This window comes from Idiomarina baltica OS145, assembly GCF_000152885.1.
GTDB classification, from domain to species: Bacteria; Pseudomonadota; Gammaproteobacteria; order Enterobacterales; family Alteromonadaceae; genus Idiomarina; species Idiomarina baltica.
The window spans coordinates 108761-165919 of record NZ_CH672406.1; the positions used below are offsets into that span (position 1 = coordinate 108761).

The 57159-nt window shown below is 45.7% G+C and carries 64 protein-coding genes and 1 pseudogene; 37 read left to right on the forward strand and 28 right to left on the reverse strand.

What is annotated here, in order from left to right; translation table 11 throughout:
- Positions 1–972 (forward strand): serine hydrolase domain-containing protein (locus OS145_RS08030; protein ID WP_242603662.1); only part of this gene is annotated, 972 nt, incomplete at its 5' end.
- On the opposite strand, the gene OS145_RS08035 is transcribed toward OS145_RS08030, so the two are convergent.
- Entirely contained in the window at positions 969–1478 is a 510-nt protein-coding gene (locus OS145_RS08035) for an energy transducer TonB (RefSeq protein ID WP_006955858.1), read from the reverse strand. The genes OS145_RS08030 and OS145_RS08035 overlap by 4 nt on opposite strands.
- A gap of 181 nt (positions 1479–1659) precedes the next feature.
- Between OS145_RS08035 and OS145_RS08040 the strand changes: the two genes are divergently transcribed.
- Entirely contained in the window at positions 1660–2532 is an 873-nt protein-coding gene (locus OS145_RS08040; protein WP_006955859.1) for an MBL fold metallo-hydrolase, read from the forward strand.
- A gap of 29 nt (positions 2533–2561) precedes the next feature.
- Here OS145_RS08040 and OS145_RS08045 read toward each other — a convergent pair whose 3' ends face one another.
- Positions 2562–3188: a thiol:disulfide interchange protein DsbA/DsbL gene (locus OS145_RS08045; protein WP_006955860.1), complete on the reverse strand. Its 627-nt coding sequence runs from the start codon at positions 3186–3188 to the stop codon at positions 2562–2564.
- Between the two features lie 133 nt (positions 3189–3321).
- Here OS145_RS08045 and OS145_RS08050 point away from each other — a divergent pair, with 133 nt between their 5' ends.
- Genes OS145_RS08050 through arsB form a run of 3 tightly spaced genes read left to right on the forward strand, consistent with a single transcriptional unit; the run spans position 3322 to position 5172 of the window.
- Complete coding sequence (locus tag OS145_RS08050; RefSeq protein ID WP_006955861.1) at positions 3322–3654, forward strand: metalloregulator ArsR/SmtB family transcription factor; 333 nt, start codon at positions 3322–3324, stop codon at positions 3652–3654.
- 15 nt (positions 3655–3669) lie between these two features.
- The gene (locus tag OS145_RS08055; protein WP_006955862.1) at positions 3670–4137 is read left to right on the forward strand and encodes an arsenate reductase ArsC; all 468 of its coding nucleotides are present in this window, start codon (positions 3670–3672) and stop codon (positions 4135–4137) included.
- Between the two features lie 15 nt (positions 4138–4152).
- Positions 4153–5172 (forward strand): ACR3 family arsenite efflux transporter, encoded by a 1020-nt coding sequence (gene arsB, locus OS145_RS08060; protein ID WP_006955863.1) that lies wholly within the window; start codon positions 4153–4155, stop codon positions 5170–5172.
- On the opposite strand, the gene OS145_RS08065 is transcribed toward arsB, so the two are convergent.
- Positions 5169–7304: a TonB-dependent receptor, heme/hemoglobin family gene (locus tag OS145_RS08065; RefSeq protein WP_006955864.1), complete on the reverse strand. Its 2136-nt coding sequence runs from the start codon at positions 7302–7304 to the stop codon at positions 5169–5171. The two genes, arsB and OS145_RS08065, sit on opposite strands and share 4 nt — an antisense overlap.
- 138 nt (positions 7305–7442) lie before the next feature.
- Between OS145_RS08065 and OS145_RS08070 the strand changes: the two genes are divergently transcribed.
- The 6 genes from OS145_RS08070 to OS145_RS08095 all read left to right on the forward strand — a co-directional run bounded on the left by OS145_RS08070 (position 7443) and on the right by OS145_RS08095 (position 13215).
- Positions 7443–8285 (forward strand): heme/hemin ABC transporter substrate-binding protein, encoded by an 843-nt coding sequence (locus OS145_RS08070; protein WP_006955865.1) that lies wholly within the window; start codon positions 7443–7445, stop codon positions 8283–8285.
- The gene (locus OS145_RS08075; RefSeq protein ID WP_040488003.1) at positions 8275–9297 is read left to right on the forward strand and encodes a FecCD family ABC transporter permease; all 1023 of its coding nucleotides are present in this window, start codon (positions 8275–8277) and stop codon (positions 9295–9297) included. The genes OS145_RS08070 and OS145_RS08075 overlap by 11 nt, the downstream gene beginning before the upstream one ends.
- Positions 9284–10063 carry a heme ABC transporter ATP-binding protein gene (locus OS145_RS08080; protein WP_006955867.1) on the forward strand — a complete coding sequence of 260 codons (780 nt, stop codon included), beginning with the start codon at positions 9284–9286 and terminating at the stop codon, positions 10061–10063. Before OS145_RS08075 ends, OS145_RS08080 begins: the two co-directional genes overlap by 14 nt.
- 23 nt (positions 10064–10086) lie before the next feature.
- Positions 10087–10830, forward strand: coding sequence for a HugZ family pyridoxamine 5'-phosphate oxidase (locus OS145_RS08085; protein WP_006955868.1), 744 nt, complete (start codon positions 10087–10089; stop codon positions 10828–10830).
- A 119-nt stretch (positions 10831–10949) separates the two neighbouring features.
- Positions 10950–11387: a hypothetical protein gene (locus OS145_RS08090; RefSeq protein WP_006955869.1), complete on the forward strand. Its 438-nt coding sequence runs from the start codon at positions 10950–10952 to the stop codon at positions 11385–11387.
- 133 nt (positions 11388–11520) lie between these two features.
- The gene (locus tag OS145_RS08095) at positions 11521–13215 is read left to right on the forward strand and encodes an alkaline phosphatase D family protein (RefSeq protein WP_006955870.1); all 1695 of its coding nucleotides are present in this window, start codon (positions 11521–11523) and stop codon (positions 13213–13215) included.
- Between the two features lie 65 nt (positions 13216–13280).
- Here the strand turns inward: OS145_RS08095 and OS145_RS08100 are convergent, their stop codons facing one another.
- Both OS145_RS08100 and OS145_RS08105 read right to left on the reverse strand, forming a co-directional pair.
- The gene (locus tag OS145_RS08100; RefSeq protein WP_006955871.1) at positions 13281–15632 is read right to left on the reverse strand and encodes a TonB-dependent receptor; all 2352 of its coding nucleotides are present in this window, start codon (positions 15630–15632) and stop codon (positions 13281–13283) included.
- Positions 15633–15837: 205 nt separating this feature from the next.
- On the reverse strand, positions 15838–16107 hold the full coding sequence (locus tag OS145_RS08105; RefSeq protein WP_006955872.1) for a YrhK family protein: 270 nt from the start codon (positions 16105–16107) through the stop codon (positions 15838–15840).
- Between the two features lie 288 nt (positions 16108–16395).
- On the opposite strand from OS145_RS08105, the gene OS145_RS08110 reads away from it, so the two are divergent.
- Positions 16396–16845 carry a GNAT family N-acetyltransferase gene (locus OS145_RS08110; protein ID WP_006955873.1) on the forward strand — a complete coding sequence of 150 codons (450 nt, stop codon included), beginning with the start codon at positions 16396–16398 and terminating at the stop codon, positions 16843–16845.
- 231 nt (positions 16846–17076) lie between these two features.
- Here the strand turns inward: OS145_RS08110 and OS145_RS08115 are convergent, their stop codons facing one another.
- The 4 genes from OS145_RS08115 to OS145_RS08130 form a co-directional block, all read right to left on the reverse strand.
- Positions 17077–18327, reverse strand: coding sequence for a hypothetical protein (locus tag OS145_RS08115; protein ID WP_006955874.1), 1251 nt, complete (start codon positions 18325–18327; stop codon positions 17077–17079).
- Between the two features lie 296 nt (positions 18328–18623).
- On the reverse strand, positions 18624–19793 hold the full coding sequence (locus OS145_RS08120; protein ID WP_040487958.1) for a sensor histidine kinase: 1170 nt from the start codon (positions 19791–19793) through the stop codon (positions 18624–18626).
- 1 nt (position 19794) lies between these two features.
- Entirely contained in the window at positions 19795–20481 is a 687-nt protein-coding gene (locus tag OS145_RS08125; protein ID WP_006955876.1) for a response regulator transcription factor, read from the reverse strand.
- A 27-nt stretch (positions 20482–20508) separates the two neighbouring features.
- Positions 20509–21264, reverse strand: coding sequence for an alpha/beta fold hydrolase (locus tag OS145_RS08130; protein ID WP_006955877.1), 756 nt, complete (start codon positions 21262–21264; stop codon positions 20509–20511).
- 550 nt (positions 21265–21814) lie between these two features.
- Here OS145_RS08130 and OS145_RS08140 point away from each other — a divergent pair.
- Positions 21815–22890 (forward strand): IS3-like element ISIba1 family transposase gene (locus OS145_RS08140; RefSeq protein WP_242603663.1). Its coding sequence is split into 2 segments (ribosomal slippage): positions 21815–22064 and positions 22064–22890, totalling 1077 coding nucleotides; the frame shifts between segments, so codons are not numbered across the junction.
- A 27-nt stretch (positions 22891–22917) separates the two neighbouring features.
- Here OS145_RS08140 and OS145_RS08145 read toward each other — a convergent pair.
- The 9 genes from OS145_RS08145 to OS145_RS08185 all read right to left on the reverse strand — a co-directional run bounded on the left by OS145_RS08145 (position 22918) and on the right by OS145_RS08185 (position 29910).
- Positions 22918–23613 (reverse strand): hypothetical protein, encoded by a 696-nt coding sequence (locus OS145_RS08145; protein ID WP_006955879.1) that lies wholly within the window; start codon positions 23611–23613, stop codon positions 22918–22920.
- Between the two features lie 67 nt (positions 23614–23680).
- On the reverse strand, positions 23681–24436 hold the full coding sequence (locus OS145_RS08150; protein WP_006955880.1) for a hypothetical protein: 756 nt from the start codon (positions 24434–24436) through the stop codon (positions 23681–23683).
- A 133-nt stretch (positions 24437–24569) separates the two neighbouring features.
- Entirely contained in the window at positions 24570–25292 is a 723-nt protein-coding gene (locus OS145_RS08155) for a Fic family protein (RefSeq protein ID WP_006955881.1), read from the reverse strand.
- A gap of 74 nt (positions 25293–25366) precedes the next feature.
- Positions 25367–26839: a DUF5677 domain-containing protein gene (locus OS145_RS08160; protein ID WP_006955882.1), complete on the reverse strand. Its 1473-nt coding sequence runs from the start codon at positions 26837–26839 to the stop codon at positions 25367–25369.
- 387 nt (positions 26840–27226) lie between these two features.
- Entirely contained in the window at positions 27227–27724 is a 498-nt protein-coding gene (locus tag OS145_RS08165) for a hypothetical protein (RefSeq protein ID WP_006955883.1), read from the reverse strand.
- The gene (locus OS145_RS08170) at positions 27717–28091 is read right to left on the reverse strand and encodes a BRCT domain-containing protein (RefSeq protein ID WP_006955884.1); all 375 of its coding nucleotides are present in this window, start codon (positions 28089–28091) and stop codon (positions 27717–27719) included. Before OS145_RS08170 ends, OS145_RS08165 begins: the two co-directional genes overlap by 8 nt.
- A gap of 181 nt (positions 28092–28272) precedes the next feature.
- The gene (locus OS145_RS08175) at positions 28273–28587 is read right to left on the reverse strand and encodes a hypothetical protein (RefSeq protein ID WP_006955885.1); all 315 of its coding nucleotides are present in this window, start codon (positions 28585–28587) and stop codon (positions 28273–28275) included.
- Between the two features lie 23 nt (positions 28588–28610).
- Positions 28611–29243, reverse strand: a complete 633-nt coding sequence (locus OS145_RS08180) for a cytochrome c oxidase assembly factor Coa1 family protein (RefSeq protein ID WP_006955886.1) — start codon at positions 29241–29243, stop codon at positions 28611–28613.
- A 10-nt stretch (positions 29244–29253) separates the two neighbouring features.
- Complete coding sequence (locus OS145_RS08185) at positions 29254–29910, reverse strand: Bax inhibitor-1 family protein (protein ID WP_006955887.1); 657 nt, start codon at positions 29908–29910, stop codon at positions 29254–29256.
- Positions 29911–30073: 163 nt separating this feature from the next.
- On the opposite strand from OS145_RS08185, the gene OS145_RS08190 reads away from it, so the two are divergent.
- Complete coding sequence (locus OS145_RS08190; protein ID WP_006955888.1) at positions 30074–30478, forward strand: DUF805 domain-containing protein; 405 nt, start codon at positions 30074–30076, stop codon at positions 30476–30478.
- Positions 30479–30506: 28 nt separating this feature from the next.
- Here OS145_RS08190 and OS145_RS08195 read toward each other — a convergent pair whose 3' ends face one another.
- Together OS145_RS08195 and OS145_RS08200 are read right to left on the reverse strand one after the other, a co-directional pair.
- The gene (locus OS145_RS08195) at positions 30507–32201 is read right to left on the reverse strand and encodes a class I SAM-dependent methyltransferase (protein ID WP_006955889.1); all 1695 of its coding nucleotides are present in this window, start codon (positions 32199–32201) and stop codon (positions 30507–30509) included.
- A gap of 58 nt (positions 32202–32259) precedes the next feature.
- Complete coding sequence (locus tag OS145_RS08200) at positions 32260–33024, reverse strand: hypothetical protein (RefSeq protein ID WP_006955890.1); 765 nt, start codon at positions 33022–33024, stop codon at positions 32260–32262.
- A gap of 95 nt (positions 33025–33119) precedes the next feature.
- Between OS145_RS08200 and OS145_RS08205 the strand changes: the two genes are divergently transcribed.
- The 4 genes from OS145_RS08205 to OS145_RS08215 all read left to right on the forward strand — a co-directional run bounded on the left by OS145_RS08205 (position 33120) and on the right by OS145_RS08215 (position 35123).
- On the forward strand, positions 33120–34034 hold the full coding sequence (locus OS145_RS08205; protein ID WP_242603664.1) for a pirin family protein: 915 nt from the start codon (positions 33120–33122) through the stop codon (positions 34032–34034).
- Positions 34035–34088: 54 nt separating this feature from the next.
- Positions 34089–34292 (forward strand): hypothetical protein, encoded by a 204-nt coding sequence (locus OS145_RS13430; RefSeq protein WP_006955894.1) that lies wholly within the window; start codon positions 34089–34091, stop codon positions 34290–34292.
- A gap of 13 nt (positions 34293–34305) precedes the next feature.
- Positions 34306–34380 carry a hypothetical protein gene (locus OS145_RS13740; protein ID WP_423202008.1) on the forward strand — a complete coding sequence of 25 codons (75 nt, stop codon included), beginning with the start codon at positions 34306–34308 and terminating at the stop codon, positions 34378–34380.
- Positions 34381–34448: 68 nt separating this feature from the next.
- Positions 34449–35123 carry an FAD-binding oxidoreductase gene (locus OS145_RS08215; RefSeq protein WP_006955896.1) on the forward strand — a complete coding sequence of 225 codons (675 nt, stop codon included), beginning with the start codon at positions 34449–34451 and terminating at the stop codon, positions 35121–35123.
- 135 nt (positions 35124–35258) lie between these two features.
- Here the strand turns inward: OS145_RS08215 and OS145_RS08220 are convergent, their stop codons facing one another.
- The 3 genes from OS145_RS08220 to OS145_RS08230 all read right to left on the reverse strand — a co-directional run bounded on the left by OS145_RS08220 (position 35259) and on the right by OS145_RS08230 (position 36898).
- Entirely contained in the window at positions 35259–35846 is a 588-nt protein-coding gene (locus OS145_RS08220; protein WP_006955898.1) for a hypothetical protein, read from the reverse strand.
- A 152-nt stretch (positions 35847–35998) separates the two neighbouring features.
- Entirely contained in the window at positions 35999–36508 is a 510-nt protein-coding gene (locus OS145_RS08225) for an outer membrane beta-barrel protein (RefSeq protein WP_006955900.1), read from the reverse strand.
- Between the two features lie 171 nt (positions 36509–36679).
- Positions 36680–36898: a TIGR02450 family Trp-rich protein gene (locus tag OS145_RS08230; RefSeq protein ID WP_006955902.1), complete on the reverse strand. Its 219-nt coding sequence runs from the start codon at positions 36896–36898 to the stop codon at positions 36680–36682.
- A 220-nt stretch (positions 36899–37118) separates the two neighbouring features.
- Between OS145_RS08230 and OS145_RS08235 the strand changes: the two genes are divergently transcribed.
- Both OS145_RS08235 and OS145_RS08240 read left to right on the forward strand, forming a co-directional pair.
- Positions 37119–37721, forward strand: coding sequence for an outer membrane beta-barrel protein (locus OS145_RS08235; protein ID WP_006955903.1), 603 nt, complete (start codon positions 37119–37121; stop codon positions 37719–37721).
- Positions 37722–37802: 81 nt separating this feature from the next.
- Complete coding sequence (locus OS145_RS08240; protein WP_006955905.1) at positions 37803–38789, forward strand: hypothetical protein; 987 nt, start codon at positions 37803–37805, stop codon at positions 38787–38789.
- A gap of 262 nt (positions 38790–39051) precedes the next feature.
- Here OS145_RS08240 and OS145_RS08245 read toward each other — a convergent pair whose 3' ends face one another.
- Positions 39052–40317, reverse strand: a complete 1266-nt coding sequence (locus OS145_RS08245; RefSeq protein WP_006955907.1) for a hypothetical protein — start codon at positions 40315–40317, stop codon at positions 39052–39054.
- Between the two features lie 409 nt (positions 40318–40726).
- On the opposite strand from OS145_RS08245, the gene OS145_RS13030 reads away from it, so the two are divergent.
- Positions 40727–41410, forward strand: coding sequence for a YagK/YfjJ domain-containing protein (locus tag OS145_RS13030; protein WP_006955908.1), 684 nt, complete (start codon positions 40727–40729; stop codon positions 41408–41410).
- Positions 41411–41473: 63 nt separating this feature from the next.
- Here the strand turns inward: OS145_RS13030 and radC are convergent, their stop codons facing one another.
- Positions 41474–41947 carry a RadC family protein gene (radC, locus tag OS145_RS08255; RefSeq protein WP_006955909.1) on the reverse strand — a complete coding sequence of 158 codons (474 nt, stop codon included), beginning with the start codon at positions 41945–41947 and terminating at the stop codon, positions 41474–41476.
- Positions 41948–42080: 133 nt separating this feature from the next.
- Between radC and OS145_RS08260 the strand changes: the two genes are divergently transcribed.
- The 4 genes from OS145_RS08260 (at position 42081) to OS145_RS08275 (ending at position 44261) form a co-directional block, all read left to right on the forward strand.
- On the forward strand, positions 42081–42287 hold the full coding sequence (locus tag OS145_RS08260; RefSeq protein WP_006955910.1) for a helix-turn-helix transcriptional regulator: 207 nt from the start codon (positions 42081–42083) through the stop codon (positions 42285–42287).
- Between the two features lie 33 nt (positions 42288–42320).
- On the forward strand, positions 42321–42893 hold the full coding sequence (locus tag OS145_RS08265; RefSeq protein ID WP_006955911.1) for a hypothetical protein: 573 nt from the start codon (positions 42321–42323) through the stop codon (positions 42891–42893).
- Between the two features lie 111 nt (positions 42894–43004).
- Complete coding sequence (locus OS145_RS08270; RefSeq protein WP_006955912.1) at positions 43005–43562, forward strand: hypothetical protein; 558 nt, start codon at positions 43005–43007, stop codon at positions 43560–43562.
- Between the two features lie 69 nt (positions 43563–43631).
- Entirely contained in the window at positions 43632–44261 is a 630-nt protein-coding gene (locus OS145_RS08275; protein ID WP_006955913.1) for a hypothetical protein, read from the forward strand.
- Here OS145_RS08275 and OS145_RS08280 read toward each other — a convergent pair.
- Positions 44246–44443: a helix-turn-helix transcriptional regulator gene (locus OS145_RS08280; RefSeq protein ID WP_242603665.1), complete on the reverse strand. Its 198-nt coding sequence runs from the start codon at positions 44441–44443 to the stop codon at positions 44246–44248. The two genes, OS145_RS08275 and OS145_RS08280, sit on opposite strands and share 16 nt — an antisense overlap.
- 36 nt (positions 44444–44479) lie before the next feature.
- Positions 44480–45382, reverse strand: coding sequence for a LysR family transcriptional regulator (locus OS145_RS08285; RefSeq protein ID WP_006955915.1), 903 nt, complete (start codon positions 45380–45382; stop codon positions 44480–44482).
- 159 nt (positions 45383–45541) lie between these two features.
- Here OS145_RS08285 and OS145_RS08290 point away from each other — a divergent pair, with 159 nt between their 5' ends.
- The 12 genes and pseudogenes from OS145_RS08290 to OS145_RS13655 all read left to right on the forward strand — a co-directional run bounded on the left by OS145_RS08290 (position 45542) and on the right by OS145_RS13655 (position 56372).
- Positions 45542–46300, forward strand: coding sequence for an SDR family oxidoreductase (locus OS145_RS08290; protein WP_006955916.1), 759 nt, complete (start codon positions 45542–45544; stop codon positions 46298–46300).
- A 74-nt stretch (positions 46301–46374) separates the two neighbouring features.
- A complete protein-coding gene (locus OS145_RS08295; protein ID WP_006955917.1) occupies positions 46375–47382 on the forward strand; it encodes a zinc-dependent alcohol dehydrogenase family protein in 1008 nt (335 codons plus the stop codon).
- Between the two features lie 22 nt (positions 47383–47404).
- Entirely contained in the window at positions 47405–48412 is a 1008-nt protein-coding gene (locus OS145_RS08300; RefSeq protein ID WP_006955918.1) for a zinc-dependent alcohol dehydrogenase family protein, read from the forward strand.
- Positions 48413–48600: 188 nt separating this feature from the next.
- Positions 48601–49277 (forward strand): annotated as a pseudogene (locus OS145_RS13575) (IS3 family transposase); the annotation flags it as partial.
- A complete protein-coding gene (locus OS145_RS08310; protein ID WP_006955921.1) occupies positions 49274–50095 on the forward strand; it encodes a KAP family P-loop NTPase fold protein in 822 nt (273 codons plus the stop codon). The pseudogene OS145_RS13575 and the gene OS145_RS08310, both read left to right, overlap by 4 nt.
- 183 nt (positions 50096–50278) lie before the next feature.
- On the forward strand, positions 50279–51262 hold the full coding sequence (locus OS145_RS13580) for a type I restriction endonuclease (protein ID WP_006955922.1): 984 nt from the start codon (positions 50279–50281) through the stop codon (positions 51260–51262).
- Positions 51219–53561, forward strand: a complete 2343-nt coding sequence (locus OS145_RS08315) for a type I restriction endonuclease subunit R (RefSeq protein ID WP_006955923.1) — start codon at positions 51219–51221, stop codon at positions 53559–53561. Before OS145_RS13580 ends, OS145_RS08315 begins: the two co-directional genes overlap by 44 nt.
- A 3-nt stretch (positions 53562–53564) precedes the next feature.
- Positions 53565–54347 carry a M48 family metallopeptidase gene (locus OS145_RS08320; RefSeq protein WP_006955924.1) on the forward strand — a complete coding sequence of 261 codons (783 nt, stop codon included), beginning with the start codon at positions 53565–53567 and terminating at the stop codon, positions 54345–54347.
- 57 nt (positions 54348–54404) lie between these two features.
- Positions 54405–55205 (forward strand): hypothetical protein, encoded by an 801-nt coding sequence (locus tag OS145_RS08325; RefSeq protein ID WP_006955925.1) that lies wholly within the window; start codon positions 54405–54407, stop codon positions 55203–55205.
- Between the two features lie 51 nt (positions 55206–55256).
- A complete protein-coding gene (locus tag OS145_RS08330; protein WP_006955926.1) occupies positions 55257–55793 on the forward strand; it encodes an SIR2 family NAD-dependent protein deacylase in 537 nt (178 codons plus the stop codon).
- Between the two features lie 11 nt (positions 55794–55804).
- Positions 55805–56272: a hypothetical protein gene (locus OS145_RS08335; RefSeq protein WP_006955927.1), complete on the forward strand. Its 468-nt coding sequence runs from the start codon at positions 55805–55807 to the stop codon at positions 56270–56272.
- Positions 56250–56372, forward strand: a complete 123-nt coding sequence (locus OS145_RS13655; protein ID WP_278043237.1) for a hypothetical protein — start codon at positions 56250–56252, stop codon at positions 56370–56372. The genes OS145_RS08335 and OS145_RS13655 overlap by 23 nt, the downstream gene beginning before the upstream one ends.
- Before the next feature lie 79 nt (positions 56373–56451).
- Here OS145_RS13655 and OS145_RS08340 read toward each other — a convergent pair whose 3' ends face one another.
- Positions 56452–57012 (reverse strand): tyrosine-type recombinase/integrase, encoded by a 561-nt coding sequence (locus tag OS145_RS08340; RefSeq protein WP_006955929.1) that lies wholly within the window; start codon positions 57010–57012, stop codon positions 56452–56454.
- Between the last annotated feature and the right edge of the window lie 147 nt (positions 57013–57159).

The window sequence follows — 57159 nt, forward strand, 5'->3', positions numbered from 1 at the left end:
CTGTTTTTCGTACCTTGGCCACTTGTTAGCACTTGGCTTGCGCCACTCCCCAACACTATTCAGCAACAAATAGATGAAGCGACGCAAGACCATTTTGACGGAATGATTGTTTACGTTCAGCAAGGACAACAACCGGCAACGATATTCACCGCGGGGTGGCACGATAGAGCCAAGCAGTTGCCTGCTGAACCTAATGCGTTATTTAAGATCGCGAGTATCAGTAAGCTTTATGTAGCGCTAGCAACAACAAAGCTCATCAACGACGGTCAGCTATCCCTAAATGACTCGCTTAGCCAGCTGTTACCTAAAGTCAGTCAACACCTTCCAAACGCTAATGAAATTACGTTGCGAATGCTTTTACAACATCGGAGTGGACTTCCTAACTTCACAGATACGCCCAACTACTGGTCAAATCCACCCGCAACAGCGTCGGAAAAACTCGCACTTATTATGGATGAGCCCGCTGATTTTGCACCCGATTCCGATTATGCATATTGCAATACAAACTATTTACTACTTACCCAAATTATTAACCATACTGTGGGTTATTCGTATCAACAGTACATTACCGATCGCATTTTACAACCATTAGCACTTCAGAATACTTACTTCTCGCTCGACGCAATTAATATCAAGGATCTCATGGGTGGTTACTACGTCGGTGTACAACCTAATATAAAAGAAAATGACTATGGTTCGATGATTGCCAGTATTACCGATGTTGGGCGATTCATTCGAGCACTTAACGACGGCTCTGCATTTGCACCCGGCGAACAAGCGATTTATTCATCGGTTTACAAGTTCGAACACGGAGGCTTGATACCCGGCTATCAGAGCTTAGCCGAGTATCACCCAGACATCGATACGGTCGTTGTTCAGTTCGTAAACACAACCGATTTTGACGGATACGAATGGAACCTCTCGGAAATATACATAAACCGTATTGTGGATATCCTTAAAAAGAAGCCTTAACTGGCTTCTTTTTGTTTCGCAAACTTATCAATCGTATTGGCATCGACGTCACAAGCGGCTTTAAATTCTTCCGAACCTTCATTTTTACCCACCTTAAATACCGAAAAAATTCGGGTCGTAACAGGGGTACGTTCGACATTTTGTTCAGTCGGTTTAAAGCGAAGGTAATCTAAGCTCACGATAAGTGCTTTGGCAGCCGTTTCGTTCGGGTATGCATATTCAACTTTATGGCTTGCGACGCGTCCCTCGCTATTTATTGTATAGATAATTGAGGCACATCCATTTTGGTTGTTGCGTGCAAGTGAGCGTGAGTATTGATCAGACAACTTTAGTGTTTTTTCTTGCTCCTCAACGACCCAATAGTCGGTATAAGCCTGACCATCTTTTTCTTTGGTTAAGTCCAAAGCATATTCAGGCTCTTCAGGTAAGTCCCGCCCCATACTTTCACATCCAATTAGCCCGAGTAAACAAATTGCTCCCGAGAGCCCAAATGCCAACTTTTTCATTTTTATATCCTCGTAAATTGACCAGATTAGCTATTTTTATCATAAATCATATCAGACTGTTACTAAAAATTAACATAAAATGTCTGCTGGCTTTTCACAGATTGAAACCTAAACTACGATATGGTTATATACTTATTATTAGTGAGTATATTTAAGCAATTTTTTATTAAGAGGTAACATCATGTCAGCGCTCAAGCCCGTTGTGACTCACTTTTTTGATGAGCCGACAAATACCTATAGTTATGTGGTAAAAGATCCCAATTCATCGCACTGTGCAATAGTCGATTCGGTGCTGGATTTTGATTATGCCGCAGGTCGTACAAGCACCGAGTCTGCTGAACGTATCTTAAAGTTCATCAAGGATAATCACCTCACCGTTGATTGGATATTAGAAACCCATGTCCACGCTGATCACTTATCTGCCGCGCCCTTTTTAAAAGAGCATACTGGCGCCCAACTGGGCATTGGCGAGCATATTAAAACCGTACAGGAGACCTTCGGAAAAGCATTTAATGAGGGCACTGAGTTTCAGCGCGATGGCAGCCAATTTGATCACCTGTTTGCCGATGGCGACACGTTCAGCATAGGCGAGCTACAAGCACAGGTATTACACACACCAGGTCACACACCGGCTTGTTTAACCTACGTAATTGGTGATGCAGCGTTTGTCGGTGACACGCTATTTATGCCCGACTATGGTACAGCGCGGTGTGACTTCCCAGGAGGTGACGCCCGCACCTTGTATCGCTCGATTCAAAAGGTCTTTGCACTTCCCGACCAAACACGGCTATTTATGTGTCACGATTATAAAGCGCCCGATCGCGATGAGTACGCATTTGAAACAACGGTTGCGGAAGAAAAACAAAACAACGTACATGTAGGCGGCGGCACAACCGAGGACGAGTTTGTAAAAATGCGCACCGAACGCGACGCGACACTCAATATGCCGCGTTTAATTTTGCCATCAGTGCAAATCAACATGCGCGCCGGCCACCTCCCACAACCAGAAAACAACGGCCAACGCTATCTCAAACTCCCCCTCAACCTGTTTTAGTAGGTCGCGCCTTTGGCGCGACGCTTGATTTATTCCTTCTCTAATAAATAACCTGCCAAGTTTATCAAGCTTGCAGTGAGGTCATCACTATCACGTAAGCTGGTCGGATTAATTCGGTACTTTCCATTCACGACAAAAGTCGGTGTTGCTCTCACGCCCAGCTTATCTATCAGACGTTGCCACTGATTAAACCGCGCTGTTACAGCGAAGCTCGCGATACCCTTATCAAAAGTCTGACCGTCGATACCGTTTACAATAAATACGTTACGAATATCCTCTGGCTCTCGTAATAAGTGACCCTTTTTAAAATTGTAATCGAACATCACACGATTTATTTTCTCTGCAATATCCATTTTTTGCGCAAGAATATACGCGCGAGTAATTGTACTCCCCGCCTCGGGACTCGGTGCAACTGATGCGACATGGACCTTGCTAAACTGATCGGCAAAAGCTGTTTTCATGGCGTCTGCAATGGGTTCGTAGCGATAACAGTACGAGCAGTACAACGAATAGAATTCGACTAGACCATCGTCATTTGCCTGGTCGACACCGTCAATAACATCGTAATGAACACCTTCTTTAAACGTTTGACTCGCGGCTGGAGCGCACAAAAACACCATAATCGACACCAGGGTCGCTTGAATAAAATATCTCATTAATCACCTTAGATTGTTATTTTTATTTACATTAATTGTTGTCATACCCTCTGTCCACCGCAATCCTAAATCATTTGACATGTGTTTTTTCATATATATGATTTACCATATATATGAAATAGGAACGGACACGATGACCCCATTACAGCTTTTTAAATGTCTAGCGGATGATACCCGTTTAAAGTCCGTGCTGATTGTAAGCACGCTTGAGGAAGCTTGCGTCTGCGATCTTATGGACGCGCTGGAGCTTGACCAGCCGAAGGTCTCGCGCCACCTCGCTGAACTGCGTAAGTGCAATATCGTGCTGGGTGAACGCCGTGGTAAGTGGGTGTATTACCAACTGCACCCTCACCTACCCACGTGGGCAAAAGACATCATTACGCAGGCTGCACGCAATAATTTAGACTACTTTTCCGCGGCCCTCGAAAAGCTTAAACAGGCGAAAGCCCGAGGCGCTAGCTGCTAACTAAAAAGGTTTCTTGTGAAAATACTCTACATCTGTACCCATAATCGCTGTCGTAGCATTTTATCAGAAGCGATCACCAACCACTTTGCCAGCGATCATATTCAGGCAAAAAGCGCTGGGAGCCAACCTGCAGGCGAGGTACACCCTCTCTCACTGCGTTATTTGAACGAAGCCGGTATATCGACCGAAGGGCTGCAAAGCCAGTCTTGGGATGACTTCGAATACTTCAAACCCGACGTCGTCATTACCGTCTGTGACTCGGCGGCAGGCGAGGCTTGCCCGGTTTGGTTCGGACAATCAATTAAAATGCATTGGGGACTTGCCGACCCTTCAAAGCTTGAAGGCACCGAAGAAGAGATTGCCGCCGCTTTCCGCGAGTGTATCAAAGAAATCAAACACCGCGTCAGTCATTTGCAAGGGATAGCTGAACAAGCTTTATCTCAAAGCCAGTTAAAACATGCTTTAAGTGAGTTGATTAATTAAAAAATAGGAATATTCATGGGTTTATTTGAACGTTATTTGTCTGTTTGGGTGGCACTTGCCATCATCGCAGGTATCGCCCTGGGTATTGCAGTCCCAGGGGTTTTTACCGTTGTATCAGAGCTTGAGTATGCCCACGTTAACTTAGTTATCGCAGTGCTCATCTGGCTCATGATTTACCCGATCATGGTACAGGTCGACTTCTCATCCATTAAAGATGTCGGTAAAAAACCAAAAGGCTTGGTATTAACCTTGGTCATCAACTGGCTGATCAAGCCGTTTACCATGGCACTACTGGGGTGGCTGTTCTTTAAAGGGTTGTTTGCCGACTGGGTCGACCCGCAAACCGCATCCGAGTATATCGCCGGTATGATCCTACTGGGTGTTGCACCCTGTACCGCGATGGTGTTCATTTGGAGTCAACTGACAAAGGGTGACGCGAACTACACCTTAGTGCAGGTTTCTATTAACGACGTCATCATGATATTTGCATTCGCACCTATCGCCGGCTTACTTTTGGGCGTAACGGATATCACAGTGCCGTGGGATACCTTGTTGCTGAGCGTTGTACTGTATGTGTTGATACCACTCATTGTTGGCGCATTAACACGCCAGAAGCTGGATAAAGCCAACGACCACACACGCCTGAACAACTTTCTCGCGACTATGAAGCCGTGGTCGATCGTGGGTCTGCTCGCGACGGTTGTCCTACTGTTTGGTTTTCAATCCGAAACCATTATCGAAAAACCGCAGGCGATTGTACTCATAGCGATTCCGCTACTGATTCAAACCTACGGTATTTTCGCAGTGGCGTATTTCTTAGCGAAGAAAATGAAGTTGCCGCATAACGTGGCTGCGCCCGCCTGCATGATAGGCACTTCAAACTTTTTCGAACTCGCAGTGGCGGTTGCCATCTCATTGTTCGGCCTGCACTCAGGTGCGGCACTCGCTACCGTTGTGGGCGTATTAGTCGAAGTACCTGTCATGCTCTCATTGGTGTGGTTTGCTAACCGCACGCGGCATTGGTTTAACGACTAAAAACGATACGATGCCTGTATCGCAAATGACCGACCGGGCTGGCTGTACTGCTCGGTCGGCGCATCTGCTGACAGTCCTGCGACACGTTGGTAAGGCACATAATACTTATCGGTTACATTGAGTGCCGCCAAGTTCACCTGCCAATCGCCCAAGCGCACACCCGCCAAAACATCCACAGTGGTATAGCCTGCCGTTTCGATATAAGGTCCCGACTCGGCCGACGCACTCGGTACATCATCCATGGCAGCAACCGCATTAACAATACCTCGGATATGCCAGTTATCAGCAAAGTAACCGAGCGAAAAATTCCCCGAAAGCGGCGATAATGAGGTCAACGCCTCGCCCGTCGCATCGTTCTCACCCGTTACGTAGGCAGCGGATGTATCGACACGCATGAAGTCAGTGAGCCAATGCGTCACACTCGCTTCAGCTCCCTTGATTGTCACTTCATCTTGATTCACATACTGATATTCAACCCGATCAACGCCTGGAATATAAGTGGGGCTCGTGCCTACAACCGCAGTCTCGATAAAATCATCAAAGCGACTGTAAAACGCGGCTAGGTTCCATCGCGTGGTGTCATTACTGAACTTTAATCCCGCTTCTACGGCGCGACTGCTTTCTGGCTGTAAGTCGGGGTTAGGCAAGATGGCATAAAACGGCTCAATGCCATGGCTCTGATAGGCTTGGTCATGCGGGGGGATCTTAAAGCCCTCGGCGTATTGCAGATAGCCGCGTATGCCCGACTCAAAGGTATACACACCCGCTACCTTAGGTGAAAATGCCGTCTCGTTGATATCTGCAAGCTCAGACATATCGTACAGCGTGTTCTCATTTGGACTCATCTCATAGTGGTCAACTCGCGCACCAACAATCAGTTTAAAAGCGGTCTCTTTAAACGTGATGTTATCCTGCAAAAACACACCTGTTAGCCATGTTTCGGCGCCGGGGAAGGCTTTCTGCGGCTCATTATCTTGCATTACTGTGCCATCGCTCGCGATACGTGTCTTGAATCGCGGTCGCTCGGTGTCGTAGTAATCAGCATCAAAGCCATACACGAGATCATGACGTGTTGAGGCGGCATCAAGTTGCTTTTGTGCTTGCCAACGCGCACCCATGATCCGTTGTTCAAAACCATAGTCATTGTAATCGGTATACGCGCCCGCTTGGCTTGCTCCCGCGCTGACCTGGTCGCTGCCTTGCTCATAATCCGTCAAATACAACTGCCAATGCTGCGAGTCGGCGAATGCGTTGGGCTGATTACGCTGATAGCCCACCGAAAGCGCCGTTTGACGATTGTCGTCGTCGGTTTGATTAGTTTCCGCAATAAACTGTTGAGTGTTTTGCTGAAAGTGGTCCAACGTAAACTTCAGTTCATCATCACCGATATCAAGTGCCCATTTAGCTAACACACTCTGGCTGTCGTAATCATAACCGGGCAAAGATTCCTCATAGTTCTGTGTCTCCTGACCTTGTCGCGCGGACACCTGAATCATCGCACTCGAGCCATCAAACTGCCGCGCTCCACTAAAGCCGAGCTTTGTCTCATCAGTGAGACCATCAAAGCCAAAACTCAAGCGCGCTGCTTTGTCATTGCCGTTTAACACATCACTCGGATCGGGCGTTGATATTACAATCACGCCACCTAAGCCATCCGAACCGTAAAGTGGTGATGCGGCCGCTTTCGCTACTTCAATTTGCTGTACCTGGGCCACATCTAAGTAACCGCGCCCCACCAAATAACCGCCTCCACCTGCGTAGGCATCGTTAAGTCGACGACCGTCTTTAATGTACTCCACCCGATTACCACCGATTCCTCGAATCGATAAGGTTTGTGCCTGCCCTTGGGTTCCCGTCGACTGAATACTCGGGTCATAGCGGAAAACATCCGCGAGACCATTACTCACTTGCATATCAATATCGTCTGCCGAAATAACGCTTACTGCGCCCGCGACATCCTCGAGCTTCTCCTCAGTACGCGAACCTGTGACCACTAAAATCTCATCAACGCTCTGGTCGGCTGCAGGTAAATTCACCTCTGCGGCATACACACCGCTGGTCATAGTTGTCGCGATGGCAGCGGCCAATAGCGAAGGTTTAAAAGCATCGGTTTTCTTAATCCAAACGTTCACAAGCTTCTCCAATTTCTTTGAATGACAAAACAGGCATCGTGAAAACGCAATAGATCTAAACGAAAACTATTTGCATTTGCAACTAAAACTTACTATTTTATTTTACGCAATCGCAAATCAGAACGATAAGAGGCTCCTATGACGCGGCTTTACAGAATATTGAAACACTCGTTGCTTATATTGGCAGCAGCCCTGCCCTTGCTCACTCACGCGCAAAACTCACCTCAAGGAGGAATAATTACCGCAGGTGGCACGTTAACCGACATCGTATTTGCCGTCGGGGGTGGCGACAAAGTGATTGGTGTGGATACTTCAAGCACCTCGCCCAGTGCTGTGCATAAGCTCCCTAAAGTTGGTTATTACCGCAACCTGTCCGCAGAGGGCGTGCTTAGCTTTAATCCGAAGCAAGTATGGGTACTCGAAGGCGCTGGCAGTGAACGCGCATTAGCACAAATCGAAACGGCCGGTGTACCTGTTACAGAATTCGATAAGCCCACAACGCTATCTGAACTGTATGCTCTGATTGAACAAGTCGCCGACCAACTTGGTACACCGGATCGCGCTGAGCCCGTAATTAACAGCATTAAAGACAAGTTTCATCCCGTTTCGCGTGCGCAACCACTCAGTGGCCTTTTTGTCTTGCAAGTATCCGAACGCGGTGTTGTCGCGGCGGGTCACGACAGCGTCCCCGATTTACTATTCAGCCAGTCGGACATTACCAATGTGGTAGACCACAAAGGCTTCAAAACCGTGTCGCGCGAGCATTTATTGGTAAACCAGCCTGACTTTATCGTCGCGCCCTCGCACGTGGTCGATGCCGCTGGGGGACGCGAGCAATTCTGCCAAAACGCAACCTTACAGTTATTAAACGCGGGGCAATCCTGCCAGCTATTGGTGATGGACTCGTTACTCGCACTGGGAATGACCACCCGCATTGCCGAAGCACATGAGGCGCTTTTAGCGTATGTTAATGACCTTTGAGCGACGCCGCTGGCTAATTGCCGGCACCCTCGGGATCCTGGCAAGTAGCTGGCTGCTGTTATCGAGCGGCCCGGTGCTGAGTGATTGGCGGCTACCGCTGATGTGGTTGCCCGGCTTCGGCACGCCCATGAGTGAACTCGAACAAACTGTCGTCACACAATTGCGTTTACCGCGTTTGGTTTTGGGGCTCTTGGTGGGCGCGGTATTGGCGCAAAGCGGCACAGCCATGCAAACCTTGTGTCGCAATCCACTGGCTGATCCGGGCCTCATCGGTATCTCTGGCGGCGCCGCAGTATTTGCCCTCGCAGTGATCGCATTGGGTGAACAAATCGGTTTACAAGGCAGTGTTTGGGTCTCTTTGGCCGCCTTTCTGGGCGCCCTAGTCACCACCTTTGTTGTCTATCGCTTAGCTGGCGGTAAAACAGGCGTCGACGTCGCCACGTTGTTACTTGCCGGTGTGGCAATTAACGCGCTAGCCGGCTCATTACTCGGCTTACTGAGTTATTACGCCGATGACGATGCACTGCGACTAATGAGTTTTTGGCAAATGGGTTCACTCGCGGGTGCCAGTTGGCAGCAGTTACCCTTAGGCGTGGTGCTCATGGGTGTCAGCTCAATCGCACTATTTATGTTGCGCAAGCCGATTAACACGCTACTACTGGGTGAACGCCAAGCACGTTACTTAGGAGTAAACACCGTGTCACTTAAGCGGCAATTGATTATTTGGGTGGCATTAGGTGTGGGCGGCGCAGTCGCATTGACCGGTATGATCGGCTTTGTCGGTTTAATTATACCCCACATTGCTCGCATGCTGGTGGGCGCTAATATTCGTTGGCTGATGCCTGTATCCATGTTGTTTGGTGCCGCAGTTTTGGTACTCACCGACTGGATCGCTAAAACCATCGTTGCGCCAGCTGAATTACCCATCGGGATAATCACCGCCGCAGTGGGCGCTCCTTTCTTCATCTATCTGCTCATCCAACAAAAACGGAGGCTTCATGCTGGATATTAAAATCACTCATGTTAACTATAGTCATAAACGGCTATTGGGCGCGTTCGACCTATCCCTTGAAGCCGGCGAATTTGTTGCTGTGATTGGTGAAAATGGCGCAGGTAAATCCACTCTACTCAATACGTTGGCAGGCGAACTCGATTACCACGGCAGTATTCAGCTCAACGGCCGCGAACTCACAAGCTGGATACCGGCCCAACTCGCACCCGTTCGCGCGGTGATGGAGCAAAAACTCAGTGCGCCGTTTGGCCTCACAGTAGCGGAGCTGGTCGGTATGGGGCGATTTTGGTCTCATGAGCCTGATTATGCAGCACACCAACGCGCACTGAACTGGCTCGAACGACTGGATGCCGCAAAGTTTGCCGAGCGCACCATGGATACCTTGTCTGGCGGTGAACAGCAACGAGCACATATCGCGCGTTGCTTGTGTCAGCTCGATGTCACGGTGCCCGGCGAGCAAATGCTGCTGCTCGATGAACCGACTTCTGCGCTTGATGTGTATCACCAACATTCTGTGCTCGCAGAACTGCGTCGTTTTACTCAGCAAGGTAATTTAGTTGTCGCAGTGATGCACGATCTGAACTTAGCTTCGCTCTATGCGGACAATATTTTGCTGCTCGCCGACGGCGAACTTAAGCATTTTGCCAAACCCGAGGCGGTGTTTCGTACCGAAATACTTGAACAAACTTATCGCAGTCCGGTCTACATCAGTGAGCACCCGAGTATTCGCAAACCCATGATTTTTACCGAACCCAGACACCTATAACAACGAACTTTAAGAGGTTAAAAATGAACGAACGTCAACAAGCCGCGCAGCAAGCACGTGCGCTTGCACAACGCAATAGCACCGCTGTGTTGTCGACTTTATCAAAGAAACTCGGTGGCATGCCGTTTGGTTCAGTATCGCCGGTGATGCTGACCGATGAGGGGCATATCGTGTTTTATGTCTCTGACATTGCCCAACATGCGCGCAACCTTAGTCAAGACAATCGTTTGAGCGTCACACTTTACGACAGCACCGATAAAGGTGATCAAAATACCCAAGGGCGACTCACGCTCAGTGGTCATGCCCAAGTGATTGACAACAATGACTTGGCCGAACGCTACTACCAACGCTTTCCAAGTGCCGAAGGCTACAAAAAAGCACATGATTTTAAATTTTGGCAGCTCAACGTAGAGCATATTCGCTTTATTGGCGGCTTTGGTGAGATATTTTGGCTGGAGCCGAAAGAGTGGTTAGTATCCGCGCCCGAGTGGGATTATAAAGCGGCACTTGGCATGATCACACACATGAATGAGGATCATGCCGATGCCTGTGCACTTATCTTGCAACAGCAATTAAACCGACACTCAGATGTGAAGGACAATACGTTCGAAGCGGGCAGTGTCACTATGCGCAGTGTTTACCCAGACGGCTTTCACCTCAGTTACGATGAGCGCTCCTTTTTCATACCGTTTGAAGCGATTGCGACTAATGGCCAACAAGTGCGCCAGCAACTCGTTAAAATGACCCATCAAGCGCGCGCCGCATGATACGTAAAGCGTGCGCTGCGGCGCACGCACTGATGTTTGCAAGATCAAAGCGCCTCTTTGTGTTAGTCTTTTTAAACTTTTCCGCTTTACAGCCAAGAGTTAACACAAGGATTTGAGTCGTGGACAAACGAATAATGGGTATGCTCGGTGCGGCACTTTTGTTTGTGGGTATGTTTTTACCTGTATTCAGCATGCCAACTATCGACGATATTACGTATTTTCAAAACGGTCGGTTTGATCGCATCATCGTCCTCTCGGCCTCGGTGTTTGCCATGTACTTTGCCTTTGCCCGCAACAGCAAGGGACTTGTAGCAGCAGGTGCTATGAGCTTAGTGTTTGCAGGCTACAGTTTTATTGATATGTACCTGCAAGTACGCGATATGAAAGCAAGCATTAGAACCGAATCGGTTAACTACGAGTTCGAGGGCTCAATTGATACGATCCTCAATACCATTGAGCTGCAATGGGGCTGGTATGTGATCGCAGCCGGTGTTTTACTTATCCTTGTCGCAGGGTTTGTCAGTGATAAAGCAAAACACAGCAAAAAGCGAGCATAACGCCTAAGTGAGTATCCGTAGTATTCGCTTGTGCGGCGTCCTTTTAATAATAGTTACGCTTCGTTAATCTGTCACCGCATTGTCACACTGGCTCGCTAATCTGCTATCACGCAGAAAAAAGGGAGCCTTTGCAATGCTTGATATCAACCGTCGACATTTTTTGAAAGTAGTCGCCTCGGCAGGAGCCGCCGTAACCGTATCCACCGCTTTAGGTGGCTGTTCATCGCTGGTGCGTGCCGATAACGCGGACACCGTTGACTTCACCCACGGTGTGGCGAGTGGTGACCCGACTACAAACGCGCTGATGCTATGGACCCGTGCAGTACCTAAAAATAACGCTAAGCCCGTTATTACCCTAGGTTGGGAAGTGGCGCGTGATCCGAGTTTTAGCGACATTATTCGCAGTGGTACCGCAACGACCTCTGCTCGCCGCGACTATACCGTTAAAGTGGATGTGCAACAGTTACCCGCTGGCATGTCGCTTTATTATCGCTTTGTTGGGCATGACCAATACTCACCCATCGGCGAAGGTGCCACGTTACCTCAACAAGGCATTGACTCTATTCGTTTAGGGGTATTTTCTTGCTCGAACTATCCGGCGGGTTTCTTTAACCCCTACCATCACGCAAGCCAAGATGACACTATCGATTTTGTGTTGCATTTAGGCGACTACATCTATGAATACGGCGCCGGTGGTTATGGCTACGACGATGCCGAACGCATTGGTCGCACCTTCCCGGATAATAACAACAAAGAGATCGTCTCGCTTGATGATTATCGCCGACGTTACGCGCTGTACCGAACAGACGAAGGATTAAAGGCGCTGCATGCCACCAAATCCTTTATTGTGGTGTGGGATGATCACGAGATCGCCAACGATACATACAAAGACGGTGCACAAAATCATCAACCCGACACTGAGGGTGATTTTTACCAACGCCGTGCCGCAGCCATTCAAGCCTATTATGAGTGGATGCCGATTCGCCCGCCACAAGGTGATGCTAGCCTACAAATTTACCGTTCGTTTGAGCTAGGTGATCTCGCCAACCTGATCATGCTAGACACCCGCATTATTGGTCGCGATAAACAATTAGCGTACGCTGACTTTACCGATGCCAGTACCGGCGAGTTTGATAGCCAAGGTTTTCAGGCGGCCATGCAAAGCGATCGCAGTATCTTAGGTAAAAAACAACTGCAATGGTTGGTCAATCAATTGGCTCAGTCAAATGCGCGTTGGCAGATCCTCGGGCAGCAACTGTTGATGGCTCGCATGAACTTCCCTGCCGCCATTATTGGCTCTAAAGATCGCTCCACCATCGCCAATAAACTGCTAAAAGCCGCCCAGCTCAAGCAAGCGCGTGCCAACGGCCAACAACTCACTGAGCAACAGCAACGCTACATTGATACCGTCACGCCATATAACCTCGATGCATGGGATGGCTATGCAATGGAGCGTGAAGTTTTGTTTCAGCAGGTAAAACAAATGGGCAAAAAGATCGTCGTCTTAGCCGGCGATACGCATAATGCCTGGCACAACCATCTCACCACGCATACCGGTGAGCAGATCGGTGTGGAGTTTGGTACCAGTTCAGTGTCATCGCCCGGAATGGAAACCTATCTCGGCCTTGATGATGCCACCGCAAAAAAACTAGCGCAGGCATTACCGACTGTTATCAAAGATCTGCAATACACCAACTTGCACGAACGTGGTTATATGGTCACCCAGATCAGTAAAGATGCCATTGATAACGAGTGGCGATTCGTTGATACCATCAAATCAAAAGATTATCAGCTGAGCGGGACACACCGAGCACAATTCCGCGGTTAGTCACACAGCTCAAAAAAAGCCGGTACGCGCTTCCATACACGCACCGGCTTTTTTGTTTGTCATGCTTACCATTCTAAGCGCTGACGAAACTCGAGGTAAACTAAGCGGCTGGGTCCGGCAATAAACGTCGGGTTACCAAAGCTTCCGCCCGTGTTGCCGGCATCAACAAGATAGTCTTTATCGAGTAAATTACTACCCTTCAGCACTAAGCTCCAGCCCGCCTGCTCGTCATACAAACCGACGCTGCCATTTAACAACGTGACGGCGTCTTCCTTAATTGGAATACCAGCAATCGGCGCGTTCGCAGGCTCAAAGAAAATCTCAGAGCGGTAAGTCGCAACTAAAGAGCTACGCAACATCAAACCATCACTGACCGTCATATCGTTCATCAGACCTAAGCTGGATGTCCACTCCGGCTGTAACCTAAATCGGTTGCCCGCCAACTGTCCGTTATTCGCATCATCGTCAATCTGAGCGTCCAAATAGGCAACATGACCAAAGAGCTCTAACTGATTAGAGAGGTACGCGGTAAATTCAGTTTCAACACCCCAGTTAGTCGCATCACCTGCATTATCGGTATAAAAGTTACCGGCATCATCTTGCAACGTCACCTGAAAATCTGAATAGTCCTGATAAAAGATCGAAGCGCTGTAGTTAACTGCATCGGCCCAGTTACCTTTGATACCCGTCTCGTAGTTCCAAATCGTCTCAGCGGGGATCTCGGACGAATCGGCAACCACCTCGCCCTGCTCGTTAAGTGTTGAACTTACATCCACGACAAACGAACGTTGGCCTTTAGATAGGGTCGCGAACCAATTGGTATCCTTATTGAGTGCGTACAACACATTGATTCGCGGGAGTAATGCACTGTCATCACCGGAGTCACTCAATACCGCGCCTCCTGTAGAAACCGTCGGTAGCAAGGGTTGCGTAGGCTGTCCCAATAAAGTCAGTAATTGGCTATTAGGCATGATGGCCGCAAAGCCGCTTTCGCGTGACTCGTCAATATATCGCAGACCACCGGAAACAGTGAGTTCTTCGCTGATATCATAAGTTATATCAAAGAAAGCCGACCAAGAACGATTATCACCCATATTGGTGTAGCTGCCTTGGTACGCAATTTCATTGAGTGCTCCACCCGTTAATACAGGCGTAAGCAAATTGACGCTGCCGTCTTCGTTAACACACGGCAATCCAGTACCTAACGCACCCACACAGTTAAAGTAGATTGATTCCTCGGTGCTAAATGGCACACGTTGAGAGCCTTCTTCGCTAAAATAGTTAGCGCCCCAAAGAATAAACGCGTTATCTAATGTATGGCTAAAGCGTAATTCTTGGCTCCACTGCTCGCCTTGCGCATCTTCAGCAAACTCCAAGAACCACGCCTGGGTGCCATCCGCATCAAAAATCTCTAACGAATCAAATTCGCGATAACCCGTGACCGATGTCAAAGTGGTGGTATCATTTAGACGCCAGTCAACCGTTAAGTTGAAGTCATCAATCGTGCGATCAAGACCCAACTTAGGCGCACCAAGTACTTCTTCCGAGTAGGGTGAGCCGGTCATTTCAACAAAACTATAAGGGCTGGTATCACCACCGGTTGGTGCGTATATGCCGTTTTTAAACGCAGTCCCCGTGTCATCATTCTTTTCGTAGCTATAGATAAAGTCGGCAGTAACCGCATCGCTTGGTGTATAACGTAACGAAAGGCGCGCACCCGTACGTTCAATACCATTCATATCATCTTGCTCAGGCGCGATGTTATCAATATAGCCATCACGCTCACGATAACTGAAGGCTAGACGCCCTTTCAGATCCTCGCCCGCCAAGTTAATAAAACCGTCCGCACGACGCTGCGACAAGTTGCCCGCACCTAACGCCAATTCGGCATTATCAAAGTCATCTGGCTTGCGAGTAATTACGCTAATAGCGCCCACTGCTGCTGCGGTACCAAATAATGTCGCCTGAGGTCCTTTAACCACCTCTACACGCTCAATATCAAACAGCTCAAAATAAGAGCCACGTGAACGCGACACATCGACACCGTTGTAGTAAATCGAAACACGCGGAGAAATTTGTGACGAGCCGCTATCCGACGTAATCCCACGGATCACAAAGCCCGGGTTGTTAGGACTTTGCTCCTGAATCACCAGACCTGGCGTGAGATCCGAGATCATATCCAACTCACTCAAACCGAGCTCTTCTAAGCGCTTACCATCAAACGCTGAAATGCTCGCAGGCACATCCACTATCGATTGCGTGCGTTTTTGCGCAGTCACTTCAATTCGTTCGAGTTTATCTTGGGCATTGTCTTGTTGTTCATCTTGGGCATAACTCAGCGCCGGCAACGAAGCCAAAACGGGTAACGCCAAAACCAATGCGCGCGTAATCACGTTGCGTGTAAAAGTGTATTTCATATCCAATCATCCGTTTGAAAAGTCTGCGCAAAAGATAGGTGGCTTTAATGACAATTCAGGTGCGGATAAATGACAGAATGCTGAAATTATTGTGTCAACGAGACAAGCTTTATAAGCTGATTTAGAAGTCTCAAATAATACTTGAGCTACTATGCCTGACGAAAAGGCATACTCCTGAGGGGAACTGCAGATTAAAAGTTGGGGCTTAACGCCCCTGTTGCTGCTTATTAAACACCCTACCCGAGTGAATTAAACTGGTTAGTTTGATGAACGGCTTAATGATCAACTGAGCGCTGCCTACGATAAACAACCACGTCCCACTATCCACTAAGGACTCGTTTAAAAAGAAGAAGCTACCGATTAAAAACCAGACTGCGATGAGCAAGTCGTTTAGCGCGCCTAATGCTTCATACCGGCGTTGAATAACGATATGCCGCTTTCCTAAGTCGAGATCTAATTCCGTGTTTTGGGTCATAGTATTCCTGTATGTCATTGGAATTACGTTTAAGCGTTTCGTTAATATCCCACGGGCATCGCTGTTGTCGCAAGTGATTGGGGGGGGGTGAATTATCGATAAGTATGGTTTGGTCTGATTTGTGCCAAGAGCAGCCGTCCATACGCTAGCATCTAAGCGGCAGAAATGTACGTACAACTGACCTTCATTACTCTTTATCTGAATGAATAGATCTTATTCTTAAAAAAGGTAGTGTTACAATCAAGTCATAAGTAATGAGCATCTATGTCCCTCAATAGGTAAGTATGTATGAAGTTAGATATCCGATCGGGAACGATAGAGGAAGTTTTAAAGGTTAATGTTCAAATCCCTGAGTTCGATGGAAGGACAACAGCCAGTAAAATAAGTACAAAATTAACAGGAAAAGCGCACTTAATTCTTGTCGCTAGCCACGCTGAAAAGCCAATAGCATACAAAATAGGTTATGAGATTTCGGATACGGAATTTTACAGTTGGCTTGGCGGAGTCATACCAAACTACAGAAAAAAAGGTGTGGCCACTAAGCTTCGCGAGAAGCAAGAATCATGGGCGCTTAATCATGGATATAGTACCATCAGTGTAAAGTCGATGAACCGATATCGAGCAATGTTACAATTGCTAATCTCAAATGGCTATTACATATCGGGCTATGAAGATAATGGTTGTGTTGCTAGTAGTAAAATCAAATTTATCAAGCACTTAAATAAAATAGCAGAATAAACGTTTTTATACCTTATAGCGATTGGTGAACGTCTGCTCGTTGTCTTAAGAAGACCACCACGAGCGCTGTGGTGATGGTCTGGTAATCGCTCATAACGGACAAACTGCTTGATTTCAGGAGCGGACGTTAACGCTCGAGTACAAGAATAGTGTCGGCTTGTATGTATTGCTCTCAGCTTTAGGGATTTGGCGATATCGCTCCGTACACTTGCTCATGTTTCATATTAAAGTCTAATCAATTCTAAACTCCTTAATATGTTTAAGTTTGCCCTGAGCATCAGTAACTTTAAGTATTCGCGTTGATTCCGAAATGAAAATGCCACTCGGTACACTAGTGTCGTGAATGACGATTCTATCGGAGGGGACTTCGTCGGAGTTACCGACTTTGTACGCTTCAATTGTGCATGGAAAAAACTGTTTGCACCACGACGGGTCAACGGGCATTAATTCTTTACCCAATCGTGCCCATTGGGGACGGTTTAAGCGGTACTCAGTACGCGGCCAAATTACGGTAACATCGTACTCTTCCGGCGTTGGAGACCAATACTCACCGTTCCCTTTTGTTAGCACAACGGGATTACTGAAATCATGTTTATCGATGACCCAAGTATAACTTTTGGGTTCGTATTTTACGTCGCTTCGCTCGGTGAAGTCTGTTTGATTGATGGTCAGTGGATCGGTCTTTAGCGACTCTTTCAAATAGTGAGCGAGCCATCGGCTTTCATTAATGTGACTATATCCCACATGAATGAGCATTTTGGCATCGGGCTCACTGTTAAATACTTTTGTGCGAAGATTCTTCACAGCACTTCGCTCCCGCGCCTCTGTTCCCGCTCCGACTTCAGAACCGTAATCATAGGATACGAGTTGAAACCCCAACTGACGAGCTCGCAGCACTAAATTGGAAAAAAGCGGTTCATTTGTGTAAAAGCCTGCTTTCTCGTTAACGTATTCAGGGGGTAACTTATTTTCAGCGTTAGCCGAGAGTGCCTCTAAAGCCAAATAGCGAAATCCTTGGTTCCATAGACTTTCCAGTAACCTGTAGGTGAGAATGCGGTGTTGCGGTACATGGTGAGCTTCGTTGACCATCACTATTTGATACTTACCAGCGGTATCAGCAATGTTTTTGACAGCATCTTGTGTTTTCAACGCTTTAACCGCGGTGTTTAACTGATCAGAGTAAGGGTCGTGTTGATCAAAGGCATACAGGGCTTGCTGGTGTTGCCCCGTAAATGAATATGCTGTGCCAAGCTCTTGCAGCAGAAAATCGAGCACAGGATGATTATCTTCATACTCTAATAAAAGTGCCTCCAAAATTTCGATTTTAGCACTTAAGGTTTTTCCATTGGTTTGTTCATAGACTCGACTAGACGCCCTATTTATTTCCTTTAAATATTCTTCTGCAGACAACTCGTCAGCAGAGAGCGGCAACACACTGAATAAAGTGATCATGAATACCGCAACCAAGTTGAACGTTTTCACAAATTATATTCCTTGAATTATTGTTGTTGGCGTGACCTTAGAGTGACCTTCATTTTTTTCAATACGAATCACCGTAAACAACTTATATAAACACCAAAATAACAAAACACGCAAAATTTTCGAAGTGAGCGAGCCTCGTATTTTCGGCATTCCTCATACTGATGAGCAACGTAGAGGCTAGTCACTATTTGAAGTAGACCAAGAGTCAGAAATGTCTGCTGCTCGCTCATTGCTGACGTTCAGCTTTGTGCCAAGAGCGGACCGTGGTATCAGCTGACCTTGCCGCTTCAATTAACTTACGCGAGTACCGTAGTGGGAGTTATTTTGACGCGATAAATATCGCTAGTTTGTTCGATACTCACGCTCCAGTTCATGACTTTAGCGATGCGTTTTACTAAATACTGACCATGACCCAAGCCCTGATAGTAAGGACGCTCTGAGGACTCCCCCAAACTATTTTCAAAAACAATCGCCCCACCATCACTTTGATGAACCCTGAGACCGCTAGCATCGCCATGGTAAAAACCATTGCTTATCAGGTTCTGACACAACAAACTGATTAAATTTTGATTGCCGTATACTCTAAGTCGGGGTGGAAGGTCGACATGACAGTCAAAAACAAGGTCCGGGTGCACACGATGAATTCCTAAAATGGCCTCCTCTAGCAGCGGCACAAAACTCAATTCAGTAAAGTTGAGGTTTTCCTTGCGAGCCAGAGCAAGTAACACATTGATTGTTTGTTGGAGCTCACTCGTTGCATGCTGCAAAAGCTTCATCGTGTCAGGTGGTAGGGCGTCATCACGAATGAGTGTCAGAGTGTTTTTGATTAACGTAATCGGTGTACGTAATTCATGGCTAACGTCGCGCGTAAAGTCTTTTTCACGTTGCAAAGCGCTCTGCAATTCAGAGTAAGTGTAATAAAAAGCATCCGCTAACTGACCAATTTCGTCCTCACGAGATAAACGTTTAATCGACGCGTCAGCATTGTCACGTTGCCGAAGAACCTGCTCCGTCAGGTTGCGAATGGGCTGAGCTATTCGGTTCGCGATAATCCAAGTAGCAAGCAAAGCCAATACGATAGCAGCCAGCGCCAAACTCGTGTTAAATAAATTTAACACGCCATTAAATCTGGAAAAAGGTAAGGCTTCGGTTGCATCTAACAGTTTCCATACCGGGGCTCCTTGCGCGTCTTTGGTTGCGTAGCTATAAACCGTCTGCTCTACGCATTCATAGACAGTTATGTTCGTATCATGGAGTAAAGACGTTGAGTTGCACGCTGGCAAATCTACTTCGGAATACACTGTCGTTATCATTCCGGGTGGGTCAGTCTCTAACAAGACTGACGCTGTAACGGCTTCAGATGTGGTGATCGCGAGATAGCTCAGGCGCATGTAGACGAAGCTAATGATGAGAACCAAAACGCCAAATGAGATGAATAACTTGGCTCTTATGCTATTAGCCCTCATCTTAATCCAGTCCTTTAAGTTGGTAGCCCACATTACTGATGGTAAACAGAAGCTGTCGCCCGCTCACATGCTCTAACACCTTACGCAAAGAATAGATATGGGACTTCAATGCATTACTTTCAGGTGGATCTGCGCCCCAAATAGCACTTATCAGGTTGGAGCGACTCACTGGATAAGGATGGGCAACGAGCAACTCGCTCAAAAGCTTTAAGCCGATGCCGGTCAGTGGTATTGGTGTCTGCTGCCAGTGTGCGGTCATCGCACGCATATCGACTCGCAAACCACCTTCGATTAATAAGCTGTCCCGGTGGAGTTCGGGGCGTCGAGAGAGCGCCTCGCAGCGCAGTGCTAGTTCACGTAAATCATATGGTTTCGTCAGGTAATCATCGGCACCATGACCAAAGCCTTTGGCTTTATCTTCAAAGGCATCACGCGCAGTTACCATTAATATGGGCTGATTGCGTTGGGCTTGTTCTTTGATAGCCTGACAGACGGCTAGGCCATCTGTGTCAGGAAGATTCAAATCAAGTAAGATTACGTTAAATTGCGCGTTTAATGCTAGTTTTATTCCTAACTGTCCAGAGGAGGCAAAATCCACGTTCCAACCCAACCCTTCGAGAAAGTCGACGACCTGTCTGGCAATCGCTAAGTTATCCTCGATAAGTAAAATTGAACGTTCTTTGGGCATGGTGTGCTCCTCTTAAAGACTTTCTTATTATGAGCCTTCGGCGGCAAGATTCAAAATAGCATTCGCTATCTCTTCTGGATACTCACTATGAATCGAGTGACCCCATTTGTCGGAACGAATATGCTGACCAGCCCGAATTAAACTAAATAGCTCGTTATGCATTTGCATCCATAATTCTTTGCCAGCTTTAGTCTCCTCAATAAACATTGGCTCAGGATGAATCTGCGTCGAGGTATAAAGTGTCACACGCAGATCAGCAGGTAACGGTATCAAGTTTTCATCAGTGCTATCGAGTTCTTGCATGAGCACCTTATAGTGCGGCAATAGATGCGAGGGCATGTATTTTGCCATCACCTTGTCATCGCGCGCGACGCGCTCAGAATCCAGTTTTCGATAACGCACGCGTTGAACTTTAACTGTTGGTTCAATAAGCACCACGCCAAGTACCTGCGAGCTAGCCTCGCGCATAGCTTCGGTCACAATTAAACCTCCGTAGGAGTGCCCTACCACAATAACTTGACGCTGTTCACTCTCACGGTGAATCTTTTTGATTAATGAACTAACGTCTTGCTGAATAGTTGTCGGCTGAGTGTTTGCAGAGGCCAGGCTAAGGCGAGTTGGATTGATGACTTTGATATTGGCCGGTAGCTGTTCGATGACTGGGTTCCAAACTTCTCCGTCGATACCGAACCCAGATTCAAAGATAACAGTTACTTCTTCTGCCGCAACCGAGTAAGTCGGGATTAGTAAAAACAAACAATAAATAATTTTATGTAGACGCATGAGTCGCTCCTTTATGTAATTTCAAATGAAATTATCAGAGCAAAGGTGAAATAGCGGTGAAAAAAGATCGCTACTATCTGGTAAAGCCGAATATTAGTAGTCGCATTTTCCTGCTGAAAACACAGAGGCTAGAGCTATTACTTAGTATGCGGCAGGTCAGAGCAAACCCAACGTCGGCTCATCGCTCTTTGCTGACCTTCGGATTTGAGCCAACAGCGGACATTAACGCCGTGTTAAGGGGCGCAGGCACGCAATACAAATGTGACTGCATTACGCCTTAACCACTAAACAAACTGCAAACCAAAAATGCCACGCGTACCAAGTCCCTCTTTAACGCTTTGTTAGCTTTGCTTCCGAAGTAACGCAGACTCATATTCTCCCCTCGGAATGTATTCCGCGCTGCAATGATGGCAACTGAAGATATCTAGATTTCTAATCACTTCTTCTGCTATAACAATATCTCTGTTGCATAGTTGTGACGTCTCCCCCAAAAATAGGACCATGACATCGATGAGATTTCCATTAAAATGGGTCAAGTGGAGATCTCGATATGAAAAAACGTTACAGCGAAGAACAAATAATCAAAGCCATCAAAGAGCATGAGGCCGGTGCAAAAGTTGACGAAATTTGTCGTCGCATGGGCATTTCCAGCGGCACGTTTTATAACTGGCGTAGTAAATACGCCGGAATGGAAGTGAATGAGGCCAAGCGTTTAAAAGAGCTTGAGTCTGAGAATAGCAAGCTTAAAAAGCTACTGGCGGAGAAAATTCTTGAGACAGAAGCCTTAAAGGACGTTGTCTCAAAAAAGTGGTGAAGCCCGCCAGCAAGAAGCGTGTCGTAGAGCACTTAATCTCTGCGTATAAGCTAAGCGAGCGTCTTGCGTGCAAGTTGGTCGGGCTGAGCCGAACAGCGTACCGATATAAGCCAAAGCAACGAGATGACGAGCGGGTAACAACTCGCCTAAAGGAGCTTGCCGTGGAATATCCACGGTATGGCTATTTACTGCTGCATGGGCTGCTTAAGCGCGAGGGGCTTGTAAAGAATAAGAAGCGAACCTATCGCCTTTATACCGAACAAGGGCTTCAGGTTCGGACCAAGAAACGTAAAAAGCTGAGACGACCGCGTGTCGTTATGGATGCACCGCAGCGTGTTAATGAGCGATGGTCGATGGACTTTGTGTCTGACCAGCTGGCAAGTGCCCGACGTTTCAGAGTCTTGAACGTTGTCGATGACTTTAGCCGGGAAATGGTTGGGCAACTTGTCTCAGTATCGATTTCAGGACAGCAAGTATCGCGCTTTTTGTCTCAGCTTATCGAGGAGCGCAGAAAGCCAGAGCATATTGTCTGCGATAATGGCACCGAATTTACCAGTAAAGCCATGTTTTTCTGGAGCAAAAGCAACGATGTAAGGTTGAGTTTTATTCAGCCAGGAAAACCAACACAGAACGCTTTTGTTGAGAGTTTGAATGGTAAGTTTAGGAATGAATGTCTGGATCAGAACTGGTTTAGAACGCTCGACGAAGCGAGGTATGAAATAGAGCAATGGCAGCGTCATTACAATTACGAACGTCCGCATAGCTCGTTAAATTATCTACCGCCTGTGGAGTTTGCAAAACAGGTAGCTTAAAACTGAAATTTCATCGATAAGATGGTGTTAGTTCAGGGGAAAGGTCAGTTGGCATTTAACGTCATAAGTATTGCAGCTCAGCTTAATTTCTTGTTTTACGATATTTGCCTTCACAGTAAGCAATGCGCCACATCGAAAATTACTACATTTCCGAGTTTCTCCGTCTCGTACATTTTTTAAAGAAAATGCTATATCTTGTTGACATGCCGGACATTGTTTAATGTCTATATTTTTATAATTTATCAATATGTTACTTCTTACATATTGCTTGAGTTGTTCAGCAATATCACGTAAATCTTTCTGTATGTCTCGATGCGTTGCCTCAATAGCTTTCTGAGGTTCAACCAAATGCAAAAAGTTGCCGAGTTTATTGTAAATCTTGTTCAACCACCGCACTGGAGGGAGTTTTTGTTCTCCCAAAAATAACCAACCAGACTCAGGTGGTTTACTAGAATGCGACAAATTTACTTCGACTACGCAGTCGGAGGCGGAAAGCTTATCCAATTCAACCAACATTTTTAGTGCTTTTGTAGGTTGCCATTTATTTACGATAGTGTTTGGTAAACACTCGACGCCATGAAGCAATTTCTGATAAACAATAGCCTCAATACAAAACCGTAATTCTAAGCAAGCATATACATGTTCAACTGAGTTATCAGATTCAATCAGGTTCAATGCTCTCTGTAGATGCTTGTCTTTATTGTATGTATGAAATACTGACATATTACTCCTAAAAGCTAACGCCCGCGTAATAGTTGCAAGCTTGCGAGCGTCCTAATTGACGCGTTTGTTAGCACTTTAGGGCCTCGCGCATCGATTTGATAAAACCTTGATGCAATAAAAAGACTTCAGAGGCCATTTCATTTACTGCTTTTACATCGTTATCAACCCATTCGGGCCAATCCAAATTACCTCGGACTCGATCTGGAACGACGCTTTGAAAGCCTCCAGATGTCGGAGCGGATTTCTTTGCTATCAACCAACTAAATTCATGGCACTTATTCCATAGCTCTTTGCGGATAGACTCTAGCTCTGGGTTTATAAAACTTTTCTCCGGGCAATTCCATTCATCAACAAACTTATCAATATCTCTCAAGGAGTCTAGGTTAAAGGAGTTTCCGAAATCATGAGTTTCTAGAAGATAAGCTGACCGAGAACCGGAAGGGAATATTTCTAGAAATTCTTTAAATAACGCCTCATCTACTTCGCTTACTTTCTCAGCCTTCACCCTGTCTTGAATGTCGTTCTGATGCCGCAACCATTTCGAAAATACGTTATGCAATAACGCTGAAATAATAAGGGAAAAGCCAAGCCAATAATCTGCTGTGCTAGACCCCATTTCAGATAAGGTAATAGCAGTCCCTGCGTTGAGATTAAAGGATTCAATAATCCAGTTGTATACCACCAACTTGAATGGTGTAGGTGTGAGTATTATCCCAGCTCCTAAGGTTACGACATACCAAGTCACCTTGTTGTAGAAATCTGGGAAGAGCCACTTTTTCCCGTATTTTATTATGAACTCTTTTACTTCTTCTTTCGTGAACATGGAATCTCATTTATGTATTGAGTGCTAACGCCCCGCAATAAGCGGCGCGAAGAACGAGTTCCCGGCAACCGCAGGGAGCGCACTTGATTGCATGGTTATGTGATGTCACCGGCAATGTGACGAATGTACAGCTCTATGCATTCGCATTTACCTGTTGAAGTACCAGTTGTCTAAGCTCTGATTCATCGCCCTTGATTCCTAGTTCAATGCTTTTATGATACGACTTAATTTCTGGATCAAAACTGATAATTTTTTCAAACAGGTAAGATAGCTGTTCTTCTAGGAGCCTTCGACCTATACGACCGTTACCATCTACAAATGGGTGGATCATTTCAAAATAAATGTGAAATCGTGAAACAAATTCAATCTTGTCTTTTCTGCCATATGCTTTTACCTTAGCTACCTTTTTATTCCAGTCCCTGATGATGTCAGACAAAGTCAGGTTAACCTCTTCTGCCGGCAGAAGATTGGTAATGTTTTCTTTCTCGGAGACTAGCGTTGTGCCCCCGGTACTATCATCAATTTTGTAACATTTAATATAAACTTTATTTTCTCTAAGCTCTCCCGGTCTTCCGGGAGTACCTTGCAGTAAGGCACGGTGATTATCTAGAAGCGACCTTATTGAGAGCTTCCCGTTACTACCCAGAAACGAACAAGCCTTCATTTGCTTATTTAGGTAGGAAAGCCGGTGATCAAATGATGGGCTAACAACCTCAATTTTCCGATCTATTAGATGCTTTTTGATCAATGACCAAAGCCAAAGATGAATATTCCCCAGCCATCCCAAAAAAATGGGAATTATGATAGCTACTAAAGCTATCCAATTGTCGGTTGTAAACTTTTCAATTGTAGCCATATTGACCTAGTCACATAACGCCTCAAACACCGGCGGAACGTAGCGACGTCCGCGTGCTTTGATTTGTTAGCGTTTTACTCATTTTCAACACCTGAATGAGCAATCCTATGAGAGAATCCTGGATAAGATTTATCGAGGTCATCCAATATAGAATTTACCAACAGGCAAGCATCTGAAATTGTATCAGGCAGGCTTTGTTGCTTCGGATAGCGATGGAGTCTGTGAAGTGGGTTTCCGCATGTTTCGAAGCAGGATTCTCGAACCGGTCCCCATGTTCCATGTGAGTACCCAGAAGTCCATGAATAGTGCGCGTCGTAAGCATCTTTTACCCCTGCTTTTTCACTAATTTTCCTGAGATCTAAGCCGCTCCAGCTTCCTAGCTCGATGTTTAGAAACTCTTCCCAAAGGTCCTCACCGGCTATTGCCTCAATGGTGCTCTGGTTAATGTGCTTGGGCGGGTCCATTAGCTCATCAAACCGCAAGGCATTTAATTTCGCTTGCCCCGCCCCATAAGCACGCCATTTCTTCCATAATTCAGGATCATCTTTATACAACAAATATCTCAGTGAAATATGAGCTTCTAGGATTGTTCTGAGACCAAGCCTTCCCAGAATACCGGTTCCAATACCTATACCTAGCATTTCGTCGAGGACTTTTACTACATAAAGTGCCAAACCAAATACAGCATCGTGCCTTGCGTCAATAGCGGTTGTAGAGTGTGTGTGTGACCAGTGTGACTCGATTTCATTAAGGAGCGACGTTATATCAGCCCGAGAGACAGAAGGTGCTTCTGCAATTGTTGGTTCTTTTTCTTCCATAAGGGCTAAACAAGGTGAATTTCTCCACGCTTCGTCCCAGAAAGCGTTTGGCCACGTCAAGTCTTTTTCTACAAGTGGGTTTTCAGCCATTTCGGAAGCTCGAATGGATGGTCGTATTTTTCTTAGATCACCTTCATACGGATAGCCAAACCATTCCTCTGCCATTTCTCGTGGCACATGAAATTTCCCCGAAATTACCTGCGCCATTAACTTTAGCCAGCGACAGTCCGTAGCCTCTTGAGACTGATGCGGCAGATTGAAACCCACGGCATCCATCAAAATAGATATATCGGGTTCTTCTTTAGGTAATAAATTAACCCATGTTTCCCTTGCGGGTAAGTTTTCAAATAGACTTAAAACTACTAACGCTGATGCGGTGGTTTTGTTTTCTAAGATAAATCCTATGAATTGCTCTCTTAACGCATCAGGGAGCTTTGAAATTCCAGTTAAAGAAATATCTGAGAGCTGATCTTTTTCACCATGCTCACCAATAAATGAAAGTATTCTTCGGAATTCCTTAATAGCGTAATCTTGGTCATCAATCACCCGAATGATGGCAGCCCAAATCATTTCGGGAAGTCTCTCATTAGACCAAGACGAAAAAGTAACCTTATCAGCCACTACCGCAAAACCAGACTGTAGCTGCTTCCCAACTTTTTTGTGATCTTGAAGAGAAGTCCTATTTTTACCACTACGTGACTTCTTTTTCTTGTTTTTACTTTTTGGCATTTAATTTCAATCCATGTTGAAGTCCGACTCAGAAAGCTAACATTTGTATATTGTGCTTGCGCACTTTATAATTCGTTCAATTGATAAGTGCCGACTTTTAACTTATTGATCTAACCAAGATTCCGACCTTGAAACAGTCTGAATAAGCGAAAGTAATTTGAGCATGCTCAATTAGAGTCTGACGGGCGCACAATATTCATTTTTCTTTATGTCTTTGACAGTAAACGACTTAAATACACAAAACAATAACAAAATTCGCAATATTGCATAGATAAATTTGCTGTGTCTGATTCGCATCCAATAAGCGCATACCCTGAAACATATAAAAGTGTAGTTCTCAGGGTTTGAATGACTAGCAAACTGGTTGTTTGGTGCTATTAGAGAACTTTACCGTAGCGTTCGCGCGCTCGTCGTGTGCATTGCTTTGTTAAATGATTGGTGGACTAGTTTTTGTCCATCCTCGTCGACCTCCCATATTTCGACGTCCTCTGGTATCAAGTGCCCATAAGTTCGAACATAGTATTCTGCTAAGGTCTCTCGTCGTTTCTCACTCATGTCTCTGAGGACAAGAAGAATCTTTCGGTATCCTTTGGGCGCTACCAAGAAGTAGTACATCGCTTCATTCCACACCGTGAGCTTCGCGCTTGGAACATTATCGTTCGGAGCAGTCCACTTGTGGCACTTACATTCGACGATAATCTTTTGCTTGTCACAGCCAAGATCGAAAGCATGCAATTTTTTGTTGTCCCCAACACCTACTGGGAGTTTCAGTTCACCCTGAAGCTCAATACCTTTTGAAGCGAATACCTTAAGCGCGACAGATTCGAAGTGTTTTCCTACTTGAGTGTTTGAAACCGATCCAACACGCTGGTGCGGCTTATTCATTTGAACTTGGAACCTCGCCTGTTTCAACCAATCTTATAAATTCTTGTTGGTTTAAACACTGTGCTCCTTGCGCCTCAGCCTTTTCAATTTTCTTTGGGCCGGCATTAGCACCGCCTACAAGGTAATCGAGTTTTTTCGTTACTGATGCGACTACCTTAAAGCGGTTATCGTGTGCCAAGTTGCTCAGGTAATCTTTATCGGAGATACCGAAGCCGGTAAAGCAAACCTGAAGTCTGTTATCTTTAGCTTTATTGCTGCGGATTGAATAAATTAGCCTCCAAGCCTCTGCATCAGTGAGACCGCCAATGTCATCAAAGCTTAGATCCGATTTTGACATCAATATCATCGTTGGTTTTTCGCTAGCCATACTTTCCCCTTCCAGAATTTAACGCTTGGCTTTCCATGAGGAGGTCTCGTAAAGCCTGATTATTAGTTGACACATTTGTCTATCGCAACGAACTGAGTTCATTACTCTATGAACCGAACTGAACTTCTGCTGCTCGCTCACAGCAGCCCCCAATAATTAACCCGCTCTAAAAAATAGCCTATTAATTCCGTTCAAGTCTTACTCTCCCTAGCAAACTGACATAGCTAATAAGCGCCGCTACGATTAGCCAGAACAATACAATAACCGACCAAACAATCGGCGATGCTTGGCTGACACCAAACTCTCCCCAAGTGAGCTGGCTGGAGTCAAATAACGAGCCAATGCCTAGGTACTGAAGTGGAATATTTGCCCATAGCAATGCCGAAAAAATAAAGGGGAAAATATCGAGTTTAGCTAACAGCATGAGTTTTAAAAATAGCGGCGGCAGATTTAAAACGATACCTATTTTTATTGTTCTAGAGAGAAGCTTTTTCATTAATTTTCCTTAGTGAAAACGATTTAATCGCAAGGAACAATGATTGTCTGTTCCTCGACGCTCTTATAATTCACAACTAAACATTCTAAAGTCCATTTATTGAGCTTTTTAGATGCGTATAGAGCAACCTTGGCCTCGCCTTTAGGACCCTCAACAGGGTATGCCAAACTCGCGGTTCCATCTGGACCGCTTGTCGTTATACTGCCGATGATAAAACCACTGTCTAATGGGCTGCCTATGCGACTTTGAACTTCTTTGGAATCGCTTACTTGAGCAAACGACACTTTGTAGGCATCGGAATTTTTAAATAAAGCGTTGATACCGAATACACTGATAACACAGAATACAACTATTATTCCAGTGAAAATGAAACCGGCATTCCTCCATTTTCGTTGGACTTGCTTAAAGTGTTCAGCACTTTGCCATTCCCTGTGGCGCCATGCCCATTCATTACCTTTTAGACCAAGTGCTATGAGCATCACTATATTAACGCCTGGCACAAAAACCCAAAACGCTCTATAAGTGTCATTTCCGATTCCCCAAATCCAACTGAGGAGAAATGCCCCCCAATTCCATCCTCGTATTTCTACAGGCAATTGTGAGTTGCTCACTTGAGAGTACGTATTTTGACCATTACTGCTTTTTTTATCACTCATATTGATACGCCTAATCCCGTCCCAAAATTCTTAAAATACGCAGGAATAAATTAATAATATCCATATAAAGCGCCGCTGCGCTATCAATCGCGTTATCAACGGTTTTAGGTATCTGGCACGCCCTGCCCCAGTCGTAGCCAATGTAGCCGCAGAATATCAGTGCCACGACCCAGTCAAGTACTTCGTGGTGCACGCCAAATATAAACACTTCGATAAGCTCTACGACAATCACAAGCAAGAGCGCTACGGTGAGTGCACCGGAAATCTTTTTGAAGAAGGCAGGAAACAACGCGCCTAAGCACATCATACCTATAGTGACCATACCCGTTACTCGGATGGCTTCAGCCACGACGTCGGGATCATATTGACTCACAACAAGGTTAACGATTAAGCCAAAAGGAACAACCACAAAGTTATAGCCAATAAAGCTCACCCATGGTTTGCTTGATTTGTTAAACAAGTAAACGCCATAAAAGCACGATGCAAAGTAACCTAGAAAAAACAGCCACGGGTTAATATTAGAAATCGATTCTGTTTCGATATGGGTCACCATCCACCAATTTATGATGAAGCCCCAGCATAGCGTTAAACCGATAATTAAATGGTATCTAGCGTCACTGATAATCGGACAGGTCGTGCTTTTTCTATCAAATACATCACTTTCCATTTTGCTTCCTTTAATTCACCGGGAAAATCGAGCAACCGCGTTTGTCGGTAAGTTCCATGCTTCGGCGCCTATGTAGGGGTTTACATCGATGCGTTGAATCATAAATTTTTACATGTCACTATACATATTAACCGATAAATAATAACAGAACTAAGGGGAATTTATGACAGGCGAAAGCGAACAAACAGATCAATACGTGCCTTCGGGATTTGGATGCTATACGTACGCCCTAAAGAATTACGCTAAATTTACGGGCCGAGCACGCCGCCGTGAATATTGGATGTTCATTTTATTTAACTTTGTGATTGGCTTTTTCCTAGGGATAATCGATGGCTTGCTAGGCACTTATAATGCGGAGGCGCAAGTTGGTTTATTGGGTGCATTGTATGGCTTATTTGTATTAATACCCTCAATAGCGCTTGGCGTTCGCCGTTTGCACGACATCGGCAGAACGGGTTGGTGGCTGCTTATTAGTTTTATTCCGTTTATTGGCGCAATCGTCTTATTGGTTTTCTTTGTGTTAGACAGCAGAGAAGAAGGCTCCAAATACGGACCACCTCGCAAATAATGCTGCTCAGCAGCATCACTTGCTTGAGTCACCACTCCGCTAATTGCTGGATATCTTTAATTCTATCCCGCTGTAGCGCCAACGCTTCAAATACATCATCAAAGCTTTGGTTGTGGTGGCTTAAATTGGGGAGTGCCAGGTTGGCTTGGGTAAAAAATTCACTTTTATTTATCTGCCAGCCCTGCTGCCACCACGTCAGAATCAATTCTCGTGCGGTGCTCAATCGTTCGCGACTGGGTAGTCTATCTAGTTTCTCTAAGTTGACCTTGGCCTGGCTGGGCAACAGGTTCCAAAGGTCATTATTGGGCCATCGGGCAAAGGGAAACGCATGATCAACAGCATAGCGTTTGGGTCTAATCGGTTTACCGGACCAACAACAATGCACCTTATCCTCTGCTAGCAATGTGTTGATGCGTTGACGCACCCGTGTTGTGGTTCGTGTGTCGTCTTTCCAGTCGAGCGCTACTAAATAATCGCTTCGGTTAAATGCCTTTTGCTTATTCGGCGCATAACTTGCCATGAGCGCCGCCCATTCATTCACCAGCGCAGGTTCAATCCAAACGCTGAAACGCGTTAATGAATCCCAAATGTGCTTGGGCACATAAAAGGTACCCAACGCGCTTAAAAACGGTAAATCTAAGGTGAGGTTTCGCTTTGGCTTTTGCGTGCGATTCAGCTCAACTGCAAACACAGCATTACCCGAGCCCGGGATGGTGGTGTATTTGGCGGGCATGTTTTTAATCGTTGAAGCAATATCTTTTAAGGCGCGGTACAAGGGCTGTACAATAGCCTCATCGCTATACTGAGCGCCAATCGTAAAATCCCCTGCACTGCGATCGCTGAGCAATTGCCAGCCGTGGGGTTTAACAAAGCCGAGCCCTTTACCGCTATTAGTGCTTTGATGCATGCCATAATGATCGACTAAGGGCTTATACAGTTTTAGCCAATACAACGCCACCAACCCAACGGGGAGTGCGATGTGGTCGTCTGTTTGATCTAGCACAGCGCCGGGATGACCTTCGGCAATGCGGAGCAGGCTTCGAAGCAACGCGACTTTATACGTTGATGTTTTATTGTCATTTACAACAATATTGCGGAGTAGCGGAAACGCCCCCGTGCCGTCATCGGGCAGCGTCAGCATGACAGTCTGCCAACTCACATCATCGCGGCCTAATTCATCGGTTTGTTGTTCAGGAGTCAGTAATTGAAACGTTAGACCGTAACGGCTTGCCAGTTGCGCCAGCTCATCCGCCGAAACAGGATACATCGTGCGTTCGTCGTGACAGGCACCGTGACGTAACGAAATCACCAACTTACCGTTGGGCTTTAATAAGCTACTTAATTTGCGCAGGCTGCGCTCGCGGGTCGATGATGGGATATGCATCCACACCGCACTGAGTAGGATCAGGTCAAATTTGGTGTGCAGCGCAAAGACTTTATTTAAATCGGGCAGGCTGTCGGCTATCCAACGTACGGCACTATTGACGGTATATTGCTGCGCGACTTCGCGGATCCCGTGCGCGGGCTCTACCGCGACGACATTTAAGCCGCGTGCAGCCAAATAGCGCGCATCACGCCCTGAACCCGCCCCAACATCAAGCACCATGCCCTGCTCTGGCAACGCATGTAGCCAGTCTTTATGAACCGACTCAAACGGTACGCGATTATAATTGTCAGCGAGTGACTCAGCATGTTTGGAATAGTATGCGATGTTTTCGGACATGGTTTCTGCGCTTATTATTATTGTTTATTGCGAAGCCATGTCTGTTAACGCCAAGCGATTAGAACGAGCGCTTGGCGGTCAACAAATACGGCGTAAACAATAATAATGCGACAATGCTGACAAATAAACCCGAATGTGAACTTGTTGTTAAACCCGTGAGCAAGCCGTAATACGCCACATCAAATATCAAATAGCTGGCAAAAAGCGTTTTAAACCAGGGGCTATTACGCCAAACACCGATAATCAACGCCAACTGTAGTGGTACAAACAGGATGAGTTTCCAACTCCAGGTCGCGATAAATACGCTCGACAGACTACTTGCCTGTTCACGTAGAGGCCCTAACAACGCCTCTTGATAGTTCCGCGCGTATTGTAGGTCGAACATTATCCAGTAGAAAAAGGCAACGGTGTACGCGATATTTAACAATAAATACAGCGAGACCGACTTTTTAGGGGTATTTGCTTTTACAGACTTAGATTGTGGTTCGACTGCTGCGCGTGTTGCGACAACAACCACCGCCACTAGATATAAAACCTCAGTCGCTATGTACAGACCCCCAGCAAATACACCGGCGTTCTTTTCACGGGCAAATGAATAATAGGTACTTGAGATATCGTCCGTTATGCCAACGGCGTGCAAAAGACTGCTAAACATGAGTTCAGCGTTATACAAAAAATCAGAAACCCAATGCATGAGGTACACAACCCAGTCGGCTGCGTAGAGCGTCGCACCAACGCCAACAGCCACAGCCATACCTAACAAAGCAAACATACCAAGCGGCGGAATAAGGCGACCTGAGAGGGTCATGTGCATAGCAATCATATTTTGAATGTCTTTTAAGTTATTGTTTTGGCGAACTATACAGAGATCGGTTAGTTTTAACAAATTGACTTAATACCGCGCGTAATATTGGAGCCATGATGAGCAACCTAGCCAAATCTTTAGAGAGTGAGTGTAAAGCGATATCGGGGTGTGATGCGTTAAAACGCATTATCGATCCGCGGGGACGTGATATCGGTGGGTTTGAAGTGAAGCGTATTTTGCCATCGCGCGGCATGAAATCAGTGGGACCATGGGTGTTTTTTGATCATATGGGGCCTGCGGACTTCGCCAAGGATGAAGGCATTGACGTGCGCCCTCACCCACATATTGGTTTGGCAACGGTTACTTATTTGTTTGAGGGAGAGCTGCAGCACAAGGATTCACTCGGCACCGATGTCACTGTCAAGCCAGGTGACATTAATTTGATGGTCGCAGGTCATGGCATCGTACATTCTGAGCGCCAATCGCCGGAAGTCAAACAGCAGCCCCACCGCGCGCACGGGTTGCAACTATGGCTCGCGCTGCCCGAGACCGACGAACAATGCGATCCCAGCTTTCACCACTACGACAAAGCCGAACTCCCCTCAGCAGATATCACAGGCGGCAATGCGAAAATATTGATGGGTGAGGCCTATGGCAAGACCTCACCGGTCAAGACATTCTCAAACACACTCTATATCGAGGTTAATTTAGCAGCGGGCGAAACCTTCGCTTTACCCAAAGCACAAGAGCTTGCGGTCTACGTTGTTAAAGGCTCAGTACAAGTGAATAAAGCTGAACTCGCTGAACACCATATGGGTGTATTTGGTGATACGACGGGTGTCGCGCTAACGACGCTGGCTGACAGCCACCTTGTACTCGTCGGCGGCGACGCCATTGGCACACGGTATATGTATTGGAACTTTGTGGCGAGTAACAAAGAGCTGATTGAAGCAGCCAAAGCACGTTGGCAGCAACAGGCGTTCCCAAAAGTCCCCGGCGATGCCGAGGATTTTGTGCCTTTGCCTTGAATCTCACTGCGAACACCTTAAAATTACATGCTCCTATGTATAAAAGAATAAAAAATGTTTGATAATTTTAAGCGCTGTTCATTTTTACTTGCTGGTGTCTTAGCCGTAACGGGTTGTTCGACTACTCAACCAGCGCCGCAAAATACCGCTGTTCCCTCTGCTGAATTCAGCCTCAAGGTGCCACGTTACGGTCACGCTGCAGTCGCCGACGAATTTGCCCTATATCGGACGACGTCACACTGCCGCCGTAGTATTTAACGACAGCATTTATGTGATTGGCGGCAACACAGGTAGCCGAGGTCCGTTTCTAGACACAGTACAAGTGTTTGATATGGCGGTTGAGTAATTTTGATCTTTTTCATGATTTATCTCGTGTACAAATAATAGACACTTGTAAAAAGATTGAGGTAAACCATGAGCCATACATTAAAAGTAAACGATGTTACCGAAGTCACTCACAACGTGAGACGGATTCGATTAGAAAAGCCGGACGATTATAATTTCACCCCAGGACAAGCCACCGAGGTCGCGATTGATAAAGAAGGCTGGCGCGATGAGAAACGCCCGTTTACTTTCACATCGCTCAATAGCGATCCGTGGCTCGAGTTTGTGATTAAGGTTTATCCCGATCACGACGGTGTGACCGAACAAATTGGTCAACTCCAGCAAGGCGATTCGCTGATTATCGAAGACCCTTGGGGTGCCATTGAATACAAAGGCGAAGGCACATTTATCGCAGGCGGTGCAGGTGTTACGCCATTTATAGCGATTTTCCGCGATTTGGCACGCAAAGGTGAAATTGGCAATAACCGACTTATCTTCTCGAACAACAGCGAAAAGGACATTATTTTGAAAGAGGAGTTCGAGCAAATACTCGGTGATCAATTCATCAATGTCATCACGCACAAAAAACCAAACGGCAATCACCTGTTTATCGATGGGCACATCGATAAAGCCTTTCTAAACGAGCATATCAACAATTTTAACCAGCACTTTTACGTGTGCGGCCCCGATGCCTTCAACGACGGCATAATGGACGCATTGAAAGAGCTAGGCGCCGACCCCGACGCCTTGGTGTTTGAGAAGTAGCTTGCGCCTTTGGCGCAAGTCCAAAACCCGTAACTTGCCCCTCTGGCCTGTATATTTCGCCCACGACCCGTAACTTGCGCCTTTGGCCTGTATATTTCGCCCTCGACCCGTAACTTGCGCCTTTGGCGCAAGTCCCTAATCAATATAACTCCTCAAATAAATCCACGAAATCTTGTCATTTTTTACCCCCATCCGCATGGGGGTTGAACCGACATCACCATGTTGTAGCGTGTAAATGAGTTCGTCGGCAAAAATGACTCTCGGTTGACCCAACTCACTTATGACCGCTGGTACGGGTTTACACAGATAATTCTGGAATGGTGAATTAATCTCGCAGCTCTCGATAAACAGGCGTTTGATAAAGGTTTTTTGCTTTACCTCTACAAGTTCAATGATAAGACCGTCGTAAACCAGCGTAATAACAGTGTTCTTTACATCACTTTCATGACGATTCTCTTTTTGCCATTCAAACCGCTCTTCAGGCTCCCCCAATCGATTCACAATCTCAGCCTCGGTGCTACCAAAGGTATCGATATACTCGAAAACACCGTAAGGTAACGAGTCAGATTTATATCCAGCTGAAACGTTAACTATCCGATCGGGTACCGTCTTTGGGTAAAGGTGTTCTGTCTTAAGGTACTGCTGAGCAGTTACGCCCGATGCAGCGATAACCGATACGCTTAATAAGGCGCTCATGAGCAATGGTTTCAGTTTGCTATGCATATTATCGTCTCCTTTGATGGGCCTTGTAGCTTGCGCCCTTTTAAAGTTCAGTAGCTTGCGCCTTTTTAAAGTTCAGTAGCTTGCGCCCTTTTAAAATTCAGTAGCTTGCGCCTTTGGCGCAAGTTGCAAACAGATATGTCTGAACTGTATTTTTAGAAGGTGTAGCGGAAGCTGAACGAGAAAACATCTGCACTATCAAATTGTTCGTACATCGCTTCTATTGATGCGTTCTTGCCTAACTTGTATGAAGCGCCGGTACCAATGCCTGTTTCCCAGTCATCATTACTGAACGACGCACCACTACCACTGGCTGAAACCTCTAGACGACCATATGAAGGCTGTACGAAAATGCCAAACGAGTCGTTAATATTGTACTGACCGCGCAAGCTTGCGATTACAAAGTTATCAACTTCAACGTCCACGCCATAAGCGGAATCATCGCCAATACCAAAACCAACGCGCAGCTCTGGCATGAAGATAAAGTTACCGCGATCGAACGTATAACCTAGTCCACCGTGCAGCGCGCCTAAGCTCAAGCTTTCTGACGAGTCAATATCATCTTGGAAACTCGTAAAACCACCTGAAACAGACCAGTCCGCATTGGCACTCATTGAGGCCGTTAACAGCAAACAGCAACCCAATGTTTTAATTAAAGCTTTCATTTTTATTTTCCTACTCCGTTTTGTCTAAACGCCTAGAGTTGACCATTTATTTAAATAAAGTTCATTTTTGTTAGAATGTTTATAACATATTTATATATTTTTTGTCAGTAAGGTAGCTCACGCCTTTGGCCCGTAGCTTGCGCCTTCGGCGCAAGAAAAACGATTTAAAACCTACATCCTCCAGCCCTGAGCCCATTTTTCTTCGTTTTTTAGTTCACGCCAATCAATCGCATATTCGTTTTTTGAAAGCACTGATTCGATTAAACACGAAATGACATGCCCTTCTTCATCGTACTCCACTTCTGATACCAGAAAATGCTTCTCTCGATTTATCGGCTTTACGGCGGTCCATTTGCTATTGTGAAGCTTGGCGGGATTAATCTGATTCATGTTGGCTCCGTGATAATTCAGTTGTCTTGCGCCAAAGGCGCGACCGACTAAAAATTAATATTTAACACCACATCTAAGCTTTATTTTTGTTAACACTTTAATATATGTATCGTCTTTAATAAGATACATAGGTTTTGTACTTGTGCCAAAGGCGCAAGCTACACTCTTGATAAGGTCAATCACGCTCATGATTGACTTTCTAAAAACACGGAGACAATTAATGAATAAATCGCTTTTGGCATTAGCCCTGCTAACCGTATCGGGTACGGCTATGGCTCAATCACCACAATGGAATAAAATCGAGGTTTCATACCTAGATGCAACGGTTGATGTCGGTGCGAGTGAACCGTCATTCGACGGGCTGGGATTAAGTGGAAGTGCTGTTATTACCGATAACTGGATAGTGTTTACGGATTACAAAACAATTGATGCAGAGGCTAATGGCGCGAATGCTGATTTAGAGTTCTTATCGGCGGGCGCTGGCGCATTTAAACGTGTAACGGATACCACCGACATCTACACGACCATCTCTGTTGAACGCTTAGATATATCTGGCTCGGCTGCGGCTTTATCTGTATCTGACGATGATATAGGTTACGGCATTGGTATCGGTGTGCGTTCTATGCTAATTCCTTTATTAGAAGTCGGCGCTAAGATTGATTATGTTGATATTGATGATACCGACGTATTCCGTGCTCAAGCGAATGCGTTCTATCACTTTACTAAAAATCTATCTGCTGGCATTGGGTATGAAACTTATCGCCCAAGCGATGTTGATTTAGACATCGATACCGTGAGCGTGTCTTTCCGATATACATTTTAACCAGCAAACTAAAAACGGTATGGCGTTTTTGCTTGCGTCAAAGGCGCAAGCTACGCGTTTTGGGAATGGATGGTGGGAATAATGAATAAAAATACTTTTATACCTGTTGGGCTTGGCGTGCTTATCATGGTATCAACCAGCTATGCACAGACTGAACCCGAGAAAAATGTTAAAGCTTATAGCTGTGATGACTGCAACTATAGCGAAGCGGAAAACTTGGTCAAAGAGAAAGTCCCACCGCCTGTGGAGTGTCATTCTAAACCCAGTAGCTCAGATAACTCGACTGATACTCGGGTTTGCTATAGTACGCCGGTCTACGCCGCTGTATTGAACGAGTCGAGTGGTAAAGTCTGGGGCATTAAGCTAAGCCATAGCCATCAGGGTGAACGACCCGAACTTATGGAGCTACAGACCTCACCCTATGAGCACCCTCAATTTGTCAATGATGCGATTCGTAGCGGATATGAATATACCGACAGCCTGATAGCTCACACGGAAAAAATCGCCAACAACATAAGTCGAACCTTCGAGACATCAAAGGAATTTAACGATTGGATCGACGGCAAAGCGGAACCTGAAACCGACGAAATAGCCGATTCAAATCAATTAGATGATACTTTATGTGCCCACGACAATTCGCAATACCAAGCTGTAAAGGCGCTAACTAGCGGTGAATTTGAAAGCAACCTACAAGCAACCGTAAACGAGCAATTTGCTAACTTCTCTGGAACATCGCAGGACTTCTTTAATGACCTCGACTTTTCCACCCTTAGCTCGCGTTTGGCAGAACTGGACTACAATTTCACACTGAGTTCCAGTGATAAAAATAATACAAAAAACGTCAGCTTTGAATTTTCAGGCAGCAAAGATTTTCCGAGCAAGAACCCACCGTCGAAGTTAACTTATACGCTAATACCCAAGCAGTCTCACATCGACGTCTCTTTGAATCCGAGTCTCACACATATTGGTGGATACTATTGGTCGGTGTTAGCTAAACCAGAAGTCAACAAAGCCGAGTTGCCACCCTGTACGCAAGTCGCACTAAAGGACCACCATTTAATGAATTAATGTCTGCGTGAAACGGGGTTGTTATGATTTTCCTTGCGCCAAAGGCGCAAGCTACGCGTGTATGCGTGCTATCACGAAATTAAAGGTATGGGGATTAATATTTGGAGTGTGTTCTTGCGCTGAAAGCGCAAGCTACACGATTTGGAATTGGTGCCCGGGGCCGAAGTTAAAATAAAGTACTAAATATATGATTTTAAAGAAAATAAAAAATGAAAAGTGAATCTGTAGCACCACATATAGCACCACAGATTTAAAGCATTAACTAATTTGACTCATCGCGTACTCCCTGGAATTCATGATCTTGAACACTCTCGGGATCAACATTTCCGGCAATCGCTAAAGCAACCATTTCACGAAACTTCTTGATAGATTTGTCCCTTTCCATATGTCGAAATCTATTTGGCTGTTTGATTGGAGCATTACCCTTTAAAGTCTCAACATTAATACGGTGGTTGTGTCTCTCCAAGTCATATTCTTCAAAAAGCCTTATAACCATCAATTCGAGGGTTTCGCATAGCTTTACTATCGCGTCGAAGCGTTCATCATCAAATTTAATATCTCTTATCTGCTTCGCCAACTCAGCTCTGTGCTGAGAGATTTTCGCTCGAAGGTTGTCTGACTCATCTCGCAAGCTGTTTAACTCAAGCATTTCGCTGTACCAGTTATAGGCCTCATCTACCAAAGTTTCTATAAGTGCCTCTTCCGATCTTATTCCATTACTCTTGTATACAGCAGCTCGATACTGCTTTAGCCGTGCTTCTACAGTGTCGCTCAAGTAAATGAAATCCTCTAACATCAAGTCGTCAGAGTAATCGCTTAGTGGTTCGTTAGAGATAGGATCCTTGACTCGGTCAAAGCTGTCTGAGTTCGCTAATGATGAATTAACGTTATATAAAGCGCCTTCTTTAGCCATGACGCGCACAAATTCACTGGTTGCTAAGAGCGGCTTTTTATCCTTTCTCAGATTGATAGAGATATTGAGCTTTTTAACCACTTTTTTAATGGTTTGAACCAACTGCTCTTCGGTCGGAAAGGCGCGACTACCAAAAATTAGGTCCCCAACGTGATTATGCTTAGCGTACGAACGCGCTATTTGATCGGAGGTTAGCTTTGCACCTTTTTTATTTTTCAAATCATAGAGGGACTCTAGGTTTGCCTGCTCTTTTAATAATGCCTCGACAACCTGTTCTTTGCTGACACCGAGCTTATCCGACAAGCCATTTAGCTTCTCAACAGACTCACGTGAAAGTCTATATGTTCTATCCAAATACTCGGTTTTATCCTTACGTTTACTTCGCTGCCGGTAAGACTCTTGGATATTTCTTAACAACCTATAATGATCAGGCCGGTTTTCCCTGAATAAGCCAATAAGAATTCGCTTTGCAGCTTCTCTAATGTTTTCGTTTTGCTGTCGATATAGTTTTATTCCTTTGTTTGTGAGGTAATTTACCAGCCACTGACCTTCTGCTGCGTCATCAACATCGAACTCCTCAACCCATTTAGGAACTTCTTCAAACTCACTAGTCATAGCTAATCAACGTTATCAAACTCATAAAAAACATATAAAAACATGTTTTAAACAAAGTAGCAAACTTGTTGCAAACTTGTTTTTTTTTCACTAAGGCCCGGATATAAAGGGCTCTTGATGACGTGCTATGCGGCATGGATATTCTAAATTATCAGAATAAGAGCAAGGTTTTGAATGCAGTCTAAACGCACTTTTCCATATAGATTCCGGAGCAGTTTATGATTAGGAAATGTTGGTAATAGTAATATATACAACCTTCACTACTATCAATCAGTACATCATTCATTGGTACGTCTAATAACCAATGCTTAGCCAGTAACAGGTAGGCCGCTAAGCTTAGCGCCTGACTAATGGTTAAAGATTACAGGATCAGATCTCTTATGAATCAATAACGATCACGAGGTCTGAAATGAAAAAACGTAATGCGAATAACCATAACCACACACTACATTATGATGCTGAATATGAGGGGTTTGCTTTACATACAGCAAATGCACCATACATTCTGCCATACGTAGACCGCCTACATACGGTCATGGAGAGAGTGCTACAGAACCATAAGCGAGTACTGGCAGTGAAGTTTGACTTGCATCTACCGGCTCATAGGAATCCGTACCTTCAACGTAATCCGATAACGGAGTTTATAGAGCGAGTTAAGGCAGGCATTGCAAGCTATCAAAACTCCCTAAATCGTCGTAGTAAACGTGTTTACCCTACGGAGGTCGAATACGTTGCTAAAGTTGAACAGACTGAGGAGTGCGAATTAGAACACTATCACGTCGTACTATTCACCAATAAAGATACGTTATATCCAGTCGGTAACTTAAGCCATGAAGACCCCACTAAGCTCGGTCAGATTATCCGACGAGCATGGCTCAAGACGCATGGGTTATCAGCTGATTCACCCGTAGCGCTCCTTCACACATCGAAACCCGTGTTTAGGGTACTGCAGGGGCCACTCAGTACTGATGACCCAGTTCACAGAGACGCATTCCTGCACTTCAGCTATCTGTGCAAGGAAGGCACGACCAAATACCAAGGTAAGCGTCAGTCGTTTTACAGCAGCAATGCAAAAAATAAAGCGCCAGCATAAGGCACCAAGCAACGTAGCAGAGGCCCAGGGATAACCTCTTCTACGCGCTTAGCGACATTGCAACTACACCAATCCCCTTTCAGCAAACGAAACCGTGTCTTGGCCTACTACGATGTGGTCAAGCACGGGGACGTCTATGTGATTGAGCGCGTCCTTAATACGCGTTGTCACACGCTTGTCAGCCTCCGATGGCTCAGTCACACCCGATGGATGGTTGTGCGCCAGGATGATGGCTGCGGCGTTTTGCTGAAGCACCTCCTTCATCACCTCACGGGGATATACCGGAGCGGCGTTAATGGTCCCAAAGAACAGCTCTTTGTACTCAATCAGACGATGCTGTGAGTCCATCAGCATGACAGCAAACACTTCACGCTTTTGATGCGCCAGCTTGTACCTCAGGAAGTCCTTTGCTGCAGATGGGCTGGTGAAGCCCTCCCCCTTCAAAAACTTCGTCTCGAGGATCTCAGACGCTTTATTCAGCACATCAACCTCAGTCATCGGCCCATTCGTTACATACTCAGCATTTTGCTCGTGCATTTTGTGTCTCCATGTTTTCGATTCTTGAATGCACGACCGTGATATAGGTCTGAAATCCCGTGGATTCGCTGTTTATGGTTATTCGTTACAGCCCCTGTGAATCCTCTGAGACAAACCAAACAGAGGAATAATAATGAGATTTCTAAGAATCAACGAAGTACGAGAACGCATTGGCTTAGGTCGCACCTCCATTTACAAAATGGTTAACGAAGGCACATTTCCAAAGCCGGTTCGCGTGTTGGGTAAGAAGGTAGCCTGGATAGATTCAGAGGTGGACGAGTGGATTATGCAACGCATCGCCGATGAGCGCGGCGACGCCATTCCAGAAATGAAATACTAACTGATTAATTGCCGAAACAAGAGGGAAAAACAAGTGTGTGACAAATTTCTTACTCCGGAACTAATTATTCAAATCCATTACGAATTTCACCAAGACTACACGCGCTCAGTATTGAAAAGGTCAATAGAAAAGTCTGTACGCTCACTGATGAATGAAGTTTGTCCAGCAAAGGACCTTGGTGTGTCAAAAATATTCTGGACTGCTGGTCTTTACGCAGCTCTCATTGGAAATGGTGATTGGACAACCGACCGCAAACGAGCCGTAATTACAGGCTTAGTGACCGCGATAACGTTCTTAGATTTAAACGGCTTTCACGTCAATGCTAATAATCCCTCGTTACTATCATTAATCGAATCGCCTTGCATGAATAGCACAAAGCTTGGAAAGGTACTGTTCGAGCAATTCTGCGGGGAACGCCTAGAAGAAAATAAAATAGCCAGTCAGACCAACTCTTCCAAAGATATAACCTGCGGATATGGTCAACAAAGAATAAAGCCATATTCTTCATTAAAAGACATCATAACTAGGATTAGGAGCGAATTTTATCCTCTTCACTACGACTACAGTATTGATTGGGATGATGTCATCCCTGCTGTTTGTCATTAATGCAGTATCAACCTCTCTTAAAAGTTAAGCGTTGATTAGCGTACTCAGTTGACTTCCCTTCCTTTTCGCTAGTCGGCACTTTGTCGCCATACTTCAATATAGGACCAAGCAATGATTTTACGTCTAGTTAAACCTGTAGATATTGTCAAAATAGACATAGGAATGCACCTAGAAGCGAACCACCATCCTACTAACTTTGCTCAGCTTGTCGATATATACAGTACCATTGACCGTGAGTATTTTGATTACACCGTTAACTTAGACTCGATATTCTCAATTGCCGCTGAGTACGCTATTCGCTTAGCACACACCGCGTGGACAGAGGATACCAACCGTGCCGCAGAAACTGCATTTGCCGTGTGCCTGCTATTTTTGAACCAGTATGGTATCCCCATGAAAGGCAATGACCAGATATTGTTCAACGTCATGCGGGATGAATGGACTACGGTAGATAAGTTTGCACCGCGACTCATGTTAGAGCACGCCAAAACCATCATAAGCAATTCGAGCGCGCCCATAACAGCGGGTGACGCCCTTGAAATGACAAAGCGGTCAATACACTCACCGATTCGTTTTGGCCCCCTTATAACGGGTTTAAAGAGCTTGAGAGAAAGCTTCACTGTATCTGGATGCAAAGGTGTTCAATGGGACAACTACATCAACGACTAAGCCCGTATTCATTACTGAACAGTTTTCTATTCAGCATTGAACAATCGTCAAACTATTCTGGAGACAATTATGTGGATCCATACGTTCACCCCTACCCAATTACAGGAAATTCACCACCGGCTACACAGGCACCACGCACTGCCGGTAGATATGGATAAGCTTTCAGCAGTATGCGAAGAGGTAAACCAAAGAAGTCGGTGCATTAGCCACGGACTATTCGAAGCCGACGCCATTCAGGTGGCGGTCGATTATGCAATCACCCTACGAAAATGTCGCTGGGTAGAGAACTACGAACAGTCAGTCGATACCGCTTTCGTAACGGCATTGACTTACCTTCGTTTAAGCAAGTATCCCATTGACTCGGATGACCCAGCACTATGGAGCCACTTTAAAGATACCTATGATAACGAGAGGCTTGAGTACGTGTTTTTTCTAGCCTTCACTCGGCAAAAAATCCTTTTGAACGCATTTTCTTGTAAGCGCTCTGTTCACGAGAGGCTGCCGAGAACGGAGCTAGGGTTAGACAATCACCGATGGATGGCAATATTAAGGGGCGCTGTTGACGAGAGCTACGAGCGCTGTTGCCTTACTGCCCCTGGCTACGTTTGGGATAACTATGAGCATGAACTGCAAAAGCAGCGTGAACTTGATTATCAAAAACTAGTTGCGTTAAATCCGATACATTATTTTGATAGGTAGCCCTCAGCTTTTAGCCACAGATCTGAAGGTAACACCCCCAACGTATCAGCGATTTTCTTTACTGAAGTCACAGAGGGATTTGCATCGCCCCGCTCGACTTTAGAGATAAACGAGCGCGCCATCCCAGCGCTATTTGCCATATCTTCCTGTGACAGATCTATCTCTACTCTTCTCAACTTCACCGCTTTTCCAAATGCAGCCTTGATGTCCATTGACGTTCACACCGTTTGGGATTTGGTTAATCTTGACACCAAGTGATCAAAAACCAATCGAATACGTTGTGGTACTGGACCACGTTGAGGGCGATAAATATATAAATCCCAAGGCACAGGCTCGATCTCTTCTAACACTCTCACAAGTTTCTCTTGGCGTAATAAGTCTTGGCCCGAAAAGTCAGGAATTTGGGCAAACCCCAGTCCATTTTGTACACCCATTAATTCAGCTTCGGCGTCGGCACTTCGAAAACGTGTTATGGATGGCGTCCACTGTCTGTCCATGGAAAAAACCCATGGCCAAAGCTTTCCCGTATTGCGATCTACTAACCCTGTAACCGGCAAGTGGTTTAGATCTTCAATAGACGCAGGCCTTCCCACTCTATTTATTAAGTCAGGCGAAGCCACGACATACATATTAATTTTGGTGAGCTGGCGGGCAATAAATCGACTATCTCTCATGAAGCCGATACGAATCCCAATATCTATTTTTTCATCAACTACATCCACGCGCTCGTCACTGAGTGTCAGGTCTATATCCAGTTGAGGATGTATTGTTGAGAGTTCCAGTAATGCTGGCATCAAGCATTTATGACCAAAACCAACAGGCGCTGCGATACGAACCCGCCCTTGTAATTCATTACCCGAGTTAGGGACGCTTGTTTGAAACAATTCATCTACAGCGCGCAGGCGTTCTTTTGCTATCACAGCAAATTTTTCTCCAACTAGGGTCACTTGTATGTGTCGAGTATTTCGATGAAATAAAAGCTCCCCTTGCAATCGCTCTAACTCCTTCACTGCTCGTGTCACCGCCTGAGGAGAAATTCCCAGACGGTTAGCCGCTTCTTTAAAGCTGCGAGACTCAGCAGCAGTACAAAATATCCGGAGCATTTCCAATCTGTTAAGCATCACAGTCACATTCAGGTTTGAGATGAATACACTAATATTATTCCAAATTATGGAATTGTGAAATTAAAACGTTTCCATTTATTGATTTTTGACGGTAAGGGATAATTTGCTCGTTATTTAGACAGAGTCATTCATTCAACTGATTTGAGGATATTAACTATGAGTAGTGTTTTAGCAAACAACATCAGCGGTAAGGTCGTTGTTATCACTGGTGGTAGTAGCGGTTTAGGCGAGACCACAGCAAGACATTTAGCCAGCCTTGGCGCATCTGTTGTTTTAGGTGCCCGACGCATCGACAAGCTTGAAGCTATTGCTGCTGACATACGCACAGCGGGCGGAGAAGTTGCGGTTCAAGCGACAGATGTGACTAGCCAGGACGAAGTGAAGGCTCTTGTAAATCTTGCACAAGAGCGCTTCGGTAAAGTTGATGTGGTTATCAATAATGCAGGGTTAATGGCTATTGCACCGTTAGCTGAGACTCGAGTTGACGAATGGGATCGCATGATTGACATCAACGTTAAAGGTCTGCTGTATGGAGTAGCCGCAGCGCTTCCGATCTTTCAGGCTCAGGGAACAGGCCACTTTATCAATATTTCATCCGTAGCGGGTGTCAAAGTATTCAGTCCCGGCGGCACGGTTTATAGCGGAACCAAATTCGCTGTTCGCGCTATTGCCGAAGGCTTGCGCCATGAAGTTGGGGGTGAAATTCGTTCAACAATCATTTCACCGGGGGCAATCGAATCTGAATTAAAACATGGAAGTTCAGATACTCAGGGTGCAGCCTTTGTAAAAGATTTTTATCAGCAAAATGAAATTCCATCTGAATCTGTTGCTCGTGCTATCGCATACGCAATTGAGCAGCCTGCGGATGTGGATATCAACGAGATTGTTCTGCGCCCAACTGTTCAAGAGTTTTAATTCGTTTAATACAAGACCGATTAACCAGCGGGTGATTTAACCACCCGCTGAATATTCAGTTTGTGAGGTTATTGATGACAGCGTTAAACAGACAAATGCGTGCTTTGGTATTAGATAGCTATGAAGAGGGTACAGTATTCCGGGATGCCCTGATTAACTTACCCTCTCCATCAGCAGGTCAGGTGCAAGTAAAAATATTTGCAAGTGGAGTCAATCCTATTGATTACAAGATCCGCCAAGGTATCGCTCCTTATGCCATGCCGGAATTACCCGCAGTACTTGGCACCGATTTAGCTGGAGAAATTGTTGCTATCGGCGACGGCGTCACCGACTTTGCAGTAGGCGATGCAGTTTATGGTCTGACTGGCGGAGTGCGAGGATTGCAAGGATCATTGGCTGAATATGCCAACGTAGATGCTGAGTTACTTGCTCTCAAACCGAAAAATTTGTCCATGCGTGAAGCTGCGGCTTTACCTCTGGTTGCACTTACCGCTTGGGAAGGTTTGGTTGACAAGGCGAATGTTAAAGCGGGCCAGAAAGTCCTTATCCAAGGTGGAGCTGGCGGAGTTGGGCATGTAGCTGTGCAAATTGCTAAGGCCTTAGGTGCCGACGTTTATGCCACTGCATCGACTGGAAAACAACAACTGCTCAAGGAGCTTGGTGCCACGCCAATTGATTATCACACTGCAAGCCCTGCTGAGTACGTGGACGCATACACCCAAGGCAAAGGATTCGATATCATTTACGACACTGTCGGTGGCTCTGTACTCGATGCCTCATTAGGTATCATTGCACATTATGGACATATTTTAAGCTGTGCTGCATTCGGCTCACATAACCTGGCACCGTCGTCATTACGCTCTGCAACATTGTCAGCGATTTTTGTGTTACATCCACAGCTCAGCGGAGAGGGGCGCAAACATCATGGTGACATTCTGCGGCAAATTACGGCTCTTGTTGAAGCTAGACAAATTAAGCCACTACTCGATCCGTTACGCTTTTCCCTAGACACGGCAATGGATGCACATAATGCCGTAGAGTTGGGATCCATGGGTAAAGTAGTTATTGATGTAATTGCTTAAAAAGTCATTGTTGAGGATGCATATGAGCCCAAGAAAACTAATTAGAACTGTTCGTTTCCATGAATTAGGTGGCCCCGAGGTATTAACTATTGACTCGCTGGCGAGTCCAAGTTTGCAGGCCACTGATGTCCGTATTGCGGTCAAAGTTGTTGGGCTCAATCGTGCTGATGCCATGTTTAGGCGAGGCAGCTATATAGAAAAGGCTGACTTCCCTTCACGAATCGGCTATGAAGCATCTGGGATAGTCATTGAAGTCGGGGAAGAGGTGAATCATTTACGCCTTGGGGACGAGGTTTGTATTGTCCCTCAGATGGGGCTTTCTCAGAATGGCTGCTACGCAGAAGAGATTGTCGTACCAAGTGAATATGTGGCACCCAAACCAGCAGGTCTAACCTTTGCTGAAGGCGCAGCAGCTTGGATGCAGTACCTGACAGTTTATGGCGCTGTGGTCGAAATTGCTAACGTGCAAAAAGGCGATGCAGTACTGATAACCGCCGCATCGAGCAGTGTTGGATTGGCTGCGATTCAAATTGTGAATTCTCTAGGGGGTATCCCTATCGCTACAACTCAAACACGAGCTAAAAAGGCTGCTGTGCTCACGGCTGGCGCGGCCCATGTGATTGCAACCCAAGAAGAACCGCTACTGGATAGCTTGAGAAGCATCTTGGGAGCAAACAATTTAAAAGTCGCATTTGATGCTGTCGGTGGGCCGCAGATAGCTGAAATTGCTGAAGCAATGAGCCCTGAAGGAACAATAATAGTACACGGAGCATTGAGTCCCGAAATAACGCCTTTTCCCTTAAAACTAGCACTTCGTAAAAGTCTGACAGTTAGGGGATATGTGTTTACTGAAGTTATAAAAGACATCGAGCGTTTTCGCAGAGCAAAGCAATTTATCCACTCGGGTTTATCCGAAGGAACACTCAAGCCTGTCATTGATCGAAGCTTTAAATTTGAAGAGATAGTGGCAGCGCATCACTATCTGGAGTCAAATCAGCAGATTGGTAAAATAGTGGTCGTACTTGATTAACAGTTCGTAGCTTTCGCTTGTCTCTCAACTCAGTCAGTGCCTGATAATAATTAGCGTGCTGTAAGTTTTATACTTAGGCGTAGAGCAGGAATGCTTATTCGCCGAACTATAAATATCGAGATAGTACATGCAGAAAAGTCCGCTTTTCGTTCAAAGCGGTCCAATTATAAATTTGGCTTGCTAATTTTAGCGGCTATTATGACTGGGTAAATCGCCAACCGTCGCGTCGTGCCGTTGATAATGAACGATTGCTGACGCGTATTAAAGAGCTCCATGAAGATCTAAGAGAAGAAAAGGAAACTGTCAGTCTAAATCGCGTTGCGCGATTAATGGCGCTGTATGGGTTGCAAGGTTGGCCGCGTAAAAAGGGGCGTGGGCGAAAAACACCATCTCAGCGCCCGGATAGTATTAAAAACCACCTGGGACGAGACTTCAAAGCCTTTGAGCCCAACACTAAGTGAGTAACTGACATAACCGAAGTGAAAACAGATGAAGGAAAACTTTATCTGTGCGTTGTGCTGGATCTGTTTAACCATGTCGTTGTCGGCTGGTCAATGCACCATCGGCAGGATAGAAAAATGGTGCTGAGAGCGGTGGAGATGGCAGTCTGGCAATGTCCTGAGGCGACACAGGCAATACTGCATTCGGCTCGTGGAACGCAATTTACCAGCGGCGATTATCAACGGTACTAAAAAATAAACAACGACTTATTGGGGAGCATGAGTGCTGTCGGTCATTGTGCCGATATATTTTTTACATCGAGCGGTTCCATAATCCAAGAATGCGACGTAGAGTAGCGAATCAAGACAGGAAGTTTACAAACGTTTTAAACTGTCCGCAGAAACGGGGTAGAACCCTATCGTGATTTTTATCGATGAACTTGACCGTTGCCGACCTGACTTCTCAGTACAGGTATTAGAGCTCATTAAGCACACATTTGATATTCCTGGTGTCGACTTCGTACTAGTGACAAACACGACACAATTGAAGGCAGCAATTAACCATGCGTATGGTGCAGGAGTTGAGGCCGGCCGTTATCTTGATAAATTTATAAAATTTAAATGTTCCCTCCCCCAAAAATTTATCCCTAAGGGTGGCTCCCATTTTCATGAAAAAGTAGCTTCTGTCGAACATATATCAAAACTCTTGTTAAAGAGCCCGACTTTACAGAACACAAAACTAATCGAACAAGACCATATTGTTAAATCCGTGTGCGAAGATTTTACACACATCAAGAATCTCTCGCTAAGGGAAGTTGAAACCTTCGTCCGTCACATCGAGATATATCATCAATTGACACAAGATTTGGCAGATAATAAGTATCCAGGTTATTGCTTACTGCGGTTGTTCGGAATCTTTACCTTCTGTTTTGAGCAGGAGCTTCAAAAGTCTATTATGAATGAGTCAATAGACATTGATTACGTAGCAAGATACTTAGAGTTGCCTCTAGCATCTGACTGGGATAAGGGTCGTGCCCCTAGAAGCGCAAAACAGTATATTGCATATTTCCTCATAAGAGAGCTCGAAGGTGACGATGGGAGATATCTAGCTCCAGAGAGTCAAGCAAGCAGCTTTGGACAGTTAGAACGTAGTTTATTCGGACCTTTTGGGCTAGACGATAACGAAGCCTTTGAAACAATAAAATCATCAATTCAAAGTTTTTACCTGGGAACCAGTGAGTAAGTTTTATGCTTCCTGCACTGCGGTTACGATTTTGGTGAGTTGAAGTTGAAGCGAAGTGCGGACTGAAGGGCCATACTAGAAGTTGTTCGGTTTCGCCGAACAACTTAATCTGGTAGCTTATTTTTTGATTTAAAAATAATAAAAGCGTCTGTTGCCAAAAGGCAATGTTACGCGGAGAAAACAATGGAACAGTTTGCCCCAAAATTTCAGGAAGAATATGCCGCTAAAATACCGGCCTTGACGCTATTAGCCAGTTTGGGGTGGTCATTTTTATCACCACAGGAGGCACTGGCAAAGCGTGGTGGTAAACAGGATCGTGTGGTGCTGCGTGAGGTATTACGCGATGTACTGAGTCAGCGCACCTTTCATTATGCCGGTAAAAGCTATCCGCTGTCCGAAAACTCCATTGATAACATTGTCTCACACCTTTGCAGCCCGGCTCTTAATGAGGGGCTTCGCCACGCCAACGAAGCAATTTATAACCATTTAATGTACGGCATTCCGGTGACGGAGTTCGTTGACGGCAAAAAGGTCACGCCGACGGTCTCCATCATCGACTGGCAGAATCCAGATAACAACCAGTTTCACTTCACCGAAGAATACACCGTAACGCGTGCCGGAGGCTTTGAAAGTCGCCGCCCTGATCTGGTTTGTTTTGTAAATGGCCTGCCGCTGGTTGTTATAGAAGCGAAGCGCCCTGACGGTAATGCTCAGAAAGGACCAACGATAAACGAAGGTATCTCGCAAAGTCTGCGAAACCAACGCCCTGACGAAGTCCCTCACCTGTTCGCGTATTCGCAACTGTTGTTATCGGTGAATGGCATTGACGGGCGTTATGGCACCGTGGAGACCCCGGAAAAGTTCTGGGCCGCCTGGAAAGAAGAAGATATTAGCGATGCCGAAATGCTGGCGCTAAAGAATAAGGCGCTAGACGATGCCACCCTTCAACATCTATTCGACCACCGCGATAAGCGCGACCTCAGTTGGTATCACAACCTGATTGCCGGTGGTGAGCTTATGGTGACCGGTCAAGATAAACTGCTGATAAGCCTACTGTCCAAAGAGCGCCTGTTCGATATGGTGCGCTACTTCACTATTTTTGATAAAAAAAATTGGCAAGATTGTGGGTCGTTACCAGCAAGTGTTTGGCATCAAACGACTGCTTGAGCGTATTCAAAAGCGCAACAGTAAAGGTGGTCGCGAAGGCGGCGTTATCTGGCATACCACAGGCTCGGGCAAGTCCTTCACCATGGTGTTTTTATCCAAAGCGCTGATTTTGCACGACGAGCTAAAACAATGTCGGGTGATTGTTGTCACCGACCGTGTTGATTTAGAAAACCAGCTCTCGAAAACCTTTGCATCTGGCGGCGAGTTATCCAGTAAAAAAGACAAAGAAGCCGCCATGGCCACGTCGGGCAAGCGACTAGCTCAGCAAATTGGTAAAAGCAATGAACGCATTATCTTCACGCTCATTCAGAAGTTTAACTCGGCCACCAAACTGCCCGAGTGTCACAACGACAGCCCCAACATTATCGTATTGATTGACGAAGGTCACCGCAGCCAGGGTGGCGAGAACAACATACGCATGAACCAGGCACTGCCAAACGCATCCTTTGTAGCCTTTACCGGTACGCCGCTGTTAAAGGACGATAAAACGACCAACAAATTCGGACCTATCGTTCACGCGTACACAATGCAACGTGCCGTGGAAGATAAAACCGTGACACCCCTGCTCTACGAAGAGCGGATACCCGACCTGGATGTAAACGAGCGTGCCATCGACGCCTGGTTCGAGCGTATGACCGACGGTTTAAGTGACGAGCAAAAAGGTGACTTAAAGAAAAAGTTCAGCCGCCGCGGCCAGGTGTATGGCACCGACGAGCGTATAAAGCTGATTGCGTACGACATCGCTCATCACTTCGATAAAAACATCGATGAAGGTTTAAAAGGTCAGCTGTGCTGTGACGGCAAAGCCTCGGCCATTAAGTACAAAAAATACCTGGACGAAGTCGGCCTGTTTGAATCCGCCGTGGTGATGAGCTCCCCCGATACTCGCGAAGGCAATACCTCGGTTGACGAGAAAACCATGCCGGAAGTTAGCAAGTGGTGGAAAGAGCATGTCGGCTCTGCTGATGAGCAGAATTACACCAAAGAGCTGGTCGAGCGTTTTGATAAAGACCCTAAGCTGAAGCTGTTAATTGTGGTTGATAAGCTATTAACTGGTTTTGATGAGCCAAAAAACGCCGTGCTCTATATCGACAAGCCACTAAAGGGACATAATCTCATTCAGGCGATTGCTCGCGTGAACCGTCTGCACCCCGACAAGAAATTTGGTCTGCTGATTGATTATCGCGGCATTTTGTCCGAGCTCGATACCACTATACAAAAATATCAGGACTTGGCTTCACGTACCCAGGGCGGTTACGACATCGATGATATTGATGGTCTTTACCAGCAGATGAGTACCGAGTACAAACGCCTACCCCTGCTTTATAAAGAGCTCTGGGCGATATTTGACGGCGTTAAGAATAAATCAGACACCGAAGCCCTGCGTCATGCCCTGTTGCCGCGCATCGAAGAAATAAGCGGCGAGATGGTCGATAGAAATCAGAAACGCCGCGAAGACTTTTACGAAGCGCTCACAGCATTTGCTACCTGCCTTAAAGTTGCACTGCAGTCGGCTACCTTCTTTGAAGATAAGAGCTTTACCGATAAGGACCGTCGACAATACAAAGAGACAGTGAAACAACTGTCCAGTCTTCGTCAAACCGTGCAACAGGATTCCGGCGAGCGTGTCAGTTACGACGAGTACGCTCACGAGGTGAAAAAGCTGCTGAATAAACACGTCGTTGGTGTCGAAGTACGTGATTCTGATGGCGTATACGAAGTCGGTAAAATGGGGCAGAAGCAGGCACCAGAGGATTGGAACGAAGATAAAACCCGTAACGAAACTGATATTATTAAAACTCGTGTTACTAAAATGATAGAGCAAGAGCTTGGTGATGACCCCTACGCTCAAGAAGCCTTTTCTAAGCTACTGCGTGAAGCCATCGAAGAAGCGGAGAAACTATTTGATCACCCGCTGAAACAATACATGCTATTCCGCGAGTTTGAGGAGCAGGTACAAGAGCGTCGCTTGGATGATATCCCTGAACGGTTGACCGGCAATCATCATGCACAAGCCTATTATGGCGTGTTCAAAAAGCACCTACCCGAGGCCTTCACCGTGATGGACGAGCATGCGCAGGAGAAATGGGTAGAGATTGCGTTTGATGTCGATAGCATCGTTAGCCAATCCGTTGCGGAAAACTCAATTAACCCTAATAACATTGAAGCTGATATTCGTAAAAAGCTGCTGCCGAAGATTTTCGCGGAATGCAAAGCCGTCGGTGGTGGTATAGACCAGGCGAAAAAGATTGTCGAAGCCATTGTACAGGTGGTTCGTGTTGGACAATTGGGTCATTAAGCCATGAACGTTGCGATACGTTTTGCTAGGCAGGTTGCAGAGAAGCATAAGCCATACGGGGATAAACTTAGCTTTTATTACGCCGACGAGCTGATTGAGTTCGAGCGCGTTACCGCCAAAAGTCCTCAGCGAAAAATTAAAATCAAGGTGTTGCCGGACTGCTCTGTAAAAGTCGCCGCACCGGTTGATAGCTCTGATGACGACGTATTGCGTGCCGCCAAAAAACGTGCACGCTGGATTTACCAGCAACTACGAGAGTTTCGTAAGCAACTAACGCACATTACTCCGCGTCGGTATGTCAGTGGTGAAAGTCATTATTACCTGGGCAAGCAATACGTACTCAAAGTGCTAATAAAACCCGACCAAACAGCCGGTGTTAAGTTGCTTCGCGGCCAACTTGAAGTGAACGTGCGTCAGTACACTCCAGAGCGGGTAAAAGCCGCAATGGAAGCCTGGTACAAGCTCAAAGCAAAAGACCTCTTTCACAAGCGTTTAGACGCCGTTTTAGAGCAAACACTGTGGGTTGATAAGCGCCCTCCTCTGCGAACACTGACCATGCAAACTCAATGGGGCAGCTGCTCACCGAACGGACGAATCACCTTAAACCCACTGCTGGTTAAAGCGCCACGCGAATGCATCGACTACGTTATATTGCACGAGCTTTGCCATATAGCTGAACACAACCACAGCGAACGATTTTACCGACTTATGGGACAGGTTATGCCGGATTGGCAACGTGTAAAGAACCAGCTAGATCAGATGGCTGGCCGGATTTTTAATGGGTAATGTTGAGTTGGTAACTAACTATATTCATCGGTGATTGTATTAACGCTAGGCGGCTAAATGGAACTTCTTCACCATTATACATCAATAGACACTCTCGAACTCATTCTAAAGAACCGGACGCTCAGGCTTGGGCGACTCGATAACGTAGATGACAAACAAGAAAGTCAGCTTATCCATGAAAAGCACTGGGCCCAGTACCTATTTATCAGTAGTTGGTGTAAAGACCATGATGAAAATTCCCGGTTATGGCGTGAATATACAGACAATAAAGGCGTTCGCATTAGCCTTCCCAGGTTTCCATTCGAGCAGCATGTTTTAAAATCAAAGCCAGAACTTACCTTATTTTTTGTCGATGGTTCGATTAGCCCCGTGCCATTGTCAGACATCTATAACGATAAATGGATGTTTTTCCTACCTCCAATCAATGAAGAACATTACGGTAAAGATGTTATTTATGTTGATAATCCTGAAGAGCATATCAGTCCACCGATTACGCAAGACTCGGATGGATATCACTTAAATGGGTTGTTCGATTTGGCCACGATTAAGGATTCAAACTTATGGAGCGAACAAAATGAGTTTCGCTACATATTTTTTGTGGTTCCCGGCCACCCGGGAATTATGGCGAAATGGGAAGCCACTGGCGATCCTAAGTTTCCAGCGGCTTATATGGCAAACTGCATTGTTAAGGGTATCCCAAGTCAACTTTTACATTTTGATGTTAAACTAGGAAAAGCAATCGAAGATGTGGTGATTACAATGGGTCCTGAATGCTCAAATGAGGATTTCGAACGTACGAACAGACTAGTTGATAAGTACACTTTGCGAGGCTTAGTGAAAACAAGTAACCTGTCCTAGGGTATTTAAAATTTTTATTAACTAGAAAGAGTGGCGTTCGGGAGTTTCAAGGTGGGTATTTTAATTATATCTGGAGCAGGATTGTCAGCACCATCAGGCGCTCCCACCTTCAACGGAAAGTATCCCATTTACAATAATGTCGATCTGCTGCAGTCCGGGCTTGAACAGCTAGAACAGCTAAAACCTAATACAGCACATAAAGAGTTATCTACGCTTCAGTCAGAAGCTGCAAAACAAAAAATCAGAGTGCGGCACATTACTCTTAATGTAGATGACTTAAATGAGGTCTGTGGAGCCACCGTTGAACATGTATATGGTAGAGCACGTGACCGAAGTATTAGTGAACTGGCAAACATCGATTTCTACGACCTATCATGGATCAGCGAGAAGCTTATAATTTTGGTCGGACTCAGTGGGCTTGGCTTTCCATTAGCATGGTTAGAGTCATATTGCCGGAATAAACAAAAAAAGGTGATTAGCTTTAATTTAGTAGTAAACCAGGAGCTTGAATGTTATCAATGCGTCGGAGACGCAGCATGTTCGATTAATGCCGACAGGTTGCTCAGTTACTATGAATCACTGACGTAAGGATACAAGTTGTGCAGGTTCAGGAGTTTGAAGTAGCTAATGATGTCGTCGCTCATATCTACTCAGTAGAAATAACAGGGGTAGAATATAAGGTGTTTTTTGTACCAACCACCTTTCACTATGTCGAAGGCTCTGAAGAAAGGGATTTTTATGCTGAAGAGCTAGGTTTCCCGGTGGCTGACAACTGCTACGAAGTGAAATTTGACCTTGAGAGTAACGTCGAGCAAAATATTCAGTTCGAGCCTCCGTCAGTAGGATGGAACATAAATATGTATGAGCTGGGCTCAGTAGTCTCCGCCGTTATAGATGATCATTGCAACCGCTTCTCAGCAAAAGCATATACCGCCATGGCCGCAGACCCTAGGCTTGTAAAATACTATAAAAGGCTTGCCAAGTGGCATGCACCTAGACTAAAATTCAAGTGTGTTCAAAATTTAGGCAAGGAGGGACTCCATTATGCGTTCATTAAAGAAAACTGAGTATTCTGTCCATCCTGCAAAGAAAGCTGGTATGGCTAAATTGGTTGAAGCTTACAAAAAAGCTCAAGCCGAAAATAAGGTTAAAACGACGCAAGTCTGATAAGACTTTACGTTATGAAGAGGCGAGGAAAGTCCTCGCCTCTTCATTTGGATTCCCAAACCACTATTTCAATCGTTTTCTATAGCTCCAGCTCGACAAAGTCCCTATCCACGTCTTCCTGGGTTATTCCAATGTAACGTAGCGTAATGGCCTCTGAGCTGTGTCGCAGCATTTTCATTACCCTAGCAATGTCGTTGGTGTTCTTATAAAGGTGGTAGCCCCTGGTTTTTCGCATCGAGTGTGTACCTAAGTCGATACCAACCTCCTCACCTATTGCCGCAAATGCTCTCGACACATAACGGCGGCTTAACGGTTTTGCAGGCGCATTTTTAGACCGTTGGTTTCGATAAGACTGAAAGAGATAAATGTGGTCAGGGTGTTCAGCGCGAATACGAGCGATGACCGCCCTCGCCTTTTCATTGAGTTTAATTGTCGCTAGCTTCGACGTTTTCCCTTCAACCAGCAACAGTCGATCATGCTCTATATTTTCAAACCTGATGGATAGTAAATCTGAGATCCGCAACGCCAGATTCAAACCAACATCCCAAACGTCAGCAATTTGCTGTCCGTATGTTCGTTTGAGAAGGTAGCTAATCAGCTTTACGGTATCCAGACTCTTAACCGCTTGCACTTCGGCCATAATCTAGTTCCTTTTTTGTTGTAAAACGTGATTTTGAGTACTTAAGGGGGTATAAAGTGGTAAATAACCCGTTTTTAGTGGGTTTGCTTGTTCCGATTATGATAATTTGGGAACATTGCTATCTACAGAAAGCACTCGGCTTACATT

Coding starts and splice junctions, on each gene's coding strand:
- OS145_RS08035 (WP_006955858.1), bottom strand. CDS start 1,478: ATGAAAAAGTTGGCATTTGGGCTCTCGGGAGCAATTTGTTTACTCGGG.
- OS145_RS08040 (WP_006955859.1), top strand. CDS start 1,660: ATGTCAGCGCTCAAGCCCGTTGTGACTCACTTTTTTGATGAGCCGACA.
- OS145_RS08045 (WP_006955860.1), bottom strand. CDS start 3,188: ATGAGATATTTTATTCAAGCGACCCTGGTGTCGATTATGGTGTTTTTG.
- OS145_RS08050 (WP_006955861.1), top strand. CDS start 3,322: ATGACCCCATTACAGCTTTTTAAATGTCTAGCGGATGATACCCGTTTA.
- arsB (WP_006955863.1), top strand. CDS start 4,153: ATGGGTTTATTTGAACGTTATTTGTCTGTTTGGGTGGCACTTGCCATC.
- OS145_RS08070 (WP_006955865.1), top strand. CDS start 7,443: ATGACGCGGCTTTACAGAATATTGAAACACTCGTTGCTTATATTGGCA.
- OS145_RS08075 (WP_040488003.1), top strand. CDS start 8,275: ATGACCTTTGAGCGACGCCGCTGGCTAATTGCCGGCACCCTCGGGATC.
- OS145_RS08080 (WP_006955867.1), top strand. CDS start 9,284: ATGCTGGATATTAAAATCACTCATGTTAACTATAGTCATAAACGGCTA.
- OS145_RS08085 (WP_006955868.1), top strand. CDS start 10,087: ATGAACGAACGTCAACAAGCCGCGCAGCAAGCACGTGCGCTTGCACAA.
- OS145_RS08095 (WP_006955870.1), top strand. CDS start 11,521: ATGCTTGATATCAACCGTCGACATTTTTTGAAAGTAGTCGCCTCGGCA.
- OS145_RS08100 (WP_006955871.1), bottom strand. CDS start 15,632: ATGAAATACACTTTTACACGCAACGTGATTACGCGCGCATTGGTTTTG.
- OS145_RS08105 (WP_006955872.1), bottom strand. CDS start 16,107: ATGACCCAAAACACGGAATTAGATCTCGACTTAGGAAAGCGGCATATC.
- OS145_RS08110 (WP_006955873.1), top strand. CDS start 16,396: ATGAAGTTAGATATCCGATCGGGAACGATAGAGGAAGTTTTAAAGGTT.
- OS145_RS08120 (WP_040487958.1), bottom strand. CDS start 19,793: ATGAGGGCTAATAGCATAAGAGCCAAGTTATTCATCTCATTTGGCGTT.
- OS145_RS08125 (WP_006955876.1), bottom strand. CDS start 20,481: ATGCCCAAAGAACGTTCAATTTTACTTATCGAGGATAACTTAGCGATT.
- OS145_RS08130 (WP_006955877.1), bottom strand. CDS start 21,264: ATGCGTCTACATAAAATTATTTATTGTTTGTTTTTACTAATCCCGACT.
- OS145_RS08145 (WP_006955879.1), bottom strand. CDS start 23,613: ATGTCAGTATTTCATACATACAATAAAGACAAGCATCTACAGAGAGCA.
- OS145_RS08150 (WP_006955880.1), bottom strand. CDS start 24,436: ATGTTCACGAAAGAAGAAGTAAAAGAGTTCATAATAAAATACGGGAAA.
- OS145_RS08155 (WP_006955881.1), bottom strand. CDS start 25,292: ATGGCTACAATTGAAAAGTTTACAACCGACAATTGGATAGCTTTAGTA.
- OS145_RS08160 (WP_006955882.1), bottom strand. CDS start 26,839: ATGCCAAAAAGTAAAAACAAGAAAAAGAAGTCACGTAGTGGTAAAAAT.
- OS145_RS08165 (WP_006955883.1), bottom strand. CDS start 27,724: ATGAATAAGCCGCACCAGCGTGTTGGATCGGTTTCAAACACTCAAGTA.
- OS145_RS08170 (WP_006955884.1), bottom strand. CDS start 28,091: ATGGCTAGCGAAAAACCAACGATGATATTGATGTCAAAATCGGATCTA.
- OS145_RS08175 (WP_006955885.1), bottom strand. CDS start 28,587: ATGAAAAAGCTTCTCTCTAGAACAATAAAAATAGGTATCGTTTTAAAT.
- OS145_RS08180 (WP_006955886.1), bottom strand. CDS start 29,243: ATGAGTGATAAAAAAAGCAGTAATGGTCAAAATACGTACTCTCAAGTG.
- OS145_RS08185 (WP_006955887.1), bottom strand. CDS start 29,910: ATGGAAAGTGATGTATTTGATAGAAAAAGCACGACCTGTCCGATTATC.
- OS145_RS08190 (WP_006955888.1), top strand. CDS start 30,074: ATGACAGGCGAAAGCGAACAAACAGATCAATACGTGCCTTCGGGATTT.
- OS145_RS08195 (WP_006955889.1), bottom strand. CDS start 32,201: ATGTCCGAAAACATCGCATACTATTCCAAACATGCTGAGTCACTCGCT.
- OS145_RS08200 (WP_006955890.1), bottom strand. CDS start 33,024: ATGATTGCTATGCACATGACCCTCTCAGGTCGCCTTATTCCGCCGCTT.
- OS145_RS08205 (WP_242603664.1), top strand. CDS start 33,120: ATGATGAGCAACCTAGCCAAATCTTTAGAGAGTGAGTGTAAAGCGATA.
- OS145_RS13430 (WP_006955894.1), top strand. CDS start 34,089: ATGTTTGATAATTTTAAGCGCTGTTCATTTTTACTTGCTGGTGTCTTA.
- OS145_RS08215 (WP_006955896.1), top strand. CDS start 34,449: ATGAGCCATACATTAAAAGTAAACGATGTTACCGAAGTCACTCACAAC.
- OS145_RS08220 (WP_006955898.1), bottom strand. CDS start 35,846: ATGCATAGCAAACTGAAACCATTGCTCATGAGCGCCTTATTAAGCGTA.
- OS145_RS08225 (WP_006955900.1), bottom strand. CDS start 36,508: ATGAAAGCTTTAATTAAAACATTGGGTTGCTGTTTGCTGTTAACGGCC.
- OS145_RS08230 (WP_006955902.1), bottom strand. CDS start 36,898: ATGAATCAGATTAATCCCGCCAAGCTTCACAATAGCAAATGGACCGCC.
- OS145_RS08235 (WP_006955903.1), top strand. CDS start 37,119: ATGAATAAATCGCTTTTGGCATTAGCCCTGCTAACCGTATCGGGTACG.
- OS145_RS08240 (WP_006955905.1), top strand. CDS start 37,803: ATGAATAAAAATACTTTTATACCTGTTGGGCTTGGCGTGCTTATCATG.
- OS145_RS08245 (WP_006955907.1), bottom strand. CDS start 40,317: ATGACTAGTGAGTTTGAAGAAGTTCCTAAATGGGTTGAGGAGTTCGAT.
- OS145_RS13030 (WP_006955908.1), top strand. CDS start 40,727: ATGAAAAAACGTAATGCGAATAACCATAACCACACACTACATTATGAT.
- radC (WP_006955909.1), bottom strand. CDS start 41,947: ATGCACGAGCAAAATGCTGAGTATGTAACGAATGGGCCGATGACTGAG.
- OS145_RS08260 (WP_006955910.1), top strand. CDS start 42,081: ATGAGATTTCTAAGAATCAACGAAGTACGAGAACGCATTGGCTTAGGT.
- OS145_RS08270 (WP_006955912.1), top strand. CDS start 43,005: ATGATTTTACGTCTAGTTAAACCTGTAGATATTGTCAAAATAGACATA.
- OS145_RS08275 (WP_006955913.1), top strand. CDS start 43,632: ATGTGGATCCATACGTTCACCCCTACCCAATTACAGGAAATTCACCAC.
- OS145_RS08285 (WP_006955915.1), bottom strand. CDS start 45,382: ATGCTTAACAGATTGGAAATGCTCCGGATATTTTGTACTGCTGCTGAG.
- OS145_RS08290 (WP_006955916.1), top strand. CDS start 45,542: ATGAGTAGTGTTTTAGCAAACAACATCAGCGGTAAGGTCGTTGTTATC.
- OS145_RS08295 (WP_006955917.1), top strand. CDS start 46,375: ATGACAGCGTTAAACAGACAAATGCGTGCTTTGGTATTAGATAGCTAT.
- OS145_RS08300 (WP_006955918.1), top strand. CDS start 47,405: ATGAGCCCAAGAAAACTAATTAGAACTGTTCGTTTCCATGAATTAGGT.
- OS145_RS13580 (WP_006955922.1), top strand. CDS start 50,279: ATGGAACAGTTTGCCCCAAAATTTCAGGAAGAATATGCCGCTAAAATA.
- OS145_RS08320 (WP_006955924.1), top strand. CDS start 53,565: ATGAACGTTGCGATACGTTTTGCTAGGCAGGTTGCAGAGAAGCATAAG.
- OS145_RS08325 (WP_006955925.1), top strand. CDS start 54,405: ATGGAACTTCTTCACCATTATACATCAATAGACACTCTCGAACTCATT.
- OS145_RS13655 (WP_278043237.1), top strand. CDS start 56,250: ATGCGTTCATTAAAGAAAACTGAGTATTCTGTCCATCCTGCAAAGAAA.
- OS145_RS08340 (WP_006955929.1), bottom strand. CDS start 57,012: ATGGCCGAAGTGCAAGCGGTTAAGAGTCTGGATACCGTAAAGCTGATT.